The 56,025-nt window shown below is 46.4% G+C and carries 63 protein-coding genes (2 of these 63 cut by a window edge); 18 read left to right on the forward strand and 45 right to left on the reverse strand.

Features of this window, described 5'->3' with window-relative positions:
* From truA to rplC, 27 genes are all read right to left on the reverse strand, one after another.
* Positions 1-519: the 5' portion of a tRNA pseudouridine(38-40) synthase TruA gene (gene truA, locus JGK20_RS01920; RefSeq protein ID WP_293175974.1), read on the reverse strand. Its footprint begins 324 nt before the window's first position; only the first 519 of its 843 coding nucleotides appear in the window; the start codon lies at positions 517-519; its stop codon lies off the left edge, out of view.
* Positions 520-548: 29 nt separating this feature from the next.
* A complete protein-coding gene (rplQ, locus tag JGK20_RS01925; protein ID WP_293133831.1) occupies positions 549-899 on the reverse strand; it encodes a 50S ribosomal protein L17 in 351 nt (116 codons plus the stop codon).
* 131 nt (positions 900-1,030) lie between these two features.
* Positions 1,031-1,975 carry a DNA-directed RNA polymerase subunit alpha gene (locus JGK20_RS01930; RefSeq protein WP_293133983.1) on the reverse strand — a complete coding sequence of 315 codons (945 nt, stop codon included), beginning with the start codon at positions 1,973-1,975 and terminating at the stop codon, positions 1,031-1,033.
* 174 nt (positions 1,976-2,149) lie between these two features.
* On the reverse strand, positions 2,150-2,551 hold the full coding sequence (gene rpsK / locus JGK20_RS01935) for a 30S ribosomal protein S11 (protein ID WP_265233150.1): 402 nt from the start codon (positions 2,549-2,551) through the stop codon (positions 2,150-2,152).
* An 87-nt stretch (positions 2,552-2,638) separates the two neighbouring features.
* Entirely contained in the window at positions 2,639-3,022 is a 384-nt protein-coding gene (gene rpsM / locus JGK20_RS01940) for a 30S ribosomal protein S13 (protein ID WP_293175976.1), read from the reverse strand.
* Positions 3,023-3,110: 88 nt separating this feature from the next.
* Positions 3,111-3,224, reverse strand: coding sequence for a 50S ribosomal protein L36 (gene rpmJ / locus JGK20_RS01945; RefSeq protein ID WP_015178722.1), 114 nt, complete (start codon positions 3,222-3,224; stop codon positions 3,111-3,113).
* 362 nt (positions 3,225-3,586) lie between these two features.
* Complete coding sequence (gene infA / locus JGK20_RS01950; protein WP_006276978.1) at positions 3,587-3,811, reverse strand: translation initiation factor IF-1; 225 nt, start codon at positions 3,809-3,811, stop codon at positions 3,587-3,589.
* Between the two features lie 413 nt (positions 3,812-4,224).
* Positions 4,225-4,806, reverse strand: coding sequence for an adenylate kinase (locus JGK20_RS01955; RefSeq protein ID WP_293175978.1), 582 nt, complete (start codon positions 4,804-4,806; stop codon positions 4,225-4,227).
* 5 nt (positions 4,807-4,811) lie between these two features.
* The gene (gene secY, locus JGK20_RS01960; RefSeq protein WP_293175980.1) at positions 4,812-6,116 is read right to left on the reverse strand and encodes a preprotein translocase subunit SecY; all 1,305 of its coding nucleotides are present in this window, start codon (positions 6,114-6,116) and stop codon (positions 4,812-4,814) included.
* Between the two features lie 103 nt (positions 6,117-6,219).
* Positions 6,220-6,666 (reverse strand): 50S ribosomal protein L15, encoded by a 447-nt coding sequence (gene rplO, locus JGK20_RS01965; protein ID WP_293133857.1) that lies wholly within the window; start codon positions 6,664-6,666, stop codon positions 6,220-6,222.
* 136 nt (positions 6,667-6,802) lie between these two features.
* Positions 6,803-7,348, reverse strand: a complete 546-nt coding sequence (gene rpsE, locus JGK20_RS01970) for a 30S ribosomal protein S5 (protein WP_293175982.1) — start codon at positions 7,346-7,348, stop codon at positions 6,803-6,805.
* A 144-nt stretch (positions 7,349-7,492) separates the two neighbouring features.
* Complete coding sequence (gene rplR, locus JGK20_RS01975; RefSeq protein WP_293175984.1) at positions 7,493-7,855, reverse strand: 50S ribosomal protein L18; 363 nt, start codon at positions 7,853-7,855, stop codon at positions 7,493-7,495.
* Between the two features lie 2 nt (positions 7,856-7,857).
* The gene (gene rplF / locus JGK20_RS01980) at positions 7,858-8,406 is read right to left on the reverse strand and encodes a 50S ribosomal protein L6 (RefSeq protein WP_293133866.1); all 549 of its coding nucleotides are present in this window, start codon (positions 8,404-8,406) and stop codon (positions 7,858-7,860) included.
* Positions 8,407-8,655: 249 nt separating this feature from the next.
* Positions 8,656-9,060, reverse strand: coding sequence for a 30S ribosomal protein S8 (gene rpsH, locus JGK20_RS01985; RefSeq protein WP_194010353.1), 405 nt, complete (start codon positions 9,058-9,060; stop codon positions 8,656-8,658).
* Between the two features lie 23 nt (positions 9,061-9,083).
* Positions 9,084-9,629 carry a 50S ribosomal protein L5 gene (rplE, locus tag JGK20_RS01990; protein WP_293150725.1) on the reverse strand — a complete coding sequence of 182 codons (546 nt, stop codon included), beginning with the start codon at positions 9,627-9,629 and terminating at the stop codon, positions 9,084-9,086.
* Between the two features lie 127 nt (positions 9,630-9,756).
* Positions 9,757-10,119: a 50S ribosomal protein L24 gene (gene rplX, locus JGK20_RS01995; protein ID WP_293175986.1), complete on the reverse strand. Its 363-nt coding sequence runs from the start codon at positions 10,117-10,119 to the stop codon at positions 9,757-9,759.
* A 1-nt stretch (position 10,120) separates the two neighbouring features.
* Entirely contained in the window at positions 10,121-10,489 is a 369-nt protein-coding gene (gene rplN / locus JGK20_RS02000) for a 50S ribosomal protein L14 (RefSeq protein WP_193973611.1), read from the reverse strand.
* Between the two features lie 130 nt (positions 10,490-10,619).
* Entirely contained in the window at positions 10,620-10,868 is a 249-nt protein-coding gene (gene rpsQ / locus JGK20_RS02005; protein ID WP_293175988.1) for a 30S ribosomal protein S17, read from the reverse strand.
* A 71-nt stretch (positions 10,869-10,939) separates the two neighbouring features.
* Entirely contained in the window at positions 10,940-11,182 is a 243-nt protein-coding gene (gene rpmC, locus JGK20_RS02010; RefSeq protein WP_293133890.1) for a 50S ribosomal protein L29, read from the reverse strand.
* Between the two features lie 136 nt (positions 11,183-11,318).
* Positions 11,319-11,738 carry a 50S ribosomal protein L16 gene (gene rplP / locus JGK20_RS02015; RefSeq protein WP_293175990.1) on the reverse strand — a complete coding sequence of 140 codons (420 nt, stop codon included), beginning with the start codon at positions 11,736-11,738 and terminating at the stop codon, positions 11,319-11,321.
* A gap of 105 nt (positions 11,739-11,843) precedes the next feature.
* On the reverse strand, positions 11,844-12,572 hold the full coding sequence (gene rpsC / locus JGK20_RS02020) for a 30S ribosomal protein S3 (RefSeq protein ID WP_293133893.1): 729 nt from the start codon (positions 12,570-12,572) through the stop codon (positions 11,844-11,846).
* Between the two features lie 115 nt (positions 12,573-12,687).
* Entirely contained in the window at positions 12,688-13,047 is a 360-nt protein-coding gene (gene rplV / locus JGK20_RS02025; RefSeq protein ID WP_193973606.1) for a 50S ribosomal protein L22, read from the reverse strand.
* A gap of 97 nt (positions 13,048-13,144) precedes the next feature.
* Complete coding sequence (gene rpsS, locus JGK20_RS02030) at positions 13,145-13,426, reverse strand: 30S ribosomal protein S19 (protein WP_041623488.1); 282 nt, start codon at positions 13,424-13,426, stop codon at positions 13,145-13,147.
* Positions 13,427-13,557: 131 nt separating this feature from the next.
* Positions 13,558-14,421: a 50S ribosomal protein L2 gene (rplB, locus tag JGK20_RS02035; RefSeq protein WP_293175992.1), complete on the reverse strand. Its 864-nt coding sequence runs from the start codon at positions 14,419-14,421 to the stop codon at positions 13,558-13,560.
* A 155-nt stretch (positions 14,422-14,576) separates the two neighbouring features.
* Positions 14,577-14,885: a 50S ribosomal protein L23 gene (locus tag JGK20_RS02040; RefSeq protein ID WP_293133910.1), complete on the reverse strand. Its 309-nt coding sequence runs from the start codon at positions 14,883-14,885 to the stop codon at positions 14,577-14,579.
* Entirely contained in the window at positions 14,878-15,510 is a 633-nt protein-coding gene (gene rplD / locus JGK20_RS02045; protein WP_293175994.1) for a 50S ribosomal protein L4, read from the reverse strand. Before rplD ends, JGK20_RS02040 begins: the two co-directional genes overlap by 8 nt.
* Positions 15,511-15,647: 137 nt before the next feature.
* Positions 15,648-16,283 (reverse strand): 50S ribosomal protein L3, encoded by a 636-nt coding sequence (rplC, locus tag JGK20_RS02050; RefSeq protein WP_293133914.1) that lies wholly within the window; start codon positions 16,281-16,283, stop codon positions 15,648-15,650.
* A 432-nt stretch (positions 16,284-16,715) separates the two neighbouring features.
* Between rplC and JGK20_RS02055 the strand changes: the two genes are divergently transcribed.
* The 3 genes from JGK20_RS02055 (at position 16,716) to JGK20_RS02065 (ending at position 18,500) form a co-directional block, all read left to right on the forward strand.
* A complete protein-coding gene (locus JGK20_RS02055; RefSeq protein WP_293133916.1) occupies positions 16,716-17,192 on the forward strand; it encodes an NAD(P)H-quinone oxidoreductase subunit N in 477 nt (158 codons plus the stop codon).
* 122 nt (positions 17,193-17,314) lie between these two features.
* Positions 17,315-17,920: a VWA domain-containing protein gene (locus JGK20_RS02060; RefSeq protein ID WP_293133918.1), complete on the forward strand. Its 606-nt coding sequence runs from the start codon at positions 17,315-17,317 to the stop codon at positions 17,918-17,920.
* 76 nt (positions 17,921-17,996) lie between these two features.
* The gene (locus JGK20_RS02065) at positions 17,997-18,500 is read left to right on the forward strand and encodes a hypothetical protein (protein WP_293175996.1); all 504 of its coding nucleotides are present in this window, start codon (positions 17,997-17,999) and stop codon (positions 18,498-18,500) included.
* A 122-nt stretch (positions 18,501-18,622) separates the two neighbouring features.
* On the opposite strand, the gene JGK20_RS02070 is transcribed toward JGK20_RS02065, so the two are convergent.
* The 4 genes from JGK20_RS02070 to JGK20_RS02085 form a co-directional block, all read right to left on the reverse strand.
* The gene (locus tag JGK20_RS02070; protein WP_293176028.1) at positions 18,623-19,174 is read right to left on the reverse strand and encodes a dCMP deaminase family protein; all 552 of its coding nucleotides are present in this window, start codon (positions 19,172-19,174) and stop codon (positions 18,623-18,625) included.
* A 457-nt stretch (positions 19,175-19,631) separates the two neighbouring features.
* Positions 19,632-20,501 (reverse strand): hypothetical protein, encoded by an 870-nt coding sequence (locus tag JGK20_RS02075; protein WP_293175998.1) that lies wholly within the window; start codon positions 20,499-20,501, stop codon positions 19,632-19,634.
* A 38-nt stretch (positions 20,502-20,539) separates the two neighbouring features.
* Complete coding sequence (locus JGK20_RS02080; RefSeq protein ID WP_293229132.1) at positions 20,540-22,060, reverse strand: thymidylate synthase; 1,521 nt, start codon at positions 22,058-22,060, stop codon at positions 20,540-20,542.
* Positions 22,061-22,264: 204 nt separating this feature from the next.
* Positions 22,265-22,888: a Uma2 family endonuclease gene (locus JGK20_RS02085; RefSeq protein ID WP_293229135.1), complete on the reverse strand. Its 624-nt coding sequence runs from the start codon at positions 22,886-22,888 to the stop codon at positions 22,265-22,267.
* Positions 22,889-22,965: 77 nt separating this feature from the next.
* Here JGK20_RS02085 and JGK20_RS02090 point away from each other — a divergent pair, with 77 nt between their 5' ends.
* The 3 genes from JGK20_RS02090 to JGK20_RS02100 all read left to right on the forward strand — a co-directional run bounded on the left by JGK20_RS02090 (position 22,966) and on the right by JGK20_RS02100 (position 25,669).
* A complete protein-coding gene (locus JGK20_RS02090) occupies positions 22,966-23,541 on the forward strand; it encodes an HD domain-containing protein (RefSeq protein WP_293176004.1) in 576 nt (191 codons plus the stop codon).
* Between the two features lie 141 nt (positions 23,542-23,682).
* Positions 23,683-24,816 (forward strand): ABC transporter ATP-binding protein, encoded by a 1,134-nt coding sequence (locus JGK20_RS02095; RefSeq protein WP_293176006.1) that lies wholly within the window; start codon positions 23,683-23,685, stop codon positions 24,814-24,816.
* A 442-nt stretch (positions 24,817-25,258) separates the two neighbouring features.
* Positions 25,259-25,669 (forward strand): hypothetical protein, encoded by a 411-nt coding sequence (locus JGK20_RS02100; RefSeq protein ID WP_293176008.1) that lies wholly within the window; start codon positions 25,259-25,261, stop codon positions 25,667-25,669.
* Positions 25,670-25,755: 86 nt separating this feature from the next.
* Here JGK20_RS02100 and JGK20_RS02105 read toward each other — a convergent pair whose 3' ends face one another.
* The 3 genes from JGK20_RS02105 to rbfA all read right to left on the reverse strand — a co-directional run bounded on the left by JGK20_RS02105 (position 25,756) and on the right by rbfA (position 28,557).
* Positions 25,756-25,986 (reverse strand): DUF4327 family protein, encoded by a 231-nt coding sequence (locus JGK20_RS02105; protein ID WP_293150704.1) that lies wholly within the window; start codon positions 25,984-25,986, stop codon positions 25,756-25,758.
* A gap of 356 nt (positions 25,987-26,342) precedes the next feature.
* On the reverse strand, positions 26,343-27,989 hold the full coding sequence (locus JGK20_RS02110; protein WP_293229138.1) for a glycoside hydrolase family 3 N-terminal domain-containing protein: 1,647 nt from the start codon (positions 27,987-27,989) through the stop codon (positions 26,343-26,345).
* Positions 27,990-28,101: 112 nt separating this feature from the next.
* Positions 28,102-28,557, reverse strand: coding sequence for a 30S ribosome-binding factor RbfA (rbfA, locus tag JGK20_RS02115; RefSeq protein WP_293217163.1), 456 nt, complete (start codon positions 28,555-28,557; stop codon positions 28,102-28,104).
* A gap of 148 nt (positions 28,558-28,705) precedes the next feature.
* Between rbfA and sipA the strand changes: the two genes are divergently transcribed.
* Entirely contained in the window at positions 28,706-28,927 is a 222-nt protein-coding gene (sipA, locus tag JGK20_RS02120; RefSeq protein ID WP_293176014.1) for a regulatory protein SipA, read from the forward strand.
* 268 nt (positions 28,928-29,195) lie between these two features.
* Here the strand turns inward: sipA and JGK20_RS02125 are convergent, their stop codons facing one another.
* Positions 29,196-32,522, reverse strand: coding sequence for an EAL domain-containing protein (locus JGK20_RS02125; RefSeq protein WP_293229141.1), 3,327 nt, complete (start codon positions 32,520-32,522; stop codon positions 29,196-29,198).
* 571 nt (positions 32,523-33,093) lie between these two features.
* On the opposite strand from JGK20_RS02125, the gene JGK20_RS02130 reads away from it, so the two are divergent.
* A complete protein-coding gene (locus JGK20_RS02130) occupies positions 33,094-33,534 on the forward strand; it encodes a pentapeptide repeat-containing protein (protein WP_293229144.1) in 441 nt (146 codons plus the stop codon).
* A gap of 203 nt (positions 33,535-33,737) precedes the next feature.
* Here JGK20_RS02130 and crtH read toward each other — a convergent pair whose 3' ends face one another.
* Entirely contained in the window at positions 33,738-35,282 is a 1,545-nt protein-coding gene (gene crtH / locus JGK20_RS02135; protein WP_293176020.1) for a carotenoid isomerase, read from the reverse strand.
* On the opposite strand from crtH, the gene JGK20_RS02140 reads away from it, so the two are divergent.
* From JGK20_RS02140 to JGK20_RS02155, 4 genes are all read left to right on the forward strand, one after another.
* A complete protein-coding gene (locus JGK20_RS02140; RefSeq protein ID WP_293210356.1) occupies positions 35,206-35,433 on the forward strand; it encodes a hypothetical protein in 228 nt (75 codons plus the stop codon). The genes crtH and JGK20_RS02140 overlap by 77 nt on opposite strands.
* Before the next feature lie 406 nt (positions 35,434-35,839).
* Positions 35,840-36,490: a uracil phosphoribosyltransferase gene (gene upp / locus JGK20_RS02145; protein ID WP_293176030.1), complete on the forward strand. Its 651-nt coding sequence runs from the start codon at positions 35,840-35,842 to the stop codon at positions 36,488-36,490.
* A gap of 217 nt (positions 36,491-36,707) precedes the next feature.
* Positions 36,708-37,178, forward strand: coding sequence for a TMEM165/GDT1 family protein (locus JGK20_RS02150; RefSeq protein WP_293229146.1), 471 nt, complete (start codon positions 36,708-36,710; stop codon positions 37,176-37,178).
* A gap of 273 nt (positions 37,179-37,451) precedes the next feature.
* Entirely contained in the window at positions 37,452-37,754 is a 303-nt protein-coding gene (locus tag JGK20_RS02155) for a TMEM165/GDT1 family protein (RefSeq protein ID WP_293229149.1), read from the forward strand.
* 79 nt (positions 37,755-37,833) lie between these two features.
* Here the strand turns inward: JGK20_RS02155 and JGK20_RS02160 are convergent, their stop codons facing one another.
* Positions 37,834-38,340 carry a DUF4149 domain-containing protein gene (locus JGK20_RS02160; RefSeq protein WP_293176026.1) on the reverse strand — a complete coding sequence of 169 codons (507 nt, stop codon included), beginning with the start codon at positions 38,338-38,340 and terminating at the stop codon, positions 37,834-37,836.
* 265 nt (positions 38,341-38,605) lie between these two features.
* Here JGK20_RS02160 and JGK20_RS02165 point away from each other — a divergent pair, with 265 nt between their 5' ends.
* Positions 38,606-38,926, forward strand: a complete 321-nt coding sequence (locus JGK20_RS02165; RefSeq protein WP_293229151.1) for a nucleotidyltransferase domain-containing protein — start codon at positions 38,606-38,608, stop codon at positions 38,924-38,926.
* A 253-nt stretch (positions 38,927-39,179) separates the two neighbouring features.
* Positions 39,180-40,439 (forward strand): MFS transporter, encoded by a 1,260-nt coding sequence (locus JGK20_RS02170; RefSeq protein ID WP_293229154.1) that lies wholly within the window; start codon positions 39,180-39,182, stop codon positions 40,437-40,439.
* A 163-nt stretch (positions 40,440-40,602) separates the two neighbouring features.
* Here the strand turns inward: JGK20_RS02170 and hisIE are convergent, their stop codons facing one another.
* Positions 40,603-41,253 carry a bifunctional phosphoribosyl-AMP cyclohydrolase/phosphoribosyl-ATP diphosphatase HisIE gene (gene hisIE, locus JGK20_RS02175; protein ID WP_293189573.1) on the reverse strand — a complete coding sequence of 217 codons (651 nt, stop codon included), beginning with the start codon at positions 41,251-41,253 and terminating at the stop codon, positions 40,603-40,605.
* Between the two features lie 326 nt (positions 41,254-41,579).
* Between hisIE and hemL the strand changes: the two genes are divergently transcribed.
* A complete protein-coding gene (gene hemL / locus JGK20_RS02180) occupies positions 41,580-42,878 on the forward strand; it encodes a glutamate-1-semialdehyde 2,1-aminomutase (protein WP_293189571.1) in 1,299 nt (432 codons plus the stop codon).
* 420 nt (positions 42,879-43,298) lie between these two features.
* Here the strand turns inward: hemL and JGK20_RS02185 are convergent, their stop codons facing one another.
* From JGK20_RS02185 to JGK20_RS02215, 7 genes are all read right to left on the reverse strand, one after another.
* A complete protein-coding gene (locus JGK20_RS02185) occupies positions 43,299-44,354 on the reverse strand; it encodes a tetratricopeptide repeat protein (protein WP_293185533.1) in 1,056 nt (351 codons plus the stop codon).
* A 467-nt stretch (positions 44,355-44,821) separates the two neighbouring features.
* Positions 44,822-45,598 carry a BMC domain-containing protein gene (locus JGK20_RS02190; protein ID WP_293185534.1) on the reverse strand — a complete coding sequence of 259 codons (777 nt, stop codon included), beginning with the start codon at positions 45,596-45,598 and terminating at the stop codon, positions 44,822-44,824.
* 340 nt (positions 45,599-45,938) lie between these two features.
* A complete protein-coding gene (locus JGK20_RS02195; protein WP_293189569.1) occupies positions 45,939-46,634 on the reverse strand; it encodes a carbon dioxide concentrating mechanism protein in 696 nt (231 codons plus the stop codon).
* 362 nt (positions 46,635-46,996) lie between these two features.
* Positions 46,997-48,625 (reverse strand): ribulose bisphosphate carboxylase small subunit, encoded by a 1,629-nt coding sequence (locus JGK20_RS02200; protein WP_293185537.1) that lies wholly within the window; start codon positions 48,623-48,625, stop codon positions 46,997-46,999.
* A gap of 176 nt (positions 48,626-48,801) precedes the next feature.
* Entirely contained in the window at positions 48,802-49,107 is a 306-nt protein-coding gene (locus tag JGK20_RS02205; protein ID WP_293185538.1) for a EutN/CcmL family microcompartment protein, read from the reverse strand.
* A gap of 421 nt (positions 49,108-49,528) precedes the next feature.
* Entirely contained in the window at positions 49,529-49,870 is a 342-nt protein-coding gene (locus JGK20_RS02210) for a carbon dioxide-concentrating mechanism protein CcmK (protein WP_006635058.1), read from the reverse strand.
* A 108-nt stretch (positions 49,871-49,978) separates the two neighbouring features.
* Positions 49,979-50,290, reverse strand: coding sequence for a carbon dioxide-concentrating mechanism protein CcmK (locus JGK20_RS02215; protein WP_006635059.1), 312 nt, complete (start codon positions 50,288-50,290; stop codon positions 49,979-49,981).
* A 636-nt stretch (positions 50,291-50,926) separates the two neighbouring features.
* On the opposite strand from JGK20_RS02215, the gene JGK20_RS02220 reads away from it, so the two are divergent.
* The 3 genes from JGK20_RS02220 to JGK20_RS02230 all read left to right on the forward strand — a co-directional run.
* Positions 50,927-52,801: an NAD(P)H-quinone oxidoreductase subunit F gene (locus JGK20_RS02220; RefSeq protein ID WP_293185539.1), complete on the forward strand. Its 1,875-nt coding sequence runs from the start codon at positions 50,927-50,929 to the stop codon at positions 52,799-52,801.
* Positions 52,802-53,218: 417 nt separating this feature from the next.
* Positions 53,219-54,733, forward strand: a complete 1,515-nt coding sequence (locus JGK20_RS02225) for an NADH-quinone oxidoreductase subunit M (protein ID WP_293189627.1) — start codon at positions 53,219-53,221, stop codon at positions 54,731-54,733.
* A 174-nt stretch (positions 54,734-54,907) separates the two neighbouring features.
* Positions 54,908-56,025: the 5' portion of a CO2 hydration protein gene (locus JGK20_RS02230; RefSeq protein WP_293185541.1), read on the forward strand. The gene runs 49 nt beyond the window's last position; only the first 1,118 of its 1,167 coding nucleotides appear in the window; the start codon lies at positions 54,908-54,910; its stop codon lies beyond the right edge, outside the window.

Raw genomic sequence — 56,025 nt, forward strand, 5'->3', positions numbered from 1 at the left:
CCGGTGGAAAGCAGCCAAGTGATGGCGCCCGATTAGCGGTGTCAAAGCTGCCTGAATCAAAGATTCGTCCACAGGTGCGTGATAGCAGTGCCAAGCATAAGGACGCACAAACAGATTAGGAATCGGGTCTGTATAAAGGGTGTAGCGATAGCGCCGCCAACTGGCTGAGAACCGAGCGTGCCAGGTAGGTTCCACCTTTGCCGAAGCTCGAATTAAAATATCTTTTGCCAGTCGAGAGTTGAGAACGCTTGCCCAGCGGTGAGCCGGAATTGGGCCATCAGCATCAAAATGGGCTACTTGAGCAGCGGCGTGAACTCCCGCATCAGTTCTCCCGGCCGCGTACAGCGTTACCGGGCGTTCCAGCACATTCGATATTGTTGTTTCAATTTCTTCTTGTACTGTACGCTGGTTCGGCTGTCGCTGCCAACCGTGAAAGTCAGTGCCGAGGTATTGGATTACCAAAGCAATGCGTTGTGTCGATCGGGCATTTTCGATTGGGGATTTTGGATTGTCAGTCATAAATCAAAAATCTCCCACCCAAAATTGCATTAAACCAGTTCAACGATCGCCATTTCGGAATTGTCTCCTTGGCGGGGGACAGTTCGCACTACGCGGGTGTAGCCCCCGTTGCGCGAGCCGTACCGTTCTTGGGCAGCCTCAAACAAGGCGTGTACTAACTGTTTGTCATAGATATAGCCCATAGCTTGCCGGCGAGCGGCCAAGGAGCCATCTTTGGCCAAGGTAATCATTCTGTCCGCTTCTGGACGCAGCGCTTTGGCGCGGGCGAGAGTGGTAGTGATTTTACCGTGGCGGATTAATTCGGTGGTCAGCGAGCGCAACATGGCGCGGCGCTGGTCAGCCGGTTTGTTTAGTTGGGGGACGCGACAGCGGTGACGCATAGCAGTTGGTAATTGGTAATTGGTAATTGGGCGCGGGGATAGACAGTCTGCGAACTCGGGGGTGAATTCTTCTTGGTTCTGAAGAACTCACGCACTGAAAATGCAGAACTTTTTTACCCGTTACCCGTTGATTAACTTTTAGCTGATTTTTCCTGTGGCAAAGTAATGCCCAAGCGTTTTTGTAAAGCTTCAATCACTTCTTCTGCGGACTTCTGCCCGAAGTTCTTAATCTCGAGCAAGTCTTCTTGGGTATAATCCAATAAGTCTGCAACTGAGTTGATCTGAGCCCGCTTGAGACAGTTGTAAGCCCGGACTGACAACTGCAATTCTTCGATCGGAATTTGGCTCGTAGGATCGGCCTCACCTGGATACTCGGGTTTGAGAGAATCTTGGGTGATGTCTTTGAGAGGTGCAAATAAATCTACCAGGATGTGTGCAGATTGACTCAGAGCTTCTTGAGGAGTCACGCTGCCATCAGTCCAGATTTCCATAACCAGCCGGTCTTTCTCAGAACTGCCACCGAGCCGAGCATCTTCCACGCTGTAGTTGACTCTGCGAATCGGCATAAAGATGGCGTCAATTTGGAGAAAATCCAAAGCCGACCCATCATCGCGACTGCGGTCTACTGCTCGATATCCGATGCCTTTTTCAATTCTGAATTCCATTTCCAGAACAGATCCCGGTGAGAGAGTCGCAATGTACTGCGATTTATCGATCAATTCCACCTCAGAGGGCAAATCGAATCGATCGGCAGTAACTGTAACTGGCCCCTCAATCCGCAACCTACCGATTTGTGGCTGCTGGGAATGAGTTTTTAGAACAACCTCTTTCATGTTCAGGAGAATTTCCAGAACGTCCTCACGTACCCCTTCGATCGTGGCAAACTCGTGATTGACGCCCGCGATGCGGACTGAAGTTACTGCTGTTCCTTCCAAATTTGACAGCAGAACTCGCCGGAGCGCATTCCCAACAGTTGTTCCCTGACCGCGATCGAGCGGTTCTAGAACAAATTTTCCGTACTGACTGCGGTCTTTGTCAGTGTTAGACTCTATACATTCAATTTGAAACTGCGCCACGGAGTGACCTCCCTTTTCCACTTTGGATTTTTGATTTTGGATTTTAGATTGCAGAGCATACCCCTGAACGGATTTCGGATTTTGGATGGACGGGGCAACAGTTAGAACCATTAGTTTTTGACTTTAAGCAGTTAGCCAATATCCAAAATCTAAAATCTAAAATCTCAAATCGTTTTAGACTCTACGCCGCTTGGGAGGGCGACAGCCGTTGTGAGGAATTGGGGTAACATCTCTAATCAGGGTAATTTCCAGTCCCGCCCCTTGCAAGGCCCGAATTGCAGTTTCTCGACCTGCTCCCGGCCCGCTTACCATTACTTCTATTTGGCGCATTCCCTGGTCATTGGCTCTGCGGGCTGCACTTTCTGCTGCTGTTTGAGCTGCAAAGGGAGTACCCTTTTTAGCTCCTTTGAAACCGCTGGAACCTGCTGATGCCCAGGATATTACTTCGCCATTTAGGTCGGTAATAGTCACAATCGTATTGTTAAAGGTAGACTGGATGTAGCCTACCCCATTCGGTACGTTACGCTTCTGCTTTTTTGCACCAGATTTCTTGCCTGTTTGTTGTCGTGGCGGCATATTAGTCTCTTTATCGTTTTCATTGAATTACTCTCCCCAAAGGCGGGGAAACAGTCAGCAGGAACATAAATTTCCTGCAAACTGCTGTTATTTCTTGGACGGTGCTTTTTTCTTGCCCGCCACTGTACGGCGGACGCCGCGACGGGTTCTGGCGTTGGTACGGGTTCGTTGACCCCGCACCGGCAGACCCAAACGGTGACGCCGACCGCGGTAAGTCCCGATATCCATCAGGCGCTTGATGTTCATTGACTCCCAGCGCCGGAGGTCTCCTTCGATTTGGTAGGTGCTTTCTACATGAGCCCGTAGAGTAGTCACGTCGGCCTCTGTTAAATCCTTGACGCGAGTGTCAGGATTTACGCCTGTTGCAGCGATAATTTTTTGGGCCCGCGACAGACCTATTCCGTAAATGTATGTCAGACCTATTTCGACGCGCTTATCGCGTGGAAGGTCTACACCGGCAATCCGTGCCACACTTTTTGTCTCCCTAGTTTTCCTATTTGGCTACAATATTGAATTAGGCAGCACCTGCGTGCATTGCCCAGCCCAATTTTCCCGTTTTCTAACCTTGGCGCTGTTTGTGTTTCGGGTTAGTACATATCACCATCACTCGACCGCGACGGCGGATGACGCGACATTTTTCACAAATTTTTTTGACAGATGCTCGAACTTTCATCTTTCTTCCTGCCTGGAGAACCCCGCTCTACCGGAGAGCACGCACGCTGGCCCGTAGAGCGGTGGGAGGAGAGGCTGGGCAAGGTGTAGGCCTCTCCTCGATTAAATTGTATAAAGTGCGGGTTGTTTTTTGAAGGAGATCGCTTGCACCCACTCCCATTGCTGGGTAAAGTTCGCTTGCGCCAGAATGTTGGCGATCGATACTTAAACGGCGTAGCAATGACTTAACCCGGTACGCCGCTGGGTTGTTGACGCCCTTCTCGGCAACACTACAAACGTAGCATTATAGCATAAATTTGAAGCTTTTTACCAAATTCTCTCTAATTAAACTTAGAATTAGTTTTTAGAAAGTTTTATCTAAGCCTATTTTTTCCGAAGGCGATAAGTAATCCTGCCTTTGGTCAAGTCGTAGGGAGTTAATTCAACTTTGACGCGATCGCCAGGCAGAATTTTGATGTAGTTGCGGCGGATCTTGCCGGAAATGTGAGCTAGCACGTTAAACCCATTATCTAGGTCAACGCGAAACATCGCATTCGGCAGTGATTCCGTCACTGTCCCTTCCATTTCAATTAAATCTTGCTTAGACAATTTGGTATTTACCTCAACTCTACATTTGATTAACTAGGAGTGTCCCAGCGTTTGCTTCAAAACCTATTTACCAAGTAAGGAGCGGCCGATTTTAGATTTTAGATTTTAGATTTACTCCACAGATGCATCAAAGGAGCAGGAACTTCGGTCTAAAATTTGGGATCTCGACGATTGTCGGTGGCTTGTATCCGTTTTGGGCGGGTTGAAGGCGAACGGGGCAATAATTCGGGTAACTCGATCGACTGCTTGACTCAATTAACCCCTTGCTTCAGCTTTACTTGAGTAAAGTTGTAGCAAGTAAAATCGAGTTCAATCCTGTTTCTAGCAACCCTCACAAAACCTGATAGCACAAAAAGCTCCTAGTTAACATATCTTAGCAAAAGCTGGTGAGTAACAAGCTGTATTGCGAGGGTTCAAGAGTCGCCAGAGAGCGCTTGTTGCAGTTCTGCGGTGACTACTTCCATATCGCGATCGCCATCAACCGCAACTAACTGTTCGCGAGCGCTATAAAACTCAATCAAAGGCTCAGTTTGCTCGCGATAAACTTGCAACCGGCGCCGGATCGTCTCCTCATTGTCATCCTGGCGGCCCCGCGACAGTAGGCGAGTCACCAAAACATTGTCAGGTACGTCCAAATTGACAGCTCGCAGATCGCAATCCTTTCCAGACTTACTTCCCTCAGTACCAACATCACACAGCAGTTTGTCAAAAAACGCTGCCTGCGCCACAGTACGGGGAAATCCGTCGAGAATCCAGCCCGCACCAGCATCTGGTTCATTCATGCGTTCTTGGACGATATCCATCAATAACTCGTCGGGAACCAACTCACCAGCATCCATGTAGGATTTAGCTTTTACACCCAAGGGAGTTTTCGCCACCACGCAGGCGCGAAGGATGTCACCCGTAGAAATGTGGGGTATTTTCCAGAGAGCGGCTAAAACCTGAGCCTGAGTTCCCTTTCCCGCCCCTGGAGGCCCCATAAAAATCAATTGCATTGCGATTACTTCACCATTCCTTCATATCGCTGGGAGATGACGTAAGTTTGAATTTGCTTGGCAGTTTCGATCGCCACACCCACTAGAATCAGTAGGGAAGTTGCACCAAACCCTCTAAAAGTTTGGACGCCGATCGCGCTTTCTACAGCCGTTGGTACAATAGCTACCAGACCGAGAAAAATCGCTCCCAAGAAAGTCAAACGGTTCAAAACCTTCTCCACATAATCGCTGGTTTTCTGACCGGGACGAATCCCAGGAATACTGGCACCCATTTTCTTCAAGTTCTGAGACATATCTACGGGGTTGACAATCAACGAAGCGTAGAAATAGCTGAAGAACAGAATCAAAGTCAGATAAAACAGCGCGTAAGCCCAAGGCGCAGGGCCGTTCGGACTCAACACATTAGCAACTTGAACCAAAAACGGCTGATTGAGAGACTGAGCAAGGAAAGAAGGCACAATCAACACCGAAGATGCAAAAATAATCGGCATCACTCCGCCTTGATTCAAGCGCAGGGGTAGATAACTGCGACTCTCCCGATAAACTTTGCGACCGACTTGGCGGCGGGCAGAAATAATCGGAATGCGGCGAGTACCTTCCTGAACAAAAACAATCCCGACAATCGTCACCAAAAAGACCAGCAGCAGAACAACTACGCGGCCGACAACTTGCGTGTCGCCACTTTGAGCCAATTCAAAAGTTTGTCCCAAAGAGCGCGGTAAAACCGACACAATGTTGATAAAAATCAACAGTGATGCTCCGTTTCCAATACCTCGCTCCGTCACCACTTCCGATATCCACATCACAAACATCGACCCTGCTGTCAGAGCCAAAGCAGTCTGGGGGATGAAAAAAGCCGATGGAGTCTGAGCAAAAGGGCTGACCCAAATCGCAATGCCAATGCTTTGCAGAATAGCCCAGCCCAAAGAAACGTAGCGAGTAATTTGAGAAATCTTGCGCCGCCCTGCTTCGCCGTCATTTTTCTGCATATCTTCTAAACTTGGCAGAGCCGCAGTTAGGAGTTGCACAATAATTGAAGCATTGATGTAGGGCAAAATCCCCAGCGCGAAAATCCCCAAAGCTGACAGCCCGCCTCCTGAAAACAAGTCCAAAAAGCCAATTAAAGGGCTATTTTGGACGTTTTGGGCAAAGGCGGCGCGATCGATGCCGGGGACTGGCAAGTGAACACCCAGGCGCACTAAAATCAATAAGCCAATGGTGACGAGGATGCGGCCCCGCAAACCAGCAGCTTGAGCCATCTGCATGAACGTCTCTTGTGCAGTTGGCGCTTTCTCTTTACTAACGTCCATAGTTACGATTTTGGATTTTAGATTTGGGATTTTCGACTAAATCATTTTCTGATAGCAAGAAGAGAGGATTTGAGATTTGGACAAACTCTCAAACCTCAAATCTTCACGCAACTACTTCGCAACTTCCGCCGGCGGCTTCAATTTTGGTGCGAGCACCTGCGGTAAAGGCCGCCGCGCGCACTTGCAGAGCCACATTCAGTTCGCCATCTCCTAAGATTTTCAGCGGCCCGTCGTCAGTAGTGACAATTTTTGCTTCGATCAAAGAGGTGAGAGTAACTTCTGTGTTTGCTGGCAGTGATGCTAATTTACTTACATTAATGGTAGTGTACTCTTTCCGGTTCACTAAAGGGAAGCTCTTCAGCTTGGGCAGGCGGCGGTAAAGAGGATTTTGACCACCTTCAAAACCGGGTCTAGTGCCGCTACCGGCTCTAGCTTTTTGACCGCGCATCCCTTTACCGGAACTCGCGCCTTGACCGGCAGAAATACCTCTACCCAAGCGACGCGGGCGTTTTGTGGAACCCGCTTTTGGTCGGGCGTCTTGCAATCTCATAGTTTTGATAGTTGGTAATTGGTAATTGGTAATTGGTAATTGGTAGTTTTGAGTTTTGAGTTTTGAGGAATGAAAGATTTTTATTCAAAACTCAATACTTAATACTCAAAACTGACAATTTCCAGTTCCCTAGTCCTTAACCGTAGAGGTTTTCTACTGGAATTCCGCGCTCTTGAGCAACTTCGGATAAGGTGCGAAGAGTGGAAAGGGCGTTGACTGCGGCTCTAGCGTTGTTTAAAGGATTTCCTGAACCTAGCTGTTTGGCTAAGATGTTGCGGACTCCTGCTAGTTCGAGAACAGTTCGCACTGCTCCCCCTGCAATTACCCCGGTTCCGGGTGCTGCTGGACGCATCATAACTTTGGCTCCGCCACCTGCACCGTTGATCGGGTGAGGGATGGAGTTTGATTTGGTGAGGGGAACTTCAATTAGGTGCTTTTTGCCGTCAGCGACGCCTTTTTTAACGGCACCGATTACGTCGCTAGCTTTGCCGACTCCCACTCCAACTTGACCGCGTTCGTTGCCGATAATGACTATGGCGCGGAAGCTGAGTTTTTTACCGCCTTTAACTACTTTGGTAACGCGACGAATCTGAACAACCCGTTCTTGCCATTCGGATTCTTTTTCGCGCCCTTTGTTGTTATTGCTTTTTTTCTTGTTGCGCTGTTCTTTTTGTTCTGCCATGTTTTGTCCTTGGGGAATTGAGGATTAGTAATTGGTAGTTGGTATAGAGAAATTAACAATTAGGAATTAAGAATTTTGTTATAGATTCTCTTTTCCTTCTTCCTTCTTCCTTCTTCCTTCTTCCTTCTTCCTTCTTGCTTCTTCCTAAAAGTCTAACCCGGCTTCGCGAGCTGCGTCGGCGAGGGCTTTAACGCGACCGTGATAGAGGTTGCCTCCGCGATCGAATACGACTTTGACTATGCCAGCGCTGGAACACCGTTTGGCAATCAACTGACCGACTTGGGTGCTGGCGTTGCAGTTGGCTCCCGAACTGAGTTCGGCTTTCAATTCTGGATCGAGGGTTGACGCAGCAGCCAAAGTGTGCTGTGCCGTGTCGTCGATTACCTGGACGTAGATGTGATTGGACGATCGAAATACCGCTAATCTGGGACGTTCGGCGGTGCCGAATACCTTGCGCCGCACGCGGCGGTGTCTGCGGTGGACTGATTCTTTGCGAGTAAGCTTCATTGTTACTTCTTACCTGTTTTGCCTGTTTTACCAGCTTTGCGCCGGACGACTTCGCCGCTGTAGCGAATGCCTTTGCCCTTGTAAACTTCGGGCGGACGCACCGCGCGGATGCGGGCTGCTGTGTTGCCTACGAGTTCTTTGTCAATACCGGAGACAATGACGTTGGTGTTGCCTTCAACTGCCATGGTGATGCCTTCTGGAGGAGGCATTTCAACGGGCTTGCTGTAACCGACGTTTAAAATCAGGTTCCGTCCTTGAACCTGTGCCCGATAACCTGTGCCGATAATTTCCAGACGACGCTGAAAGCCTTGGGATACACCTTCGACCATGTTGGCGACAAGGGTGCGACAGAGGCCGTGCAATTGTCTGGCGACGCGAGATTCGTCCCGGCGGGTAACGAGTAAAGTCTCGCCTTCCATTCCTAGGAGGATTTCGGCGGGGATTACTCGGGAAAGTTCACCTTTAGGGCCTTTGACGGCTACTTTTTGACCGTCTAGGGTGATGGTGACTTTTGTGGGGATGCTAATCGGACGCTTGCCAATTCGCGACATAGTTTTTGTCCTTTGTTTTTAGTTTTTAGTGTTTGATTATTAGTATCTAGTTATTAGTCTTTAGCGATCGACTTTTGAGTGTTTTTCCATGGTATGCGTGATTAATGACTCGTAATAAACAAGTACAATTCGCCGACACTCATGAGTGGATAATCCCCAAATCTTAGACTTTTGTTTAAGCTTGCAGATTGAATGCTGCAAGTTAATCTAAAATCTAAAATCGACTGACTAATGACTAATGACTAATGACTACCAAACATAACAAAGCACTTCACCGCCTAAACCTTGGCGTCGAGCTTCTCGATCGGTCATAATGCCGCTGGAGGTGGAGATAATGGCAATGCCAATTCCGCCTAATACTCTGGGCAGTTCTTTGCGGTTCGAGTAAACGCGCAGTCCTGGTTTGCTGACTCGCTTAAGTGCCGTGATAATGGGCTTGCGAGTTTTACCTTTGTACTTTAGAGAAAGCACTATAGTTCGCTTTACGCCTTCTGGTTCTGCTTCTTCAAATTCGCTGATAAAGCCTTCGTTTTTGAGAACTTGGGCGATGCTACGGGTCATTTTTGTAGCTGGAATTTGTGTTGTTTGGTGGCGCGCCATGCAAGAATTGCGAATGCGCGTCAACATATCTGCTATGGTATCGTTAGCTGCCATGTGAAAGATCCTTACTCTACTGCTTAGTTGTCCCGGAAGGGCATTCCCATTTCTTTGAGCAAGGCGCGTCCTTCTTCGTCGGTGTTTGCTGTGGTGATAATTGAAATGTCCATGCCTCGAATTTGATCGATGCGGTCATATTCTATTTCTGGAAAGATTAGCTGTTCTCTCAGACCCAAGCTGTAGTTGCCGCGCCCGTCAAAGCTTTTGGGACTGATGCCGCGGAAGTCGCGGATGCGTGGGAGTGCGAGGTTGATGAGCCGATCGAGAAAATCGTACATCCGATCGCCCCGCAGTGTCACCATCACGCCGACTGGTACTCCTTTGCGGATTTTGAAGCCTGCGATCGCTTTTTTCGCGCGAGTCACCACTGGTTTTTGTCCGGTGATGATGGCAATTTCATTCAGCGACGAATCCAGTGCCTTAGCATTTTGAGAAGCTTCTCCCAAACCGCGGTTAACGGTAACTTTGATAAGTTTGGGAACCTGATGGATATTAGTATATTTAAACTGATCCATCAGTGTGGGAACGATTTTACCTTGATAAAGAACTTTGAGTTTGTCCGGCATAGTTTTGGTGTTTCGTTAACTGTCCCTGGGCTTGGTCAGGGAATTGTTCTTTGTCAGTTGTCAGTTGATAGTTGTCAGTTGTTAGTTGCCAATTAAGGACTAATGACTAATGACTGAGGACTAATGACTAATTATCGAGGATTTCTCCGGTTTTTTTGAGTTGTCGCAGTTTGCGGCCGTCTTCACTAAATGTATAGCAGACGCGGCTGGCGACTTTCTCTTTTTCGGAATAGTGCATCACATTTGAGCTGTGAATGGGAGCCTCAAAGGTGACGATTTTTCCCGATTCCCCTTCTTGTTGGGGTTTGACGTGCTTGGTTCGGATATTTACGCCTTTAACAATTACTTTGCTGACTTTAGGATATGTCTTTAAGATTTGTCCGACTTTTCCTTTCTCTTTGCCAGTAATTATTTGCACGGTGTCGCCTGCTTTGACGTGCATTCTGTAGCGCTGCGGTTCGCTAGTTGGTTTACCCTTTTTTCCGTACATTTTAAAGTACCTCTGGGGCTAAGGAAACGATTTTAGTAAAGTTTTTGTCGCGCAGTTCGCGGGCTACTGGGCCGAAAACGCGAGTGCCTTTGGGGTTGCCTTCGGGATTGATAATCACGGCTGCATTGTCGTCAAAACGAATGCTCATGCCGCTGTCGCGACGCAAGGCTTTGCGGGTTCTGACAATGACGGCTCTGACGACATCGGATTTTTTGACTGCCATATTGGGGATGGCGTCTTTGACGACGGCAATGATGACATCGCCGACTCCGCCGTAGCGACGGTTGCCGCCTCCCAATACGCGGATGCACATGAGCTTGCGGGCTCCGCTATTGTCGGCGACATTGAGGTATGTCTGGGGTTGAATCATGGTGATTGGGGAAAAGGTAATTTGATGCTTGCTAACTGCTAAGTGCTAATTGCTGCTAATTGATGGTTAATCACAGGGTCGATCGATCGAGAAAGCCGATCGCACTACGCGAGCAATTAGAAATTAACTGTTAACCCTTTGTTGCACCGAAAATCTCAGCAACCGTCCAGCGTTTGGTTTTGCTCAGAGGGCGAGTTTCAGTGATGCGGACACGATCGCCCGATTTGCACTTATTTTCTTCGTCGTGAGCTTTGTAGCGCTTGGTGCGGACTACGATTTTGCCGTATTTGGTGTGGGAGGAGCGGTTTTCGATCGCTACCACGACGGTTTTGTTCATTTTGTCGCTGACTACTACGCCAACTCGTTCTTTAACTGCCATACCTACCTATTGTTGTTGTGCAATTGAGTTTTTTTGAACTACTGTGCGAACCTCGGCTCGGCTGCTGCTAACTACTCGCTGACTGCGGTGGGAGCAGACTTGAGAGCTGCCTCAGCAGCGATTTGGCGTTCGCGTTCAACTGTCATTAATTGAGCCAGCCGATGTTTGGCGTGCTTGAACAGGTGAGGCTTTTCCATGCGGCCGGTAGCTTGCTGAAGCCGCAAGTCCATTAGTTGGCGCTTGACGGCTAAAATTTGCTCTGCTACTGCTGCATCGCTTAATTCTCTAGCTTCTTTAATCTTGGTCAAAGACATAGTTGTGTGCTTTATCGTTAGCGGTCTAGTGAAGACAGAATTCTTTCTGATGCTGAAGACCGAAGGGAAAAAAAGTTGTACGTGCCAGATTTTAAATTTCTGACGAATGCAGACCTAATTCTACCTTCGATCGCCACTATGACGGGCTTTCTTCGCGGGTGATGAACTTGGTTTTAATCGGTAATTTGAAAGATGCCAAACGCATTGCTTCGCGGGCAATTTCTTCAGTGACGCCACCAATTTCAAACATGATCCGACCGGGTTTGACGACGGCCACCCAAAATTCCGGTGCGCCTTTACCAGAACCCATCCGGGTTTCTGCTGCGCGCTGGGTGACTGGTTTGTCGGGGAAAATGCGAATCCAGATTTTGCCACCCCGGCGGATATAGCGGGTCATGGCACGCCGTCCGGCTTCTATTTGGCGGGAAGTGATCCAGGCTGGTTCGACGGCTTGGAGGGCAAAGTCGCCAAAGCTAACTGAGCTGCCGCGGGTGGAAATACCGCTCATTCGCCCGCGCTGTTGTTTGCGGAATTTTGTTCTTTTAGGGCTTAACATGACTGGGGAATTCAGTAATTGGTAATCGGTATAGCGGACAGCACGAACTTACTCGCCCGGGATCTGTCAACTGTCAACTGTCAACTGTCAATTGTCAATTGACTGTTAGCCTTCGTTCGATCGATCTTCAAAGTTCTGACGGCGGCGCTTTTGTTTGGTGCGGGGCACGGCTGCATTTGGTGCGGCTTCTTGTTCCTGTCCGGGAATAATTTCGCCTTTGAAAACCCAAACTTTAATCCCGAGAATACCGTAGATGGTTTGAGCGGTGCAGTAGGAATAGTCGATGTCGGCCCGCAGGGTGTGCAAGGGGACTCGGCCTTCGCGCGTCCATTCTGTACGGGCGATTTCTGCGCCGTTGAGGCGTCCGCTAACTTGAATTTTGATGCCTTGAATGCCGACTTTTTGAGCGCGGGTGATTGCTTGGCGGACTACTCGGCGGAAGGATACGCGCCGTTCTAGTTGCTGGGCGATATATTCTGCGATCAGTGTGGCATCGGCGTCTACGCGCTGAACTTCAACGACGTTGATGCGAATTTGGCGGTTGTTGCCGAGTTGCTGCTGCAAACCGACGCGCAAAGTTTCGATACCTGCTCCGCCACGGCCTACGACTACGCCTGGTCTGGCGGTGAAGACTTCTAGGTCGATTTGATCGGCTTTGCGCTCAATTCTGACCGAGGAAATACCAGCATTACTGAGGGTTTTGCGGACGTACTTGCGAATTTTGAAGTCTTCTTGCAAGAGTTCTGGATAGTTTTTCGGGTCAGCAAACCAGCGAGAGCGGTGCTCTTGGGTAATGCCGAGACGAAAACCAATTGGATGTATTTTTTGGCCCATAATATTTGATGAGTTAATTGGTAATTCGTAATTGGTAACTGGTAATTGGTAATTGATGATTACCGATTTTTGGTCAACTTTAAGCTGTTTATTACCTATTACGTTTTTCCGTGGTTTAGTCTTCTAAAAGCGGAGCAACTATTACCGTAATGTGGCAAGTTGGCTTGCGGATTTGGTAGGCGCGACCTTGAGCGCGGGGTCTAAAGCGTTTGAGGACTGGGCCTTGGTCTGCGTAAGCTTGAGAGACTACGAGCTTGGTTTTGTCCAATCCTGCGTTGTGTTCGGCGTTGGCTACTGCCGATCGCAAAACTTTGACGATTGGTTCGCAGGCGCGGTAGGGCATGAATTCGAGTAAAATCAGCGCTTCTTGGTAGCTTTTGCCGCGAATTTGGTCGAGGACTCGGCGCACTTTGAAGGGCGATGTCCGGATGTAACGGGCGATCGCCTTAATTTCGGATGTGGTATCTATAACCATTTCGATTTGGGTAAGTAGGTAATTGGCAATTGGGAAAAAGGTAATTGGTAATTGAATGAAAAAATTTCGATTACCTATTACCTGTCACCTAATTTGGCTATCTTTTCGCCTTTTTATCACCACTTTTCGCGTGACCTCTAAAGGTGCGAGTGGGGGAGAATTCTCCGAGTTTGTGACCTACCATTTGGTCTGTCAGGTAGACTGGGACGTGCTGTCTGCCGTTGTGAACTGCGATCGTGTGACCTACCATTTGAGGCAGGATTGTGGAAGATCGCGACCAAGTTTTAATTACTTGTTTTTGGCCTGCGGCGTTGAGTTTTTCAATCTTTGTCATCAGATGATCTGCGACAAATGGGCCTTTTTTTAACGATCGAGACATGGTTTTGGTAATTAGTAATTAGTAGTTGGAATTGAATAGGGAAGAAAGTTGCAGGAATAAAAGAGTACGGACAACTTTTTCGTTGTTCCTTCTTCCTTCTTCCTTCTTCCTTCTTCCTTCTTCCTTCTTCCTTAACTTTGTCTGCCGCCCTTCCCACGCTTGGAAGATTTGCGACGGCGCCGGACGATTAAAGCGTCGCTGCGCTTGTTTTTGCTTCGAGTTTTGGCACCCAATGCTGGTTTGCCCCAAGGAGTCATAGGCCCCGGACGCCCGATGGGCGCTCTGCCTTCGCCACCACCGTGCGGGTGATCCACCGGGTTCATTACACTACCGCGAACGGTTGGTCTGCGACCTTTCCAGCGGGTACGGCCTGCTTTACCGAGGCTGATGTTTCTGGCGTCTGTGTTGCCAACTTGACCGATCGTAGCGTAGCAGTCGGCGCGGACTTTCCGTTGTTCGCCGGATGGCAGTTTGAGGGTGACGTAGCTACCTTCTTTTGCCATTAGCTGAGCGCTGGAGCCTGCGGAACGGACGATTTGTCCGCCTTTTCCTGGTACTAGCTCGACGTTGTGGACGCTGGTACCGAGGGGAATGTTCTTCAGGGGTAGGGCGTTGCCAATTTCGATCGGCGCGTCTGGGCCTGAGACAATTACTGTACCGACGTTTAAGTTGAGCGGGTGCAGGATGTACCGTTTTTCGCCGTCTTTGTAGAACAAAAGGGCGATGCGGGCGTTGCGGTTGGGGTCATATTCGATCGCCTTGACGGTAGCAGGAATGCTGTGTTTGTCGCGGCGGAAGTCGATCGTTCTATAAAGCCGTTTGTGACCGCCTCCCCGGTGGCGACAGGTAATGACGCCTCGGTTGTTGCGGCCTTGTTTGGTGTGCTTGTTGCTAGTTAGAGACTTTTCAGGCTCTGACTTGGTAATCTCAGCGAAGTCCGAGACGGTATGTTCCCGGGTGCTGGAGGTATAAGGTCGGTAAGAACGAATGCCCATAATCGCTTTTAGATTTTAGATTTTAGACTTGGGATTTTGGACTTGACAGTTTTGGATTTTAGATTTGGGATTAAGTTAACTTGCGAGTTTCCTGGATGGGAAGTTTGCATCAGTTAACTGGAATCTAAAATCTAAAATCTAAAATCCAAAATTGGCTAAACTTCTGGGAATAGGAGTTTGCGGATCGAGTCTCCGTCTAGCAGAGTTACTGTTGCTCGCTTGTAGCAAGGTTTAAAGCCGACGAATTTACCTACTCGGCGCTTTTTTCGCGGCGGGTTTTGGGTGTTGACGCCAATGACTTTGACCTTAAATAGTTCTTCGATTGCAGCTTTGATTTGAGGCTTGGTCGCTTTTGGCGCTACGTCAAATGTGAATTGATTTAATTCCATCATTCGGGTAGCTTTCTCGGTGAGAATCGGACGCTGGATCAAATCTGCGTAGTCGCGGGGGTCGATTTTACTCACCGTAAATCTCCTGAATTTTTGCTATGGCTGTAGAGGTGACGATTATTTTGTCAGCCGCGAGAACGTCGTAAACATTCAGAGAAGTTGCCAAGATGACGTTGACTAATTCGATGTTGCGTCCTGACAGGTAAACGTTGAGTTGCGGTTCTGGCAAGATTAACAGAACTTTTTTATGGGCTTCGATACCCCAACGGGCGATCGCACTTAGCAATTCTTTGCTTTTCGGTCTCGGAAATTGCTCTGCAAATTCTTCAACCACAATGATGTCTTCGGTACGGCTAAAGAATGCTGTCCGCAAAGCGAGACGGCGTTCTTTTTTGTTCATTTTGACTTCAAAGTCTCTGGGTTTCGGTCCGAAGATGACACCGCCGCCCCGCCACAACGGAGAACGGATCGAACCTGCTCTGGCTCGACCTGTGCCTTTTTGACGCCAGGGTTTGCGGCCGCCGCCTCTAACTTCCGATCGAGTTTTGGTGCAAGCATTCCCTTGACGGGCGTTGACCATTTGCCGTCTCAAGGCTCTGTGAACGATGTGAGACGCATTTTCTTCTTTGGCTACGCGAAGCTCTAAAGTTGTTTCTCCAACTTCTTCGCCTTGCCAATTTCGCACTACACAGTTAACCATATCTTTTGTCCTTTTTCCTTTGTCAGTTGTTGGTTGTTAGTTGTTAGTTGTCAGTTGTTGGTTGTTATTTGTTGATTGTTAGTTGTTAGTTGTTGCTAATAACCAATAACCAATAACAAATAACCAATAACCAATAACTACCACCCAACTTTTTTCTCAGGAACAACATTGACTAAGGCGCCAGCTTTTCCGGGAACTGCTCCCTTGATCAGCAACAAATTCTGCTCTGCATCCACCCGGACAATTGTCAGTTTGCGGACGGTAACTTGAACGTTGCCCATGCGTCCTGCCATTCTTTTACCGGGATAGACGCGTCCGGGAGTGGTTCCAGGTCCGATCGATCCAGGTTCGCGGTGATTCTTAGAACCGTGAGACATGGGGCCGCGTTTGAAGTTGTGGCGCTTTTGAAAGCCTGCAAAACCTTTACCGATGCTGGTACCGATGACATCTACGATTTGTCCCGGTGTAAAAGCGTCTGCTTTTACTTGTTGGCCTAATTCAAAGGAACTGGTATCTTCCAAGCGGTATTCGTGCAAGTGGCGCAATGGATTCGCCCCCGACTTGGCAAGGTGTCCCAATTCTGGCTTGTTGAGAGCCTTTGGTTTTACTTCTTCGTATCCAATCTGAATGGCAGTGTAGCCATCAGTTTGTTTAGTTTTGATTTGAGTTACTGTACAAGGCCCTGCTTGTATGACGGTGACGGGGATTGCTCTCCCTTCAGCGTCAAACACTTGAGTCATGCCTAGTTTAGTGCCAAGAATGCCTACAGACACGGATTTTTTTCCTTTTATTTACGCAAGAGGTTTCGGATTGCGAAGTTTACGTCAATCCGCTTGCTCTTGTGCAGAAACATCTATTTCAGTGTTCCTGCAATTAACTGTTATCAACCAACAGCTTTCCTCGGTGTTTAAAATTTGAGTTTTAAATTTGGGAGCGAGCTTGTGGAAGTCTTGCAAGGGTTGAGATTCTAGGTTTTTTACCTATTCGATCTCCGAGTTTAATGTCGGTCTTGCTTATTTGGGCTAGGACTTGAATAGCAAGCTACTCAGTATCCTTTCACAGCGCCAGTTAACAATATTACATGAAGTGTTTGTTATTTGTCAAGGCCTTTTTTGATAACTTTTCGCCTCAGCTTTAGCATTTATAATACTTTAAGCTCGCAATGGGCGATCGACCAAATTTTAAACAGCAGGCTAGACAAATTTATGGGACTGATTACAACTGGTGCGGATATGATTCGGGATTTGGAAAAGTCGGGGTCGCTAGCCCTGTACGTTCCTTTAGAGGGAGGATTTGAGGGCCGTTACCTGCGACGGCTGCGGGCTGCCGGCTACGGTGCGTACACGATTACGGCGCGGGGTTTGGGCGATTTGGCGATGTATTTGACCGGAGTTCACGGGGTGCGACCGCCGCATTTGGGCAAGAAAACTACTGGCAATGAAGGGGCTGTGGGTTACACCTACTACGTACCTCCAATGTTGCAAACTCAATTAGATAATTTGCCGCCGAAATCTAAAGGACTGGTGCTTTGGATTATTGAAGGGCAGGTTTTGTCGAGTCAGGAAGTTGAGTATTTGACTGTTTTGCCGACGCTAGAGCCGCGAGTTAAAATAGCAGTAGAGATGGGGGGCGATCGAGCTTTTAGCTGGAAGCCGCTTAAAAACGCTTTAGTTGCAGCTTAAATTCGGGTATTTGCGATCGCAAATCAACTAAAAAACGCAGCGAGCAAAATCAAGCTCAACCGCTTATGCTCGCTGGTTTTGCTCTTTTTTGGAAAAACTTCTTAATTAACAGGAAAAATCTTATGCTTCAGAACCGCGATTATACAATCATCATTGACAAAAGCGGCAGTATGTACACCAAAGACCAGATGGGAGGAAAAAGTCGCTGGGCGCTGATGCAAGAATCGACTGTCGCACTGGCGAATAAATGCGAAGAACTTGACCCAGACGGCATCACAGTTTACGTTTTTTCTGGTCGCTTCAAACGCTACGAAAATGTAACATCAGCTAAAGTAGTGCAAATCTTCCAAGAAAACGAACCTTCCGGGACTACAAATTTGGCTGCGGTGCTGCTAGATTCTCTCAACAATTATTTTCAGCGCAAAGCATCCGGTAAGACCAAGCCAAATGGCGAAACCATATTAGTGGTGACGGACGGCGAACCGGACGATCGCAAGGAAGTAATGAAAACAATTATAGAGGCATCGCGGAAGCTCGATCGAGATGAAGAGCTGGCGATTTCCTTCATTCAAGTAGGGAATGCCCCGGAAGCGACTAAGTTTCTCAAGATATTGGATGACGAACTGCAAAGCGCCGGAGCTAAATTCGATATCGTTGATACAGTGACGATGGATGATATCGAAGGAATGACCCTGACGGAAGTATTGCTGAATGCAATAACTGATTGAGGAGGCTGCGGGTTGTTTGCGGGACTATATTTGTGCCTGGTTGCTGGGCAGGATTTTTTAAAGGGGGTTTTAAGTCATGGAATCGATCGATCGCCTGTTAGCTGAACTTAGGGCAGAATATCAAGCATCTCAAAAAAATCGCGACGCGCCAAGTCAGCCGCCAGTGGAAGCACAACCGCTTTCCCAACCAGCAGCAGTGCCGTCAAATCAAACTTTTAAAACAGCAGATATCAAGTATTCTGGTACTTTTGACAAGGATTTAGCTGAAATCAAGGCTGAATACGAAGCACAAAATAAAGCTCAGGAAGTGGCTGCACAACAACCGCTTCAGCCTCTGCACGAAGCAGAAAATAAACCTCAGGAAGTGACGGCACTAGCACCGAAGCCAGCAGAAAAGATTGTGCAGTCAGAGTTAGACGTACAAACGCACAGGCAGAAAGTTAGGCAAGCTCAGGTTTGGCTGAAGAATTTGGATAAAAATTCCGATGAGAGATATTGGTTCGATCAGTTTGCTTTTAAGTATAGTTCGAGGATAGATGCGGCGATCGACTATTTGCAAGCTGTGAATGAGTTTGATTGAAAAGGTTTGTAGTGAGGACTTTAGTCCTTCTTTAATGCGGACTGAAGTCCTCACTACCAACCCAAGAGAGAAGGTTTGTAGTGAGGACTTTAGTCCTTCTTGAATGCGGACTAAAGTCCTGACTACGAACCGAATGGTCGATCGTCTTTTGGAACAGATGTAGGATTCAGCAGAAATGAAGCCGATCTTTTTGCTGTACTTTCAGATAGCTTAATTTGTTTGAATTCAACAATACCATCGGCTATAAAAGAATCTCTCAAGGCCGCCTTTTCTCCGCTGTTAAAAACAGTTTCGTAAAATACTTCGCGAATGCCGGCGGAAATAATTAATTTCAAACAATAAATGCAGGGTTCTAAAGTCACATAAATGCTAGCTCCAGCCGTAGATATGCCGTGTTTGGCAGCAGTGGCGATCGCATTTGCTTCAGCGTGAACCGCCCGCGACGGCAAAGTTTTGCTAGCATCGCAACTGCTCAAACCCGGATAGCAGAAGCCTTGAGCCGTGCAGTGTACCGAACCTGAGGGGGAACCGTTGTAACCCGTAGCTAAAACTTGCCTGTTTTTAGCGATTACCGCGCCGACGGGAAATGCCAGACAAGTCGATCGCGTTGCGGCCAATTTTGCCAACATCAAAAAGTATTCATCCCAATTTGGTCTTTGATAGGTTTTATTCATAAGCTGCTGTATTTTTTTCTGTTCCAAAACGTTTTTAAGTTGGTTCAAAGCATCTTCATAAGTCTGAAACTGAACTTCAGCAATTACTGTAGGGATACCCAGTGGAAATCTTGATATAACTTTATCTTTTTCATAAATAATCACAATAGGAATATTATTCATTTCAGCATAAGCTAGCTCCATTCCCACACCAAAAGAGAAGGAGCCAAGGTAAGCAATGACTAAATCTGATGTACTAACTTGATGTTTGTCTCTCTCAAATACTTGGCTAGGACTAATGTCAGGGTTATTGATGGGATCGGTATACATATGTGGAACATACGCTTGAAAACCTATTTCTTGGCAAAGCAGACCAATGGCTTCATAGAAACTCTTGACTTCTGCTGGTTTCTCAATTCCTGTTAAAGCACCAGATATATATACTTTGTTCATTGATTTTTACGCTTTCTCAACAGTATTATTTTGGAACAGAGGTTGCTTTAGGGGTGGGTGCTATTTGTGTCTTTGGTGTGATGATTGGTTTTGGATCAAAAGAAGGTGGTGAAGAAGGTTTCAAAACTGCTACCCATGTCCCAATTGCTCCCCCAATTGCTGCTAATGCCGCGACAATCGTAGCCCAAACCATCGGTTCCCACTGTGGCAAATACTTAAAAACTAAACGGTAGCGAATAGATTTCTGTTTAAGCTCATCCTTGGCTTTTTTATATTCAGACGATTGCTCTAACGCTTTTAAAATATCATTTTTATCTCCTTTTCTCCACAGATTTTGTGAATCGTTTAACCAGCTTCTAAGTTCCGGCGGTGTTGGATAGTCTTCAGGAATAGCATCATGAAGCTTACCAGGATCGTCTCTATATGCCGAAGAAAAAGAAGATTTTGAACTCAACCTATGAATTCTTAAATATGCAATAGTATCACCTACTTTAATCTGTATATCGTTGTCTGATAAATTATGAAGAGCTATAGCCATCACACCTCCATAATTAGGATTAACTCTTGTTCCAAGATGTCCTATTCCCTGTGACACTAATTTTACTTGTGAATGAATTACTCCACATAAATAATTGTTAACAAATACTGACTCATTAGTCCATATTATGGCTGTTTTTCGGCTTGGAATTTTAATAAGTTTATTATCCTGTCGATCTTTTAAAAGCAATGTTTGTTTCTGTTGAGTCTGTTGATCTATGTTAAATGTATAAGCATATTCACTTGCCGTTAGGCGTAAACAGCAACCTCTGATGCTATGTTCTTTCCCTTTAAAAGGATAAATAAATATCCCTCTACCTAGCTCATTGATAATATCCCACTCGCTTAGAACCGACATAAACTATTTCCTATGCTTTAACTTTACGACGCTTAGATTTATTGATCCTGAATATATTTTTTGCCAGTTGCAATGCAGCCAAAAGCCTTCTGGATTTCTAGCCCTAAGTAACCTGAATGTTCAGGCTGTATTGCCGGAGAATTAGCACAAATTTCTCGTAATAGCTTGAGAGGATCTCTGCCACTATAATGCTTGGTAATTTCACCACTACCAGGAGTTGTTTGGGAAACAACTATTTTTTTATCCTCCAATTTGATGATGAAGTTTCCCACTGAATCGCAATCAGAATAACTTGGATCGAAATAACGTCTACGTTCTGCATCAACTATTTTTTGATAGTGCTGGTTGATAATCCGGTCAACTGAATCGAAAGTATCATCGTAGATATGAGCACTCTGACTAATCGTAATCAGTGGACCCATCTTTAGATCGTACTCCGATCGATCGGCGATCGCGTCTCGAATGTGTTCTTGCAATTTTCGCAATCCTATAGCGTTAGCAGGCCAGGCGCTAAACATATCGTTACTGCGGAAAGTAGCAGTCATTGACAGTTCGTTATCCACAACTCTTAGCCAGATATGGTTAAGGCATGGACTGCCACCTGAATCGTGATCGGCTACATCCCACAGCGACATAACTGCACTAGCAGCGTCAATCTCACCTATTAATTTATTAATAACTTGTTCAATCTGGTCGCGTCCATTAAACCAAGAACGAAGACGCTGCCCATAAGTGTATTTAACACCTTCTCGTTTCACTGAATCATCTAATATTTGTGAAGTGTATTCTTGAACAAAAGGACGGTCAATGGGCAGATAATTTGGTTCGGGGAAATAAAAGCCTGGTGGCTCATTTTTCACCACAGCTATTAAATCAATTAATTCTTGCCATTTGCCATCGTAGCCAGTCGGTCGAATTGTACCTGTTGTTTTGATGCGATGAATAATTTTAACCCAAGTTTCTGCAATAGTTGTTCCTTCTATCCGATGACCGTAACGCGGTCCAGGTTGAATAGTAGGAACGATTTCAGAGATAGGAAATTCTAAGTAATTACCCCAGGGTTCAAGTATGTTCTGTTGTGAGTAAGACTTGACAGAGGCTACAGCTTCAGAAATGGATTTTGCTTCTACAGGTTCCTCTATCGATTGTCGTAATTGTTCCAAAGCACTAGCTGGAATTTCAATATCAATATACCCAGTAATGGGAGATTTAATCACCCAACATTTGCGTCCGGTATCACTGGTTCCTTCTGTAAACCCATTACGGAAGAAGTCCAGCAGGCACTTACATCCACCAGCATTGAGGTCTTCTTTTGTAGCGTTCATGATTACTAAAAAGCGGACATGGGGATTGAATAAAAGATTCCGAATCAGAAAGCTAATTCCACGAGTTGAACTGTACAACTGTCCAATCACAGCAAACTCATGGGCGTGAAGGTGTTTGGCGATCGCTTGCTTTACAGTCCATCCAGTCACTACAGCGGTTTGACCAGTTCCGCAAATCAGTTGGTTTGGCTTGTGTAGTGGTTTGTACTGGAATAGGGTTGCCTGCTGACTCATTACTGTGATGGTGACTACAAGTCAAAAAAAACTGCTAGAACAGCTTAACAAACTTTGAGGACATTTTTGCTAAAATTTTACCAAGATTTTTATGAATGAACCGCATGGTAGAGGGGGCAGAGGGTGCAGTGGAGGAGAAGAGAGAGATTAAGCAATCATTAATTTCAATAAAATCTGAATATTTAGCAAAACAATTTAAGTTTTTTAAATGAGTAGTTCGTTGACAGCTACGCTAAAACCTGCAAGTACAGTTTGAGTGTTAACAACTTCATCTGCATTAAACAACAGCCAGCGTTCCCCGGCATTCACAAATATTAATCTAGCTTCAGGAAAAAGCAGCCAGACTTCTTGACAGCCCGACTCCAAATATTCGTGAGCTTTTGCAAATAATTCTTCGCCGCTATCTTCGGGAGAAGCAACTTCTGCTATCAAGGGAAAACTTTGGGAAAATGCTGTAAAATTGCCTGATTGTGGCAGCAGTTCGGGAGTAATGTAAGCGATATCTGGTCGGCGGCCCTGCTTGTTAGTGCGACAAAGTATTTCGGTCAGAACTTCTCCTCCCTGTCCGCTGGAATTTTGGTAATTTCTCCAGGATGTAGATAGTTTAGATTGAGCCAAACTGTGTTTGAATGTCATTCCTGTTTTCTCTACTAAGTTGCCGTCAACCCATTCCATTCTATCAGGCGGTTTGACTAAAAAATCTTCGAGAGATATGATTGTTTGTGGATCAGATTTGGGTTGAATTTGTGGTGTATTTTCTAATTCGGGCGGTGATTCTGGCGGTGATTTTTTGTCGGCATTTTTTGGTATGATTATAGTAGCTGTCACGATCGCAACCTCTCTTTGAATATTTTAAGTTTACAGGAGATTAGCCTTTGATGACTGGATTAAATAAGGTAACTTCTATGATACTATCAAACCGATTTTCTGAAGCCCTCACCTATGCCGCCGAATTGCACGCAACTCAAGTCCGCAAAGGTTCTGGTGTTCCGTATATCGCTCATTTGTTGGGTACTGCTAGTATAGCTTTGGAATATGGCGCCAATGAAGATGAGGCGATCGCAGCTTTGCTTCATGATGCGATCGAAGATCGAGGCGGCCCCACCACCCGCGAAGCCATCCGCAACCACTTTGGGGATACCGTCACAGCGATTGTAGACGGCTGTACCGACAGCGATGCGACACCGAAACCCCCTTGGCGCGATCGCAAACAAGCTTATATCGATCGCATTTCTCAAGCTTCCCACTCCGTCAGATTGGTCTCGGCGGCTGATAAACTTTATAATGCGCGATCGATCCTGAAAGATTACCGTGAATTAGGCGATCGCGTTTGGGAACGCTTCAAAGGCAAAAAAGATGGTACTCTCTGGTATTACAATTCTTTAGTAGAAGCATTACGCCAAGCTGAATCTACACCAATCGTTGAAGAATTAGCCCGCACAGTTTTAGAATTGAACAAGCTTTCCGAAGATAAAAGGTAAAAGCCATAGGACTAATGCCAACTGGCACATATCGTAGGTGCGTCAAATCTGGAACCCTAGATAATCGTTGTATAACTTCGTCTGACGCACCCTAGAGGTCTAGCAGATAACTAATAACCAGTAACCAATAACTACTAACAAATGGCAAACGTTCGCTTAGAAAATATTACTAGACGCTACCAAAATGTCACCGCGATTGAAAACATCAGTTTCAAAATCCCGGATGGAGAATTTTGGGTATTAGTCGGGCCTTCCGGCTGCGGAAAGTCTACAATTATGCGGACAATTGCAGGTTTGGAAACTGCAACTTCTGGCAATCTTTATATTGGAGATAATTTAGTTAATAACATTCCGGCGAGACAGCGCGATGTCGCAATGGTATTTCAAAATTACGCGCTTTACCCGCACATGACTGTCGCCGAAAATTTGGCTTTTGGATTGCGGATGCGGAATGTTGATGCTGCAAAAATTAAAGAAAGAGTCGAAATTGTAGCCCGATCGCTGTCGATCGATCACCTCCTCAACCGCAAGCCGAAACAGCTATCAGGCGGACAGCAGCAGCGGGTAGCACTCGGAAGGGCGATCGCCCGCGAACCCAAAGTATTTCTTTTAGACGAACCGCTTTCTAACCTCGACGCCCAACTGCGAGACGACACTAGGGCCGAACTCAAACAACTCCATCAAAGGCTGGGAATTACCACAGTTTATGTCACCCACGACCAAGTAGAAGCGATGACTTTAGCTGATAAAATTGTAGTTTTAAATGGAGGCAAAATTCAGCAAATCGGAGACCCGCAAAGCATTTACGCTAAACCAGCTAATCGGATGGTTGCCACATTTTTAGGCAATCCTGCTATGAACATTTTACCTGCAATTTATGCAAACGAATCTTTTCAGGTAGGAAGTCAATCTTTAGCCTGTCCGCCCTCGATTCATAAAAGATTGCAGGCGAAAGAAGGACAAGCATTTGATTTGGGAATTCGTCCAGAAAATATAGAAATCTTTACGCCACAAACAGCAGAAGAGGATGATTTCAATAGGGATATTTGGGCTTTAGAAAAAGTCCCTCTCGATGTAGAGGTAAAAGTAGTTGAACCTCTGGGGCGAGAAATTTTAATCCGGGCGAGTTTACCTGCGTTGGGTGCTGAAACTACTGTACAGTTACAAGTACCGGCGGGTGTTCGCTTGCGTCCGGGCGATCGGCTGACGGTACAGCTTGACTTCGATCGACTATTTATTTTTGACCCATCCACCGGCGAGGCGCTGTATCCCTAACCGCATTAAATCTCAAAGGTCAAATAGATTTGATTTATGCACTTGCAACCTCAGAAACCCGGTTTCTACGAATATTTCTCGTTTCTCGTTGCAAATTTTTCTCAGAAACTGGGTTTCTAGCCCCGGCTTTCTGCGATCGCAGTCGGTAACTCCTGTTCCATCTCAAATCTCAAATCTCAAATCTCAAATCGCTCGACTGTTCCATCCACAGGCTAGGTCTCAGTCTTCTTCACAAAACTTTACACTTGACGTTTCGGAATTTACGCAGTAATGATAGAATGATTGTATTGCGAAAAAAAATCATCCCTCTAAAGGCGTACTTTTGTGAACGGGCATCGCGACCAAAAACTTCGCATCTGCGCTCGAAAAGCGGCAATCCCGCCGCATAGGGATTAACTGGCGAACCAAAAACTCCGAAAAACTTTCTAGCGGCATTTCTTAGATGAATCCCGATAACCTGCCTCAAATGCTGCAAACTGGATTTCACCTAACTTTAGGTGCAACTTCCTTTTTACTTGAGACACTGCAAGATCCCCAGAAGCGAGAAGAAAATCTGGACAAACTTCGTCAGTCGGATTTAAGTCCACTAGCTTCGGAGTTGGTTGAAAAAGGAGAAATGACCGATCGAGAAGCCCGTAATTTTGTCGATACTATTTTCTCTCAACCAGGCGATCGGGAGAATGCACGCAGCGAGGAATCCGGATCGCATCAGCAATCGGATACAGCAACTGACACTCCTCCCGAGTTGGTTGTACAGCCTGATGTAAAACTAGAGATTCAAGAATTAACTGCACAGATGGCAGCGCTCAGAATAGAGTTGGAAAATTTGCGCGCTGAAAATTACCCTGATTAAAGGATCAAGCATCTTTAACACAGCCCGAATTGAGTTGGAAACCCACTTGCAAACCCACTTGCAAACTTATTAAACAGAACCACAATTTAGTCGTTGTCCCAGTTTTCAGTACCGATTAAGTCGGCGATGCGATCGCGCAACAAGAAATCGCATTTTTCCAATTCTCCTTCTACGCAAGCCCATTCTCGGGGCGGAATGAACTGACACAGTGTGTAAATAGGCTGTTGCCTGCTGAGTACGCCTTCATGGACGAGGTGACGTGCTTCGTCTTGGATAACATCTAAAGAGTATTGGATTCTGATAGTTGACTGAATCATAATGCGCCCTCAAGGTTTTACTACTAAAAAATTATGGCCCTGTTAATAATATAATCCAAACTTAGGATTATGGAAGTTAAATTTTTTTCTGTATACTGAGATACTGTTTGCAGATTAATTTGAAAAACTTATAGAGATGATGAGCGAGCAATGGGATCTGCTTGGGGATTTTGAGACGTGGCAGATATTCCAGGCTAACACGCGAATATACGGCAAAGCTTCATTCAGGACTTAGAAAGTTGCGACAGATTCCCGGTTTCTGGATGCTGCGCCGCAAAAGCAAAATTTTTGACAGAAACCGGGTGGATCGATTTAAGTGCTGATGAAGCCAAGGAAAGACTCAGCAGTCTGGCAGATCAAGCATTCCCCGTTTTGTTAATGCCGAACAGCAACTCTAGAGTGAGAGATTGCGCTGCGGGCATTTGTCCGAAACAAAATATATAAGGAATAGTCGGAGGCAAGTGCGGCAAAAATTGTTCTAAAACGTAGGGACTTCCGTAAACTACCACAGCTTGCAGTTCTCCCGTCTTTAATAAATTCTTAAACCAATCTTGAGCCGCTTGGGTCAATCCGGCACTACCTCGGAAGCAATTGCCGCGAATGAAAATTTGCAGCAGTGTCGGAGAAAAATGCTCTGCGCTTGAATTATGACTCAAATCGCCTGTCCGATCGTCAATTAGTTGCAATTCGTAACCAAACTGTTCGGGAATAGCGATCGCCGGAGTGTGTTTTCCCAAAAACTCGCAACCCAAAACATCATCTACCACAATCAAATTCCGCAAAATTTGCTTTTCCGAGGGTTTTTTAGCCACTAAAGGCAAAGCGCCACCAAATTTTAAAGAATCTCGCAAAATATCGGCAGCCGTCGTCCTTGCCTCTGCTGTTGCCAGCAAAATTAAGTCGCTGGAACTCCCACCCTTGCTCAGAGGCGGTTGAGGGGGGTCGAATTTGGGATTTGTCGCTGTTTGGTCGATCGACAAACCCACTTTAATTTTCGCCTTCCAGATTCGATTGACAGATTCCTTGATTTGTGCTATGTCGAGTCGCCCTAGAGTGACAGCTTCGCAGACAGCCAGAATCGCCCCTTCTGGGTCAAGCGGCATCAGCAAAACATCAGCACCAGCCTCAGCGGCCAAAACAGCAGCTTCATTAGCGCCGTACTTATTGGCGATCGCACCCATCACCAAAGCATCAGTCACAATCAAACCATCAAATCCCAACTCTTCCCGCAGCTTCCCGATCAAAATTTTGCGAGAAAGAGTAGCCGGAAACTGGTCATCCCAAGCCGGAATCAGCAAGTGAGCACTCATCACAGCATCGACCCCGGCGGCGATCGCCCCTACAAAAGGAGGCAACTCGATCTCAGCCAATCGATCGGGCGAATGCGACAAAACCGGCAATTCCAAGTGAGAATCAACCGCCGTATCTCCGTGGCCGGGAAAATGCTTAGCCGTAGTTAAAATCGGGTGTTCACCTGCACCGCGAATAAAAGCACTTGCCAATTTTCCGACAATTTCCGATGTCTCGCCAAAAGCGCGGACGTTAATCACAGGATTGTCGGGATTGTTGTTAACATCGACCACCGGTGCGAGAATCCAATTGAGACCGATCGCCCTAGCTTCGATCGCAGTCACAGCCCCCATTTGTTCCGCATAGCGATCGGCTTTACCTGCATCGTGCCGCGCAATTTCAGCAATAGCCATCGGCGGCCCAAACCAAGTCGCTCCGGCGAACCGCTGGCCGACACCTTCCTCAATATCAGCAGCCAGCAGCAGCGGAAATTTTGCCCAAGACTGCAATTGGTGCGATCGAACAGCCAATTCCGCAGCACTTCCCCCCACCAAAATCACCCCACCCACGCCCAAATTTTCCAGATAATAGCGGAGTTTGTCGGCCGTTGGTTCCCAGGCTCGATAGCGAATTTGGTGGTCAAACAAGTAGCCTGAAGCGCGCACCACGAACATCTGGGCTACAAGTTCGGGTAAGGAAAGATTGTCAATCATTCGATTTTAGATTTTAGATTTGGGAATTGGGAATTGGGAATTGGGAATTGGGCATTGGAATCATAGATTTGGACACTCGCATTACATAATTCCAATGCCACCGGACTTGAGATTAATCCTCGTCTTCTTCTAAATCATCATCATCATCATCATCATCATTTGCCAATTTTTCGCCATCATCCGTCAATTCTTCGTTGTCAAACATACCTGGTTTGCGATCGGCAGAAAGCTGATTCAGCAGTATCACCATTTTATCACCCCGTTCCAGGGAACGGTCTTCGAGAAATATCACTTCCGGCGTCCGACGCAGTTGTACCCGCTGGCCTAACTGGTTGCGGACATAGCTAGTTGCCGATTTCAAACCTTCCATAGTCTCGGCCTTGGCCTCATCAGTACCGTAAATGCTGACAAAGATTTTTGTATGCTGAAGGTCTCCCGAAACAATGACATCGGTAACGCTAACCATACCTGCACCGACTCGATCGTCCTTAATGCCGTTGATCAACATCAGGCTGACTTCCCGCTTAATCATTGAAGCTACGCGCTCTATGCGACGACTTGTAGCCATACCAATTATCCCCTACTTTTATATCAGCCATTTTCTATCAATTCTTAGTTTGACACAAAGCCGTAGGCGGGAGTTCTGCCAAAAGTACGCCACAATGAATTTTGGCTAACCTAGCCGTGTCCCGATCGCCAATAAAAACATAAAAACTATGGATAAAGAATTTACCATCGGTCAAAAAGTCCGAGTTGTGGCGATGCCACCTTTCGTGAAAACTGCCGAACCGATGCCGATGCTGCGGCCTGCGAATGTAATTGCGATCGGGGCCCAGGGTGTTGTGATCGATCGGCGTCCCGGCAATTATTGGGGCATTCGATTTGAAAAAGGTGCTTTTCTCTTAGACAGTCAGTACATTGAAGCTGCTATCAGTTGACTGTTGGCAGTTGGCAGTTGACAGGAAAGCAGTTGGCGGTTGGCTTGTTGAATAGTTGTCATTGGTAATTGGGAATTGGTAATTGGGAAATTCTCCCTCTTCCTTCTCTCAACGGGAGCATCTCAGTTTTGCAAGAAGCATTTTTTCTTACAGTGCGAGCGTCCCCGCTCGCGTGTGTACAAGCACGCGAGCGGGGACGCTCGCACTATAGCAAAACTGAGATGCTCCCCTCTCAACTGTCAACTGTCAACTGTCAACTGTCAACTATTCAAGAAGCTAACTTGGTCTCAAAACCCAAAGAATCAACCGAAAATTCTCCCAAAACTTCCTCTACAATAGGAGAGCCAAAAGTAAAAGTTTGAGGCTTTCCCAAATAATAACCTTGACCGTAATCTACCCCAAGTTCCTTGAGTTTATCCATAACTGCTTGACTTTCCACATACTCGGCAATAGTTTTAATTCCCATGGCGTGGGCAATTTTGGTAATAGCTTCAACCATGACAATATCAATAGGATTCTCGGCAAGATTCTTAATAAAATTGCCATCTATTTTGATATAGTCAACAGGCAAATTTTTCAGGTAAGCAAAAGAAGACATCCCGCTACCGAAGTCGTCCAAGGCAAACTGGCAGCCGAGTTCCTTGAGTTTCCAAATTAAGCAGGCTGCTTTGCTGAGATTCGCGATCGCCACGGTTTCGGTAATTTCAAAACAAATTATTTCCGGCGGTATTTGATAGAGAGAAAACTGCTCTTGAATAAAGTCGATGAATTTTTCTTCGTTAATGCTGTCCCCAGAAAGGTTGATCGCATAAAGGCTAGAATATTTGTCAAATGAAGATTGTGAATTAGATAAGGAACAGTAGGCAGGCAATGTAACTATGTTATCGCTGTCTGCCCCCGGGTTTTGGACTAAGAGATTTGCTGTAAAAATTTGAGATAAATTGCTAAATAAAGTGCGAATTACCCAGCGATCGATCGCGTGCATCAAGTTATAGCGTTCGGCTGCCGGAATAAATGCCATTGGTGAGACTAACTGACCAGTCTGAAGTTGAAGGCGGAGGAGGATTTCGCAGTGGGTGCTGGTGGTCGGAGAGTTGAGCAAATGTACGATCGGCTGAGAGTACAAGCGAAACCGATTATCTTCTAAAGCTTGATTGATTTCGACCACCCACTGGGTTTCGCCGTGCTGTTTGATTAATTCGCGATCGCCCGGTTGATAAACCTGCACCCGATTGCGGCCTTTATTTTTAGCAGCATAGCAGGCTAGATCTGCCGCGCTCAACACCGCAGATGTGGATACTGTTTTGGGATTAATTGCCACCAAACCGATACTGACGCCGATCGCAAAAGTTTTGTCCTGCCACGCAAACCGAAATTCCTGAATGTTTTGCAGTAGCAATTTTGCAACATCTAAGCCCTGTTCTGGCGGACAATTGTACAGGAGTACAGCAAACTCATCGCCGCCCAGGCGCGCCAAAATATCGGTTTTGCGGATATTGCTTTTAAGTAGCTGGCTGACTTGGCGCAGCAGTTCGTCGCCTGCAACGTGACCAGAAGTATCGTTAACTATTTTGAAGCGATCGAGATCCAGGTAAAGCATCACGTGTTCTTGACCGTAACCTTGAGAACTGTGCAGGGCGTGTTCTAGCTGGTACTCAAATTCGTGACGGTTAACCAATTGCGTCAGGGGGTCGTGAGTTGCCTGCCAGGTGAGTTGTCGCGCTTGAGTTCGCACTTGGGTGACATCTCGAAATACAACGACGGCCCCGACAATTGTGCCGTTGCTGGCGTGGATGGGGGCGACGCAATGGTCGATCGCAAATTCGCGGTTGTGGCGCGCAATCAGCAAGCTGTTGTGTCCTTGGTCAACAATCCGACCTTCGTACAAAGCAATTTGGGCGATATTTTCGATCGGCATCCGAGTAGTTTCGTCAACTATTCTCAACACGCCCGCGAGGGGCAAACCTTTAGCTTCTGAGGTTGACCAACCCGTGAGTTTTTCGGCAACTGGATTGAGGGTAGAAATGTAGCCGTGGCTGTCAGTAGCAATTACTGCATCGCCGATCGATTGCAGAGTAACTTGAGCTAGTTCTTTTTCCTTAAAAAAAGCTTGTTCCATGCGCTTGCGATCGCTAATATCCCGCTGCACGGATACCCAGTGAGTCAGGTTTCCCGACTCGTCAGCAATGGGTACGCTGTTGAGTTCCACCCAATAAGTTGAACCGTCTTTGCGGTAGTTGATCAATTCCAAGCGCAGGGGTTCTCGGCGAGAGAAAGCGCGGCGAATTTTGGCAACTTGAGCGCCATCGCTGTCGGGCCCGCGCAGACAACTCGGTGTTTGGCCGATAATTTCTGCGGGCCGATAACCGGTCATTTGGGTAAAAGCTTCGTTGACATAGATGATGGTGGGATCGGAGATATCGCTGTATCCCGCATCCATAATTACGATCGCATCGTTAGCGTTAACTACGGCAGATTCTAACAGTTGCAGCCGCACCTCTGCCTGCTTGCGGGTAACGATTTCCTGTTCCAGTCGGCTGTTAGTCAAGCTCAAAGATGCGATCGCTTTTTGCAATTCGCTAGTCTGTTCTTGGACGCTGGCGTGCAAAACATCGATCGCCCCGGACATTTCCATCGGGTCAAGTACGCTCAGTAAAGTGCTTTGAGTAACTATTCCCAGCAGTTCTCCGCCTTCGGCAGTGACTACTAACCTGCGGACTAAACGCTGCTGCATTTCCTGATGAGCCACCCAAAGCGAGTCTTCTGGCTTGAGACTAAATAAAGGGCTACTCATTACAGTTTCGGCGATCGTCTGCGACAAATCTATATCTAAAGCTTGAAATTCGACAATATCCCGTTCCGTGACTATACCTAGAGGAATTGGGAACGACAAATTCATCGATAATTCTGTTGGCGCTGTAATTACCACGCAGCTAACGCGGTGCTGCGCCATCAACTCGGCTAAACTGATAACTGACGAGGTAACAGGCGCTTGAATAACTTGTGCAGTCATTACTTCTTTCACCAGGCGCATTTTTAAGATATTTGCCGGTTCCACCATCCCTTGGCGAATGCTTTCTGGCGTAATTACTCCTAAAAGTTGACCGTCACTGTCTAATATTGGCAAATGGTGAATTCGTTGTTGCCCCAACAGAATTAAGGCGCTAAAAATGTCTCGATCTTCACCTTTCGTCAGAGTTGCAGCAGGCTGCTGCATAACTTCTGCGATCGTAACATTTTTTAAGTTTTTGCCCGATGCAATCAAATCGACGAGATCCCTCTCGGTGAAGATTCCTTGCAATTGGGAATTTTGAGCAGATTGGGAGTCGGATTTTTCGAGGGATTGTTCGACGACAAAGACGCAGATACCTCTGGCGTCTCTGAGGGCGCTTGAGGTGAGGGGATTTGGGATTTCTGTGAGTTGCGGGTAGATATCGGTGGGTGGAATGTCTGCGTTTAGAGAGCAACTTCCGCGCCGTTGGCCCATCAGGGTAATGACTTCTGCTAATGGGGTATCGGGCGCAACTGTCAAGGGGTAGCGGTCAATTACTTGATCTAAAGTCGGCAGATGCTTGGAGGAATCATTTTTTATCATAGGATTTAATTCATTTTGGCGATCGTCGCACAGACTCTACCACAGTCATAAAAAGCCCTGCTTTCCATGCAGTGCGTGGATTTTTACAGCGCTGCTGAGACATAATTAAAATTTTTTGTTAAAAATCCACCCGATGTGTGGTTGGCGAGCTGGCGGGTGACAGCTCTGCCTCTACCTCTAAAGTTATAACCGTATATGGATTTTAAGTGTGCAAATTCTGTCCAATGACAGTTTTATTAACAAATATGTATTGGGGGAACTTTTTTCGATAGAATCAACCTATAACATCATTCATCACTAATCATATCCATCTTTAGAAGCAAACGTCTGTTTGCTGTCCGGGCTAACCTAGAAAAGGTAACTACAAAAACAGACCGTATTAAGTTCGGCAGTGTTAAGTTTTACGATATTAAGTTTTGCGAGCTTTTCTAGACCACCTGCCAGTTGCGGAGGACAATGAATATCACAGCAGGTCTGTGAATTCGATCGCAAATTTGCGAAAACGACCGTGGTAAGCTTGTAGATATAAACAGAAGAACTTAAACACCAAGTCTGGCGAGGAAAAGGGATTATGAAACGCCATCTATTAGCCGCAACTTTTTTAATTACTCCCCTACTGTTGGCCGGGCCCGCTAGCGCTGCAAATCCCGCTCACGTCAAGCAGCTACTCTCCACTGGGCAATGCTTTGGGTGTGACTTGTCAGGAGCAAATTTGGCGGAGGCTCATTTGATTGGTGCAGATTTGAGAGAAGCGAATTTGCAAGGCGCAAACCTCTCCAATGCTAACCTCGAAGGCGCTGACTTGACCGGCGCTAACTTGACGGGTGCCAACTTAACCGCAGTTTTCCTGACTAACGCCAGTTTAAATGGCGCAGACCTCGATCGGGCAAATCTGACAGCCGCCATCATCAACACCGCTGACGTATCAGGCGCATCAATGGAAAACATGACTATTACTGATGCCAAAATCTACAATACCCAAATCGGCGTAGGCGGCAGCTACGAGCAGTAAACTCTTTTAAATAATGCGAAGTACCAATTTTAAATTAAAAAACCCGGTTTCTCTCCAGAAACCGGGTTTTTAGTCTTTTTGTAGGTGCTCAGTATTGTAGGGTGCGCACTGCGCACCTTACGGCTGATGAGTATTGTAGGGTGCGCACTGCGCACCTTACGGCTGATGAGTCAAACCACTTTTTGCATTTAAATATTCAACACCTAAAAACCCAAATCCACAGCAATTCGATGGGCACAAGCAAACCCAGAAAATGCCACCGCATTTAAACCCTGTCCGGGAAACGTACTATCGCCCACACAATACAAACCAGGCATAGAAGTTCGATTAAACGGCATCCCCAACAAACCCATTAACTTCTGGCGGGGAATCGGCCCGTAAGTTCCATCTTCCCGGCCCAAAAAGCGGCGGTGAGAACGCGCCGTCCCAACTTCCATATAATCCAAACCAGCATCTAAACCCGGAAAAATCTTTTCTAATCTGTCAATAATTCGACCGCCCGCCTCTTCTTTTTTATCCTCGTATTCCTGTGGCGAAAGTCCTTCCCACTCTTCCATCCAACTCGAAGTAAAAGCATGAACAATGTGATATCCTGCCGGAGCTAAATCTGGGTCGAGTACCGTCGGAATTGATACTAAAATAGTTCCTTCTGGCGCTTCCATTTTGTCCCAATCTTCTAACAAAATGTGGTGGCAGGCAGTACCAGCAGGGATGACGCTGGCTTCTACTCCTAAATGCAAGCTCAAGAAACTGGGGGCTTTTTGATAGCGCTGCTGCCATTTCTTCTCGCTAGCTGGCATCTCTTCAGCAGGTAGCAGTTTCTCGAAAGTATCCCAGCGGGTGGCGTTAGAAACTATCCGCTTTGCCCGGTAAACTTCGCCGGTTACTAGCTCGACTCCGACAGCGCGACCGTTTTCTGTGATAATTTTTTTGGCTTTAGCTTTGTACTGAATTTTTCCGCCACATTTTTCTAATCCTTCTACTAATTTTTGGGCAATTTGACCGACTCCGCCTTTGGGATAATTGATGCCGCCGTAATGTCTGTCAGAAAATACCATTCCGGCGTTAATCATCGGCGTTAAGTCTGCGGGTACTACAGACCAGTAGTAGCATTCCATGTCGATAAATTTCAGCAAAGTCGGGTCTTTTATGTAGCGCCGCGCTATGTCGCCAGTATTTTGAGGGAGATATTTTACTAATCCCAAACAGGCTAAAGGATTCTGAAAAAAGACTCGAACTAGATATCCAGGTTCTTCTAGGGATAGCAATTCCATGCCGTTGAGGCAGTTGAATACGTTCCAGCATTCGCCGTAAAATTTCTGGATGCCTTCGCGCTCGTGAGGAAACCTGTCAATTAATTCTTGCAAGTATTTGTCATAAGGCTGGGGAACTTCCAGATCGAGACCTGAGGGTAGGTGATAGTGAAGCTGTACCGGGTCGGGGATTGTTTCTAGGGTGACGTTGACGGCTTTGAGGGCGCGGGTGAGGAGGTTGGTGGTGCCGCGCTGTCCGAACCCAAATATCATGGAGGCTCCGACATCAAATCTGTAGCCTTCTCGATCGAAATATCCAGCACTACCCCCCGGAATTGTGTAGCTTTCGAGCACCAAAACTTTGGCCTTCTTGGCTGCTAGCTGGGTTGCAGTCACGAGTCCGCCAATGCCGGAACCGATGACTATCACATCAAACTCTTGCTCTGTCGGGCGGGAGTTGGCGGAGAATAACTGGGATTGGGTAGGGGCTGACATTAGGTTAAAAATCTTAATATTTCTACAATTTTACAGTCGATCGCTCCAGAAGGAAGAAGGAAGAAGGAAGAAGGAAGAAGGAAGGAAGGAAGAAGGAAGAAGGAAGAAGGAAGAAGGAAGAAGGAAGAAGGTTAGAAATACTAATTTTTGACTTGCAATGCCCAATGCCCAATGCCCAATGCCCAATGCCCAATGCGCCATGCGCCATGCGCCATGCGCCATGTTTCAAAAAGAAATGCTTCAAAAAAAATGCGGGAACAGTCTACCATTGCCGACTGCCCCCGTCTGCCTATCCTTTGAGAGGAGAACACTAAAAATTACTATAGCCTTGTTGCTAATTTATGTCAATACTATTGAAAATATATTTCAATAAAGTGACGAAGGTCTACAAACAAAGAGACTTATAGGATTTTAGATTTTAGATTCAAAGAATGGAAGATTGTGATAAGTTGCACAGAGCGATCGTTAGCGAAGTCCGCCCCTACGGGGGGCTACGCCAACGAAAACGATCGCACCGCATCAAATCCTTCAAATCTAGCAATTTCCCCAATTTCCTCATGCCCCTGCAACTGCGCGTTTACGTTCCGCCCCACCCGTTAATTAAACATTGGCTGGCTGTCGCCCGCGACGCCGCCACCCCATCGGTACTTTTTCGTTCTGCGATGACAGAATTGGGACGCTGGCTGGCCTACGAGGCAATTCGAGATTGGCTACCGACAGTGGAAGCAACGGTGCAGACGCCTTTGAGCCCATGTGCGGCGACGTTTATTAACCCGGAAGCTCCGTTGGTTGTGGTACCGATTTTGCGGGCTGGTTTGTCACTGCTGGAAGGAATTCAGACGGTTGTGCCGCTGGCTTCGATTTACCATCTAGGTATGGCGAGGAATGAGGAGACGCTGGAGCCGACTTGTTATTTGAATAAATTGCCGGCGCAGTTTAACCCCCAAACGCGGGTGATAATTAGCGAGCCGATGCTGGCGACTGGCGGGACGATTGTGGCGACGATGCAGGAATTGATTTCACGGGGAATTGATCCGAGTTTGATTCGGATTATTTCTGTGGTGGCTGCTCCTCCGGCTTTGAAGCGGCTGAGTACGGAGTACCCGAGTTTGGTTCTTTATACGGCAACGATCGACGAAATAGTCAACGAACAGGGGTTTATTGTACCTGGTTTGGGTGATGCGGGCGATCGAACTTACGGCACATAAACCAGGGAATTTTGGATTTTGGATTTTGGATTTTGGATTGACTCGACAGATAACTGTGGGGCTTATATCCGTGTTTGGGTGAGGCGAGCAGTTTCTGGAATTGGTTGCGGAATCTCCGGCAAAAAAAGATGGGCCTGGCGCAGGTAAAAGCAGGCACAGATAAAGTTAAAATCCAAAGTAGAAGTCAAAAATAAATAGCGTTTAGCACTCATTGCCCGTGAAACTTGATTCTGTACCGCCAAACTCGTCTGCTTCTGACTCAGAAACCCCCAATTCTGATTTGCAACCACAAGTACAACTACAAAAACTTAAAGAGACTTCTGAGATTTGTGCTGCTTTAACCCCGGAGCAGGCAGAAGTTTCAGTGAGTGCAAACCCCGATATCTGTCAGGAAGAAAAGCAACTGAAGCCGAAGCACTGGGCAATTTTTGCTTCGACTTTTGTAACTATCTTTTTAGCTGAAGTTGGAGATAAAACTCAAGTTGCGATTTTGTTGATGACGGCTGAATCTCGGAATCCTTGGATTGTGTTTGCGGGTGCGGGTTCGGCTTTGATTGCAACGAGTTTGTTGGGAGTTTTGCTGGGAAGGTGGCTGGCGACTCGAATCGATCCGAAAACTTTGGAGAAGGCTGCGGGAGTTATTTTGTTGGCAATTTCGGCGATTTTACTTTGGGAAGTGGTGGGTTAAACTATTTTAGATTTTGGATTTTGGATTTTAGATTTGGGAATTACTTATCATCATATTGGTATGTGGAAAGAAACCGGGTTTCTGGCTAGATTTAGCGGTTAAACCGAGGATTTTGGATAGAAACCCGGTTTCTCGGAGCTTGCGGTGGAAAGAAACCGGGTTTCTGGCTAGATTTAGTCGTCAAACCGAAGATTTGGCAGAGAAACCGGGTTTATCGGAGGCTGTGGGTAAGTCGTATATTTGTACAAGAGCTAACTGATAACTAAAAAAAATATGGATTGGCAACTTTTAGGCATAACTTTTATTACGGTGTTTTTGTCAGAATTGGGTGACAAAAGTCAATTAGCTGCGATCGCCCTTGGTAGCAGTTGCAACTCGCCGCGGGCTGTATTTTTTGGTACGGCGTCGGCGCTGCTGCTGGCGAGTTTCCTTGGTGTTTTGGTTGGACAAGGTACGGCGGAGGTGTTACCGGAGAGGTTGGTAAAGACGATCGCTGCGATCGGATTTGCGGTGATGGGCTTGCGTTTGTTGTGGGCGAAATCTGAATTATCTGATGTGTCAGAAGAATCCGAATAAGAGGACACGGCAGTGCCGTTTCCCTACCCCAATTCATTGTAGGGAAACGGCACTGCCGTGTCCTAATTTTTATGGTTGATTAAACTTCGTTTTGGTAGCACCAGCCAAGCAGCGTACCGCCGACAGCCAACTTTAGCGCTTCCAAAACAAAATATCCTTGGTGCAGTGTATTCATGCCGGCGGGCACTTCTGCTGCGGAGTCGAACAGATTTAGCTGCATTCCCAAGGCGCTCATTTGAGGTGTGAGCCCGTAGGTGTCAATCAGGGCGATCGCCAGAAGTACCAATGATAATACGATTGCTGTGCGAGTACGCTTGCCGGAGTCACCCATTAAATTGCTCAAAACCATCAAACCCGTTGCTACGAATCCCGAACAGATTAACTCAACGCGGTTAAATCCCCAGAACATTAAATTTCCGGCTGTTGCAAAATCAGAAGATACCATCATGCCAGATACGTAGAGACTCGGCATAATAACTAGATCGATAATCAGGCTACCGCTGAGCCAGAAAATTAAGGCTACCATGACAATTGCTTGCCAGCGGGGTCTGATTGATTCTACTCTCGACGATGTAATAGCTGTCATAAAAATTAGACCCTCTAAAATTTTCTTCTGCCTTTTCTAGAGCTTAACGAACTTTTTCCTAAAATCGTGTTAAGTATTTTTAAATTAATGGTAACTTTTGTGTAACTGAATTAGAAGAATTGTTAAGCTTGTCGGCGAAAAGTAACAGTTGAAAAATTGTGGCGATCGCCAAAAACGATTGATAATCACTCATTCCAGCAATATACCGATCAAATTTATGTGTTATTATTACAGTTAAATTGCCAAATATCAAAGATATTAGCCAATGATTGAAATAAACAAAATTCTGGAATTAAGTGCGGCAATAGCCAATCAATTTAAACCAGAAAAAATAATTTTGTTCGGCTCTTACGCCTATGGGAATCCCACGAACGATTCGGATGTTGATCTGTTGGTAATTTTATCTTCAGAAGGTAATAATTTTCGCAAAACTTGGGAAATACTAAGTAAAATTCAACCGAAATTTGCTCTAGATTTATTAGTGCGAACTCCTGCTGAAATTGAACAACGGCTAGCTTGGAATGATTTATTTCTCAGGGAAATTATCGAAAAAGGAAAGGTGATTTATGAATCCGCTGACACTTGAATTCATCGAAAAGCTTGCAAACAAATACGGTTGAGGTTTGGTTTGACTCGACAATACCTAAATTATGCTTTAATTTTATTTTAATTCTTCAGTCTGCGGAGGCAGACATCGTTTATACATACCTGGTTTCAACCGCAGACTCTTATAAATATAGCCTTTCTCAAAAAAGTGATGTATGCCCGCTAGTCCTATGCCCTATGCCCTATGCCCTATCCCCATGAGTACCTCATCTTTCTGAGAAAGGCTATAATATATGCCTAAATTTCAATTCTCATCTTGGCTTCCCCGTCTCCCCACTCAAGTCTGGATTCTCGCCGCCGGCAGATTCCTCTCGCAAAGCGGTAGCGGCTTTACTTTATTTTACGCGCCGATCTTTTTTGTCGATCGCGTCGGCTTGTCTGCAACTGCTGTTGGGATTGGTTTGGGTAGCGGTTCAATCTCGGGAATATTCGGCCGCATTTTGGGCGGTTCTTTTTGCGATTCCCAATTTTGGGGAAGGCGGCGAACTTTATTGCTGGCGGCAATGATTTCGGCTGTCGCTTCTTTTCTGTTGGCGGCGACTCATGATTTTCCAGGTTTAGTGGCGGCTAATTTATTGATGGGTTTTGGTGTGGGTTTGTATTGGCCTCCAACGGAAAGTATGGTTGCGGATTTAACTGAGGGCGCACAGCGACAGGAGGCTTTTGCTGTGACGCGGCTTGCTGATAATTTGGGTTTGCAAGTTGGGATTATTTTGGGCGGTGTTTTGATTGCGGTAACGGGGAATTATCGATCGCTCTTTATTATCGATGGCATCTCGTTTTTAGTGCTGTTTGCGGTGGTTGCAAGTGCGATCGCAGAAACCTACAAACCAGCTAATTCAACGGATACAGGCAAAAAAAGTCTCAAAAATGGCTGGATGGTGGCGTTGGGCGATCGCACTTTGCTAGTCTATGCTTTAGTCAATACTCTGTTTACTCTCTACATTTCCCAAATTCAAACCACGATGCCGTTGTATTTTAGCAAGTTTGTGCAGGCGGGGACATCGGGAACAGGCTTTTCTACGGGTACAATTACGGTTTTGTTTGCTTTTAGCACATTTTTAACTGTGGCTTTGCAGATGCCGATTGTTAAGGCTTTGAGGCGGTTTTCTCATCCCCAAGCTTTGATGATTTCGGCGCTGCTGTGGGGAATGGGGTTTATTGCGATCGGCTTGACAGGAATGGCTGCAACTGGCAATCTATTTTTAGCGGTTGTTGGCTTGACTTTTTTGTCGGTGGCAACGGTTGCTTATACGCCTTTTGCTTCGGCTTTGGTGGTGGATTTAGCACCGGAGTCTTTACGCGGCGTGTATTTAGCGGTTAATTCTCAGTGTTGGGCGATCGGCTATTTAATCGGCCCACCGCTGGGCGGTTTCGCTTTGGATCGAGGTAAATGGGCGGCGGATAATTTCTGGTTGGGTTTGGCTATTAGTGTGATACTGGCGATCGCAATTTTGCAAAAGGTCGATCGAATGTTAAAAAGTAGAATCTAATCATATCAAATAGAATAAATGGCGATTGATGTCAAATCCGTTGGCAATGGAGTAAGATTAAACGAACCGCGAAGGCGCTAAGGACGCGAAGGAAGAGAAAGAAGATGATCCGGTTCTTCCTTCGCGCTCTTTGTGTCTTCGCGGTTTAATCATTCCGATTAACTTATTTTCGCCGATCGCCCAATTTGCGATAAACCGCCCTCAAATCAACCTGATGGTGAGCCAAAGCAACCAAAGCGTGATAAAATAAGTCCGCAACTTCCCCGGCGATTCCGTCTTTATCATCATCTTTGCAAGCCATCACAACTTCCGCCGACTCTTCGCCAATCTTCTTGAGAATCTTGTTATCCCCGCCCTCGAACAACTTGCAAGTATAAGAAGTTTCGTTAGGATTGTCACGTCGATCGCAAATTACGTCAAACAATTGAGATAACATATCCCCCGGCGGCGCCACAATTTCCCCGTCAACTTGGTGAAAACAACTTCTTTCACCCGTGTGACAAGCAATATCTCCCACTTGTTCGACAGTCACCAGCAAAGCATCGCTATCGCAGTCGTAACGCAGCCCTTTGACATTTTGAACGTGTCCCGAAGTCGCCCCTTTGTTCCAAAATTCGGCGCGAGAACGGCTCCAGAACCAAGTTTGACCGGTTTCCATGGTTTTTTCGAGCGACTCCCGATTCATCCACGCCATCATCAACACTGTCCCGTCTAAGTAATCTTGGACGATCGCAGGCACTAAACCGCGATCGTCATAACGGATCTTTTCAATTGGGATCGATCGGCTCAAACTAGATAAATCAGTACCAGACATAATTTTATTGCAGCTTTTCATATAAATTAACGCTTTCGTGTCGGATATTTTTTTTATTAACCGCAGAGAGCGCAGAGGACACAGAGAGAAGAGAGGAGATTAGGCAAGTGATTGGCCAATTGTCAAGAACTATTTTACAAATTATTACAATTGAGACCTAGGAGTGCTAGTGCGACAAATCCTAAAAAACCCGAGCTAGTATTGCTACTGATTGGTTTGTATCCTAAAATCTACTACTATAGTTTCCTTGAATCGGCTTAGCCTTTAACCAGAAGTCGCTATATTAAGTATCCTACCAACAACAGACCTTCACTAAGGAGAAAACATTGGTTTCTACAACCTTGAAAACCACCAAATCAGAAGAAATATTCGCCGCCGCCCAGAAATTGATGCCCGGTGGCGTTAGTTCCCCCGTCCGCGCCTTCAAATCCGTAGGCGGACAGCCCATCGTCTTTGACAGGGTAAACGGAGCCTACATTTGGGATGTTGACAGCAACCAATACATTGACTACGTAGGTACTTGGGGCCCCGCCATCTGCGGCCACGCCCACCCCGAAGTCATCAAAGCCCTCCACGAATCCTTAGAAAAAGGTACGAGTTTCGGCGCACCCTCCCTCTTGGAAAACGTCCTCGCCGAAATGGTCATCGATGCCGTTCCCAGCATTGAAATGGTACGATTTGTCAATTCCGGTACCGAAGCTTGTATGGCCGTTTTGCGGCTGATGCGAGCCTTCACCGGGCGCGACAAACTGATTAAATTTGAAGGCTGCTATCACGGACACGCCGATATGTTCCTGGTAAAAGCAGGTTCCGGCGTGGCAACTCTCGGCCTTCCAGACTCTCCCGGCGTGCCGAAATCCGTTACCGCCAACACCCTCAACGCTCCGTACAATGATTTAGAAGCAGTCAAAGCTTTATTTGCCGAACATCCGGGCGAAATCGCAGGCGTGATGCTAGAACCTGTTGTAGGAAATGCCGGTTTTATTGTACCGGATGCAGGTTTTCTCGAAGGTTTGCGGGAAATTACCAAAGATAACGGTGCTTTGTTGGTGTTTGATGAAGTAATGACTGGTTTCCGCATCGCCTACGGCGGAGCTCAGGAAAAATTCGGTGTCACCCCAGATTTGACAACTTTGGGTAAGGTTATCGGCGGCGGCTTGCCCGTGGGAGCTTACGGCGGACGGCGCGATATTATGGGGATGGTGGCTCCCGCAGGCCCGATGTATCAAGCTGGTACGCTTTCGGGAAATCCTTTGGCGATGACTGCTGGGATTAAAACTTTGGAATTGCTGCAAAAACCCGGCACTTACGAACAGTTGGACAGGATTACGAAAAAACTGTCCGAGGGATTGCTGAAAATTGGTAAGGAAGCGGGACACGCTGTTTGCGGCGGACAAATTAGCGGGATGTTTGGCTTGTTTTTTGCGGCGGGCCCGGTTCACAATTACGATGATGCGAAAAAGTCTGATGTAGCAAAGTTCGGCCGCTTTCACCGGGGAATGTTGGAGCACGGAATTTATCTCGCTCCTTCGCAGTTTGAAGCTGGATTTACTTCTTTGGCCCATACTGACGAAGATGTCGATCGAACTTTAGCAGCCGCCCGCGAAGTGATGGCTAGTATTTAAGGCTTTGCAGTCAGGAATGCAAGTTCTTAAAACTCAGAGATAAAAAATTAAAGTCCTGACTGTTTTTTGCAGTCAGGACTTTAATTTTTAACAAATAGCCAATCCGCGTTAAAAACCTCTCGGGGCTGTAGCAAAAGGCGAGAAACCCGGTTTCTACAAAATTTTGTGTTTAGTAATGAGAAATCTATGAAGAAACCAGGTTTCTGAGAATTTTTTATTTTTTCGACAACCTATTTAATAACTAATGACTAATGACTGCTATTCGATCGCGGGGACAGCACTATGACTAATGACTAATGACTAATGACTGCTATTCGATCGCGGGGACAGCACTATGACTACTGTCAACTGTCAACTGTCAACTGTCAACTGTCAACTGTCAACTGTCAACTGTCAACTGTCAACTGTCAACTGACTAATTTACTCATTAAGAAATTCACCTTCACAGATAATCGAGTCTCTGTTCTCCAAATCTTCTTGATTCCAAATCGCATTTAATGCTGCCGAACTTAAAGAACTTGAGATCGTATTTAATGTGGTGTTGTAGTATTCTACAGCATTATTAAGTTCCATCTGTGGGGCTTCTTTGAAATAGGAATTAATATCAGGCGTGCAGCGCTGGGCTTGATAGTACAAATAAGCTTCAGCATTAATACACATTACGTGGTAAAAATCCCTATTTGCTGTTGCAATATCTCCCAATTTGTACAGCGCTAAACCCCGGTTGAGATAAGCTTTAACGTAGTTGGGTTCGAGTTCCACTGCTTTGTTAAAGTCTTCAATCGCCAGCTCCATTTGTTTTAATTTATAGCGAACGCATCCTCTGTTATAATAGGCATAAACATTGTTGTGGTCGATGCCGAGTGCTGTGTTATAATCGGCGATCGCCTGGGTGTTGTCTCCTAATTGGTGATAACAGAGTCCGCGATTTATGTAAGCTTTGATATATCTTGGATTCAACCGTAGCGTTTCGTTAAAGTTCTCCGTTGCTGCTTGTTTTTCTCCCAAAAGGTAGTAAGCGCGGCCTCGGTTGTAATAGGTTTTATAATTTTGCGAATTGATCGAGAGAGCTCGATCGTAGTCTTCTATTGCTTCTTCGTAATGTCCTAAATTAGCAAGTACGAGTCCCCTGTTGTTGTAGATAGCGTGGCTGTCAGGCTTATTTACTAAAGCACAGTTGAGATCGTCAATGGCTTTTTCGTTTTCTCCGAGATGGCGCCAAGCATTGCCTCGATTCAAGTATGCCTCGAACAAATTAGGATTGATATCTAGTGCTTGGCTGAGGTCTGCGATCGCCTTTTGGTAGTCTTTCATATAATAGTAAACCAAGCCGCGATTGTTGTAAGCTTTGGCATCGGCGGGATTGACTTGCAGTATCTGATCGAAGTCCTCAAGTGCCGCTTCGTAGTTGCCTTGCTTGGCGCTGTGCAACCCGCGCTTATAAAAATGGTTGAGGTTCGATTCTTTGATGTTCATAGGTCAACTTTCATTCCTTGCTGGATTCTGGATTGATTCCTTTGCACTCAGTGTTGAGTTCGACAGAGGTTAATCTGTTGAAAGAGCATCCACACAGCACCCCGATTAACTCTTAACTGATTCCAGGAAATCTACCCGAAACAGGATTTTAGGTTTATCTTAACAGCAGTTAAATCCTGTTAAAAGAGCCTGTAGCTCGGCTGCATTTACTTCGTGAGTTCGATTTTTTACCCGATCGACTTTTGAGCAAAAATCGAGTTTTCGTTGGCGTTATCTGTCTCTAGATGCCGAGGCGATCGGCTAATCACCAAATTCAGCTTACGAGGCTGCGAGCCTACAAATCACTACACGTACTCTGTTCTGGTAAGATTTATATCTCGATTCTCAAATTGGTCTCAGTATTTCCCGCACCTAGTCTCTACAAACTTTTGTTGGGTAATTACCAATTCCCGATTACCCATTACCAATTAGCGATTGATTTCCTCTTCCACATAAACTCTCAATTTCTCCAAATCGGGAAGTTCGACCAATTCTTTTTCCTTTTCCTGAACAGAGATAGGCACCCTCACAGGTGTGCGCTGTTCTATCCAGCAACTCGCCAGCGGCAAAGTTTGTTCCAAATCTTCCAAAGGCCTGGGAATTACCATCACGGCGTTCAACTCGCCAATGCGCTCAGCTTCGTACATCCCGGCTTCTACGGCGACTGCGACATCTGCGACTGCACCGCGAATAATTGCCGTGCACAAACCGGCGCCAATTTTCTCGTAGGCGGCTAAGTGTACGTCGGCGGATTTGAGCATAGCATCGCAAGCGCCGACCATTGCGGGAAATCCCCGCGTTTCGAGCAAACCGATCGCCTGATTGCTCAGTCGAGAATAACTACCGCTTTCCGACAGTTGAGTTAGGCGAAAGCCGATCGGCAAAACCACTTCCAAATTAGCCAAAGGCCTAGCAATCACCAGCTTAGAAACAAACTGTCCGAATTGTTCGGCTGTCTGAGCTCCTGCTTCCACAGCCAAACGCACGTCGGAAATGCGCCCGCGGACGATCGCCGTACAGTGACCGGAACCTATTTTCTCGTATCCTACTAAAATGACCCCTGCGGACTTCAGCATCATGTCAGCAGTCCCGACAATTGCCGGAAAACTCTTGGTAGATACCAAGCCCAAAGCGGTGTCTTTGAAATATTCCTGGCGCTGCGATCGCCCGGAGTCACTGCTGTTACGATCTATTTGTCCGTCCATCTTCGATTACCCTTAGAAACTTCCAAAAATAAAAATTTGTTGATAGTTTTAGTGTCTCAGATGAGAAGACAAACTGCACGAGCTGCAAGATACATATTTATGCTGCAAGACCTTAAAAATTGCTGAGCTACAAATAATATGAGATTACCTATTTATATTTTTTTGATTCTTCCTTAAGCATAACTGCCTTTTGTAGAAATTACCATGCCCCAAAATGGATACCAGCACCAGACACTCATGAGGGTCGAGATCGAAAATTTAGACAATATTTTAACGTCTCAGATTCATCTGTGGAATAAATCTCAAATCGAAAAATGGAAAATCTCAAATCCAATGACCTCTATCCGGTACCGCCCGAGAGAGTTTGACCGTTGTCCTGCGATCGATTAAAAGCTTGTCGGTGCGGAAACAGCGTCCCCAGCAACTGATTGATGTGAGCTTGACCGTACAGAATAGTTGGGACTTCTCCTGGTTGGGGAGGCGGATTGGCGGCGGTTTCTGGTGATGGATCTGGGGCTGTCTCTGGCGGTGTTTGAGGCTGTGTTTGGGCGGGTTCGGGCGGGTCGTCGATCGGGCGATCGACGGTTGGTTCAACTGGTGGCGTAGTGCCTGTGGGGGTTTCCGGTGCAGCGGTTTGGGCTTCTGCGGTTTCTGCGGTTTCTGCGGTTGGTTCTGCTGCGACTCGGCGGCTGGTATCTCCGATCAGAGAACCTGCGGGCAAAATTTGCATTTGGTCGATCGCAGGATTAATCAGCGTTGTTCCCGCGCCAATACAGGCATTTGCGCCAATCTTCCCCGCACCTACCACCAACACTCCTGCACCCAGCATTGCGCCCGCTGCGATTTCGAGAGTACCTTCGCGGGCGTGAAGGATAACTCCCATACCGATACAGGCACCGGCGGCGATCGAGATCCGGCTACCCGGATCTGCTTGGAGGATGACTCCTGGGGCGATCGCCACACCTTCATTCACAACTACATCGCCACTCAGGAAAATCTGAGAGTTGCTACTTAATTGCAGTGGCGATAAATACATTCAACTTCACCTTGAAATGAGCTATGATTTTAGATAAAACGACTTTAATTTATCGCTTTTTAGAATGATTTCTTTAACTCTATCAATCTAATAAACGATTATTTACTAATAATGAAAAGCTCGATTTGGACTTACAAATTACCCGAAATAATTGCTTGAAAGCCGGAAGCCTTTTAAGGAGAAATTAAAATCAGACGATTCATTACTCCAATCCCATTTCTTCTTTTGTCAACTGTCAACTGTCAACTGTCAACTGTCAACTGTCAACTGTCAACTGTCAACTGTCAACTGTCAACTGTCAACTGTCAACTGTCAACTGTCAACTGCACTTAACGGGAGAAAGCAGCTAATTACCTGACAAATTATGGTCGTTGGATAATTTCTTCGAGTACCCGGCGCTTGGCCTTGGAGTCGATACCGAGCAAGCGGACGTAATCGCCACTGTGTTCTGTCATACAGCTTTCGAGAGCCGAAATTACTTCGGATTCGCGGTTGGTGGCGATCGGCGCGCAACTGCTCCAAGAACCTGTGCGGAAACGGCGCGCGTCGGCGTGTTCCGTGCCAATTTTGTAGCCTTGGGAAAGCAGGTTGCGGATTTGGTCGATCGTCTTGCCGGTCAACTTTCCACTTCCAGCCGAACCAGTCGTCGTGGCTTTGAATGCTGATGTTGCACCCGGTTTAGCCGATTGAGCCACAGGGCCATCGGGACGCTGAATCAGTTCTTCAACTACGCGGCGCTTAGCTTTCGGGTCAATCCCGATCAAGCGCACGTATTCGCCCGGATATTGGTTCATCACAGATTCTAAAGCGGCGATCGCCTCAGATTCGTTTCTGACTTGCAGCGAAGCCCCGCTTTGCCAAGAACTGGTGCGGAAGCGGCGCGCGTCGGCGTGTTCTGTGCCAACCTTGAAGCCTTGAGCTAGCAAGCCGCGAACTTGAGCCACTGTTTCCGCGCTCAATTTGCTGGATGCGGAACCGCCATTTTGATAGGCAGTTTGTGCAACTTTACCGTTAGATTTGTGAGTTGTGGCGCCGTTACCGTTAGAGCCGTTTTCTCCCGGTCTTTGGACGATTTCTTCGAGTACGCGACGCTTGGCTTTGGTGTCAATCCCGATCAAGCGGACGTATTCTCCTTGGTGATCGGCCATACAAGCCGACAAAGCTGCGATTACTTCAGAGTCGCGAGTTGAGGAAATTGGGCCGCAAGTGCGCCAAGAACCGGTACGGAACCGACGGGCGTCGGCATATTCCGCTCCCACGCTGTATCCTTGGGCTAGCAAATTGCGGATGCTATCGGCTAGAGAGGAACTCAATTGGGTGCCGGCATAGGTAGAATAATTCATTTGAGTGATATTTGAGTTTTTAGCTTGCTCGTTGCGAATTGGTGCTAGACAAGCGATGTTGTCAGCGCAGCGATAACCCGTTCTCAGAGCGTCATTGATGCCGATGACGTGGGTCGCAAATTTAACATCTGAATCTTGAACGTCAGGCAGGCGATCGGCTTGCTGCTGATTAGTGATGATGGCTCCCGAAGGTATGTACTTACCGGGAGGAATCTCCACATCTTGAATTAATACGTGCATCATGACAATGCAGCCGTTGCCCACTCTGGCATTGAACACCGTAGAGCGAAAGCCGATAAAGCACTCGTCGCCCACGTATGCCGGGCCGTGAATTAAACTCATGTGGGTGAGGGAAGTATTTTTCCCCACCCACACAGAATAGGATTTGTCGTCGTCTCCTGTGACTCGGCCTTGTTCTAAACCGTGAATCACTACTCCGTCTTGAATGTTGCTTCCTCCTCCGATATAAAAAGGAGTGCCTTCATCGGCGCGGATAGATGTCCCGGGGGCAATCATCACATTAGAACCGATATGCACATCCCCAATAATGTTAGAAAAGGAATGTACGTAGGCGGTGTCATGAATTTTGGGCTCAGCCAAGTTTTTCGACCAAGGCGTCGGGGGAGCCGCAACGTTGCGGACTGCCATAAATTAAGTTCTCCTAAAACTGAAAATTTTTTTTAGTTGTTAGTTGTTAGTTGTTCACTGTCAACTGTCAACTGTCAACTGTCAACTGCCAACTGTCAACTGTCAACTGCCAACTGTCAACTGTCAACTGTCAACTGCCAACTGTCAACTGTCAACTGTCAACTGTCAACTGTCAACTAGCGGTACGGGTCGTCTTTTTTACTGTAAATGAGGCGATTTTCTACATTGACAGTATCTATAATGCCTACTACCAGAGCATCGATCGGACGGTTTTCGCTCCCTGGCGCGATCCGGGCCCCGCTGCCGCGGGTGACTAAAACCCATTCATCTATACCAGCGCCCACACAGTCAGCGGCTACTTCATAGCCGGGAACTGGCGAACCTTCTTCATCGATGAATTGCAGCAGTAGAAATTTCGATCCTCTCAGCGTCGGCTCTTTTTGGGTACTGACAACTGTGCCGAGAACTTTGGCCATTTGCATTTTAGGTAATAGGTAATAGGTAATTGGTAATTGTCATTTTTACACCGTCACTTGTCTTTTTTTTATGAGTTTTTTTTAGTCTAATTTCTGCATAAAATAGTAGTTTCTTCTACTAACTAATGACTAATGACTCATAACTCATAACTCATGACCCGTAAAACAAACGGATACAAGCTCTAGACGATTTTGACTGTCGATTCCAAAATCTTAGATTTAAACTTAAATCTCCCAGATTAATCTGTGGAGTCAATTTTAAAATCTAAAATCTAAAATCTAAAATCTAAAATCGACTGACTAATAACCAATATCCCATGACTACCTCAATTAAAAATTAAAAATATTAAATCAAAAACATCGCGATTTTTAATTTTTAATTTTTAATTTTTAATTACCAAACGCCCCTAACAGCCTCGGGCTTGTATTAAGATCTGTTGAGAGGACGAATGCCGCTCACGCCTTCGCGGAACTGTTCTACAGCTTCGGTGTAGCGAATGGGTAGCACGTATTCCAAGTTTTCGTGAGGGCGGGCGATAATGTGGGTGGACATCACTTGTCCGCCGTTAACGCGCTTCACTGACTCTACTCCGGCGGCTACGGAAGCTTGCACTTCCGAGACATCTCCTCTTACAATGACAGTAACGCGAGCGCTACCGATTTTTTCGTATCCTACCAAGGTGACGCGGGCTGCTTTGACCATCGCGTCAGCGGCTTCTACAACTGCGGGGAAGCCTAAGGTTTCGATCATGCCAACTGCAATTGCCATTGGTTTTACTCCTGATTGAATATTTTGGGAACTAAACTGTAAATTTTTGACGATCGCGCTGCTTTTCGTCAAACGTTTCGTCAAACGAATTTTTAGCGCGCTAAGAACTTAGTAGCCTCGGAACTGCTCTACTGCTTCTGTATAACGAATTGGTAGAACATATTCTAGGTTTTCGTGGGGGCGAGCGATGATGTGGGTAGAGACGACTTCTCCGCCGTTCACCCGCTTGACGGATTCCACTCCTGCTGCAACTGAGGCTTGGACTTCCGACACGTTGCCGCGCACAATTACGGTGACGCGAGCGCTGCCGATTTTTTCATAGCCCACGAGGGTAACGCGAGCAGCTTTAACCATAGCGTCGGCAGCTTCCACAACAGCGGGAAAACCTTTTGTCTCAATCATTCCCACGGCAATTGACATTTTTGAATCTCCAAGTTGAGGATTAGCGGAATTACCGTAACAAATCTTTGAGAAATCTAAAAATTTGGACGGGGAGGCCCACATTATTTAGGAATGCAGTGTAAAGCTTCCTATCCTTATAGAATAGGGGAAGCTGTCCACCTTGACAATATAAACTAACATCATAATGTTTAATAACAAAAATTAAATTTTTTTATGTTACTTCAAATATTTTAATATTTATTTAATAATCTTAATATATAGAGGAGTAGATGCGGGCGGCGAGCTGGCAGTCAAGTAAGTACAAATACCTGTAAACTAGAGTTCGGTGGGTGGGGGCTGGGGATGTCGGTGTCGGTCAACTTCGAGATTTCCCAGGGGGGATCGCGGGTAAACAGACAAAAAAGACAGTCTTGGCCGAGATGCGGGCTTTTTTTTTTGAGTGCCGACCCCCAGCAGCCTGTAATTTGGTATTCAGAGAATACTAAGTTTTGATGCTTTAATGTATAGTTAATTTTGGGTGCAAATTATTTTGCTAAAGCTATACGATCGGGTTTAGTCAAAGTTTTACGTCAAATTTTTACACTGTGGCGCGATCGCCCGGAACTGCCTTTGTATAAAGGTAGCCGGTAATTTGAAGTTTAAGGAATAAATTAAATGACAGAATTTCTCCTCCAAACCTGTTGGTGGATACCTTTATATGGCTTAATAGGCGCGATTCTAACTTTGCCGTGGTCTACGGGAACCGTTCGCACAACAGGGCCAAGACCTGCGGCTTACTTCAATTTACTGATGAGTGTGTTGGCTTTCATCCACGGGTCAGTGATTTTTACAGCAACTTGGGATCGAGCGCCCCAACATTTGCTCCTCCACTGGGTGCAAGCAGCAGATTTAGATTTGTCTTTTGCCATAGAAATCTCCACGACCAGCGTCGGAGCAATGGAGCTAGTGACAGTTTTGAGTTTGCTAGCACAAATTTACGCTCTCGGCTACATGGAAAAAGACTGGGCGCTAGCTCGATTTTTTGGGCTGCTAGGTTTTTTTGAAGCGGCAATTAGCGGGATTGCGATTAGCGATTCGCTGCTGCTAACCTACGGTTTGCTGGAAGTGCTGACACTCTCAACTTATTTGCTAGTCGGGTTTTGGTACGCTCAACCGCTGGTAGTGACGGCGGCTAGAGATGCGTTTTTAACCAAGCGTGTAGGAGATGTACCGCTGCTGATGGGAGTAGTGACGCTTTCAACTTTAGCCGGAAGTTTGAATTTTTCTGATTTAGAAGAATGGGCGGAAACTGCAACTTTATCTCCTTTAGTTGCGACTCTTTTAGGCTTGGCTTTAATTGCCGCACCTACAGCCAAGTGCGCTCAATTTCCGTTTCACCTGTGGCTCGACGAGGCGATGGAAGGGCCGAACCCGGCTTCGATTATGCGGAATACGGTGGTTGTGGGTGGTGGGGCTTATGTTTTGATTAAACTTCAGCCTGTTTTAGCGCTGTCGCCGATAACTGGTTTGGTGCTGGTGGTTTTGGGTGCGGTGACGGCTGTTGGGGCTTCCTTAGTGGCGATCGCCCAAATCGATATCAAAAGAACACTATCGCATTCTACCAGCGCTTCTATGGGTTTAGTGTTTATCGCGGTCGGGCAGAATCACGTTGACATTGCATTGCTGTTGCTGTTCGCGCACTCGATCGCCAAAGCACTATTATTCATGAGCATAGGGTCAGTGATTGTCACAACCAACACTCAAGATTTAACAGAAATGGGTGGGTTGTGGTCAAAGATGCCCGCCACGACAATGGCTTATTTAGTTGGCGCTGCGGGGATGGTAGCCCTATTGCCGATGGGCAACTTTTGGGTAATGCGACGGTGGCTGAACGGTTTTTGGACAGTGCCATTGTGGTTGGTAGTTGTGCTGCTGTTAGTTAACGGTTTAACTGCGCTCAATTTAACTCGCGTATTCGCCTTAGTATTTGTCGGAAAACCGCAACCCAAAACTCGCAGAGCTCCCGAAGTCGGTTGGCCGATGGCTTTGCCGATGGTAATTTTGACGGTGATTGGGCTGTTAGTGCCTTGGATGTTGCAGCAGTGGCAACTTTTAATTAGTTGGACTGGGCCTTGGGCGGAAACTGGGGATTTTGATAGTTTAAATTTGCTGTTGAAGACTCTGGATACTCCACTGTTGGTGTTATCTGGCTTGATTGGGGTTGGGGCTGGCGTGGCGATTTATTGGTACAACGTTTTACCTCGACCGGTACGACTGCCGATTCCAGCGGTGCAGGATTTGTTTGCTTACGACTTTTATATCGATCGAGTTTACCGCTTGACTGTGGTTTGGGCCGTAGCTTCTATTGCGAAAGTCAGCGCTTGGACTGACAAGTATGTAGTAGATGGGGCGGTGAATTTGTTCGGTTTTGCCACAATTTTCAGCGGTGAAGGTTTGAAATACAGCGGCACCGGTCAATCGCAGTTTTATGTGTTGACTATTGCGGGGGGAGTTGCGGCGTTACTGGCGCTGATTATTTGGCAATTCTAAACCGCAGATTTTGGTGGATGAACGGGGATAAACGCAGATAAATTGTTTTTGGTTTGTCTGCTTTGTCCCTAGTTTTATTCAAAGTCGATCGGCCACAATTCTATAACCGGAACTTCCCAACCGGGTAAAAGTTCGGGCAGTGAAATTATGTCGTAGTGCTGTCGCCCCCGAGCGAGTATTGTACACCTTGCTCGGGGGGGACAGCACTCCCAGAAAAGATATTTTTTGCAAAAATGAGATGCTCCCATTTAACTTGCAAATCTTCTCGATCTGTAAGACTAGAAGTCATAGGAGGATTTTCGAGAAATTTGCATCTATTGTAATAAGAAAATTAACCGATCGCTATTTTATGCAGTGGCTTTGGGTTAATCTTAAATATAGTTCTAAATATTGTGTAATAAAGGAAAGTTTTAATTGATGCTCAGTGCTTTAATCTGGATACCAATGTTGGCGGCCGCCCTGATTGGGTTTTGGCCCGGTGCGATCGCCTCTAAAATAGTTCGGAATGCCGCGATCGCCATTGCGGGTGTAACTTTTATTCTATCGGTGTTTGTGGCAGCTCAGTTTGATGCCAACAGCAGTCAATTACAGTTTTCGGAATTTATTCCTTGGATCGATGATTTGGGATTTAATTACAATCTCGGCGTTGATGGTTTGTCTCTGCCCTTAGTAATTTTAAATACCCTACTGACAGGTGTAGCGATTTACGCTACGGATGAGGCGATCCGCAGACCTCGACTTTATTATTCTTTGATGCTGTTAATTAGTGGCGGCGTCACCGGAGCTTTTTTATCTCAAAACTTGTTGCTATTTTTCCTGTTTTTCGAGGTAGAACTAATTCCGCTTTACCTGTTAATTGCAATTTGGGGAGGCGAGCGCCGAGGCTATGCCGCTACTAAGTTTTTAATCTATACGGCATTTTCGGGAATAGTATTGCTGGCTGCTTTCTTGGGTGTAGCTTGGCTCAGCGGTGCTTCTAGTTTTGATATGGTTGGTGCAGCCGGTGCATCGCATTTGGAAGGAGGCTCGCCGTTGCCTTTGGTCAGACAAATTGTGTTGCTGGCAGGGATATTGCTCGCTTTTGGGATTAAGATTCCATTAGTGCCTTTTCATACTTGGCTGCCAGATGCTCACGTAGAAGCTTCGACTCCGGTTTCGGTGCTGCTGGCGGGGGTGCTGTTGAAGCTGGGAACCTACGGGATGCTGCGCTTTGGTTTGGGTTTGTTCCCGGATGCGTGGGCGGTGGCTGCGCCTTGGTTGGCGAGTTGGGCGGTGGTGAGTGTGCTTTACGGGGCTAGTTGCGCGATCGCCCAAAAAGACATGAAAAAAATTGTAGCTTACAGTTCGATCGCGCACATGGGCTACATTTTGTTAGCTAGCGCCGCAGCTACTGAGATTAGTATGATAGGAACTGTGTTGCAAATGGTTAGCCACGGTTTAATCTCCGGGTTGCTATTTTTGAGTGTCGGGATTGTTTACAAAAAATCCGGCAGTCGCAACATAGATGTGCTCAAAGGTTTGTTCAATCCCGATCGCGGTTTGCCGGTAATTGGCAGTTTAATGATTGTCGGTGTAATGGCGAGTGCCGGCATTCCCGGGTTGTCGGGATTTATTGCTGAATTTTTGATATTTAGGGGCAGTTTACCAGTGTTTCCGATCCAAACTTTGCTCTGCATGATCGGGACTGGTTTGACTTCAGTTTACTTTTTAATTATGGTCAACCGCGCCTTTTTCGGGCGCCTTTCCGATTTGGTGGTGAATTTGCCGCAAGTCCGCTGGGGCGATCGCATTCCTTCGCTAGTTTTAGCCGTAATCATCACCATCATGGGATTGCAGCCGGGAGTTTTAGTGGCTTTGAGTGAGAAAACTGCGATCGGCTTAGTATCGACTGTACCCGCACAAGTTAAACAAGTTGCTCAAAACTTGGAGTGAAATCTTTCATAGGTATGTAGTTGCGCTTGAGCGCCGGCCGGCGAAGAGAGCAACTACAAACCTAAAACATAGTTATTCAATGTAGTTGTGCGTTGACTCGCTCTCATGAACCCTCAAGCGCAACTACGAACCAAAGCTAAAACATAGTTATTCAATTAAGGTTGAGGAAATCAAATGACAAGTACCGTATTAAAACCATCTTCCCATCCCCTATCCGCCTACATTGACATCTTGGAATCAGGCAAAGCTTTACTTCCAGAATCTACCGAAAATGTAGTAGAAGTGGTTGGAGTTCTCAAAAGTTACGCCATAGTTCTTGATGCGTATTCTCGCAATCTTAACTACATCGCAGAAGAACAATTTTTAGTGCTTTTCCCGTTTTTTAAATATTTCAACGGAGAAGTGACAGCGCCGAAATTACTGCGCTATTTGTGGCACGATCGCATAAATTTTGAGTATGCCGAATATTGCATGAGAACCATGATGTGGCACGGCGGCGGCGGTTTGGACAGTTATTTGGATACTCCAGAATTTAGCAATTTGGCCGAAAAGGCGATCGCAGCTAAGTTAAAAGGCAACTTTTTGATGCAGGGACTCCACAAAGCATTCCCAGAGTTTTTACCCGAACAAGTGCGGATGTTGGCTTATTACACGGGTTTGGGGCAGTTTTGGCGGGTAATGAGCGATTTATTTATCGATTTGTCCGATCGCTACGAAGCCGGTACAATTAAGTCGATCGCAGAGATAGTAGATTTCGTCTTAGCCGGTTTAGTAAGCGCCGCAGCCCTACCAATCACCTACAGCGTCAAGATTCGCGGCGAAGTCTACGATATCCTGCCCGCATCGGCCAACTTGACATTTTTAGCAGATGTAGCAGTACCTTATGTAGAAGCAGTTTTCTTTAGAGGAACAGCTTTTTTTGGCACAGTTTCCTACAACGCCCAAGCACATCAAATCCCAGAAGAACAAAAAGAATTTAGCTACGGGGCTTTGTTTGCAGATCCTTTACCCATCGGAGGTGCAGGAATTCCACCAACTCAATTGATGCAAGATATGCGGCATTATCTGCCCGATTATTTGCACGAAATTTATCGAACTAGCTGTCGCGGTGAAGACGATTTGCGCGTACAAATTTGCCAAAGTTTTCAGAAGTCGATGTTTTGCGTGACAACAGCGACTATTTTCGGTTTAGCACCTCATCCGATGAACACCTCCGATCCTGAGGAAAAAAAGGCTAATCGGGCTTATTTAGAAGGTTGGATGGATCGATTTGGCACTTCTCGCTTGGATTG

This window comes from Microcoleus sp. PH2017_05_CCC_O_A, from assembly GCF_020738785.1.
Lineage (GTDB): Bacteria > Cyanobacteriota > Cyanobacteriia > Cyanobacteriales > Microcoleaceae > Microcoleus.

Bases quoted from the DNA above. Each gene is read 5' to 3' on its own strand.
- rplF (WP_293133866.1), bottom strand. From the start codon at position 8,406: ATGTCGCGAATTGGCAAGCGTCCGATTAGCATCCCCACAAAAGTCACC.
- rpsS (WP_041623488.1), bottom strand. From the start codon at position 13,426: ATGTCTCGATCGTTAAAAAAAGGCCCATTTGTCGCAGATCATCTGATG.
- rplO (WP_293133857.1), bottom strand. From the start codon at position 6,666: ATGAGATTGCAAGACGCCCGACCAAAAGCGGGTTCCACAAAACGCCCG.
- JGK20_RS02055 (WP_293133916.1), top strand. From the start codon at position 16,716: ATGGGACTGATTACAACTGGTGCGGATATGATTCGGGATTTGGAAAAG.
- JGK20_RS02190 (WP_293185534.1), bottom strand. From the start codon at position 45,598: ATGGACGGACAAATAGATCGTAACAGCAGTGACTCCGGGCGATCGCAG.
- rplX (WP_293175986.1), bottom strand. From the start codon at position 10,119: ATGTACGGAAAAAAGGGTAAACCAACTAGCGAACCGCAGCGCTACAGA.
- rpsH (WP_194010353.1), bottom strand. From the start codon at position 9,060: ATGGCAGCTAACGATACCATAGCAGATATGTTGACGCGCATTCGCAAT.
- JGK20_RS02100 (WP_293176008.1), top strand. From the start codon at position 25,259: ATGAATCCCGATAACCTGCCTCAAATGCTGCAAACTGGATTTCACCTA.
- JGK20_RS02205 (WP_293185538.1), bottom strand. From the start codon at position 49,107: ATGCAAATGGCCAAAGTTCTCGGCACAGTTGTCAGTACCCAAAAAGAG.
- JGK20_RS02215 (WP_006635059.1), bottom strand. From the start codon at position 50,290: ATGTCAATTGCCGTGGGAATGATTGAGACAAAAGGTTTTCCCGCTGTT.
- crtH (WP_293176020.1), bottom strand. From the start codon at position 35,282: ATGTCAGCCCCTACCCAATCCCAGTTATTCTCCGCCAACTCCCGCCCG.
- hisIE (WP_293189573.1), bottom strand. From the start codon at position 41,253: ATGTCTGGTACTGATTTATCTAGTTTGAGCCGATCGATCCCAATTGAA.
- rplP (WP_293175990.1), bottom strand. From the start codon at position 11,738: ATGTTAAGCCCTAAAAGAACAAAATTCCGCAAACAACAGCGCGGGCGA.
- secY (WP_293175980.1), bottom strand. From the start codon at position 6,116: ATGGACGTTAGTAAAGAGAAAGCGCCAACTGCACAAGAGACGTTCATG.
- JGK20_RS02090 (WP_293176004.1), top strand. From the start codon at position 22,966: ATGATACTATCAAACCGATTTTCTGAAGCCCTCACCTATGCCGCCGAA.
- rpmJ (WP_015178722.1), bottom strand. From the start codon at position 3,224: ATGAAAGTTCGAGCATCTGTCAAAAAAATTTGTGAAAAATGTCGCGTC.
- rplE (WP_293150725.1), bottom strand. From the start codon at position 9,629: ATGCCGGACAAACTCAAAGTTCTTTATCAAGGTAAAATCGTTCCCACA.
- JGK20_RS02070 (WP_293176028.1), bottom strand. From the start codon at position 19,174: ATGAATAAAACCTATCAAAGACCAAATTGGGATGAATACTTTTTGATG.
- JGK20_RS02130 (WP_293229144.1), top strand. From the start codon at position 33,094: ATGAAACGCCATCTATTAGCCGCAACTTTTTTAATTACTCCCCTACTG.
- JGK20_RS02080 (WP_293229132.1), bottom strand. From the start codon at position 22,060: ATGAGTCAGCAGGCAACCCTATTCCAGTACAAACCACTACACAAGCCA.
- JGK20_RS02200 (WP_293185537.1), bottom strand. From the start codon at position 48,625: ATGGCAGTCCGCAACGTTGCGGCTCCCCCGACGCCTTGGTCGAAAAAC.
- JGK20_RS02210 (WP_006635058.1), bottom strand. From the start codon at position 49,870: ATGGCAATTGCAGTTGGCATGATCGAAACCTTAGGCTTCCCCGCAGTT.
- sipA (WP_293176014.1), top strand. From the start codon at position 28,706: ATGGATAAAGAATTTACCATCGGTCAAAAAGTCCGAGTTGTGGCGATG.
- JGK20_RS02220 (WP_293185539.1), top strand. From the start codon at position 50,927: ATGACAGAATTTCTCCTCCAAACCTGTTGGTGGATACCTTTATATGGC.
- JGK20_RS02065 (WP_293175996.1), top strand. From the start codon at position 17,997: ATGGAATCGATCGATCGCCTGTTAGCTGAACTTAGGGCAGAATATCAA.
- rpmC (WP_293133890.1), bottom strand. From the start codon at position 11,182: ATGTCTTTGACCAAGATTAAAGAAGCTAGAGAATTAAGCGATGCAGCA.
- rbfA (WP_293217163.1), bottom strand. From the start codon at position 28,557: ATGGCTACAAGTCGTCGCATAGAGCGCGTAGCTTCAATGATTAAGCGG.
- JGK20_RS02185 (WP_293185533.1), bottom strand. From the start codon at position 44,354: ATGAACATCAAAGAATCGAACCTCAACCATTTTTATAAGCGCGGGTTG.
- rpsQ (WP_293175988.1), bottom strand. From the start codon at position 10,868: ATGGCAGTTAAAGAACGAGTTGGCGTAGTAGTCAGCGACAAAATGAAC.
- upp (WP_293176030.1), top strand. From the start codon at position 35,840: ATGCCCCTGCAACTGCGCGTTTACGTTCCGCCCCACCCGTTAATTAAA.
- JGK20_RS02075 (WP_293175998.1), bottom strand. From the start codon at position 20,501: ATGTCGGTTCTAAGCGAGTGGGATATTATCAATGAGCTAGGTAGAGGG.
- JGK20_RS02155 (WP_293229149.1), top strand. From the start codon at position 37,452: ATGGATTGGCAACTTTTAGGCATAACTTTTATTACGGTGTTTTTGTCA.
- JGK20_RS02110 (WP_293229138.1), bottom strand. From the start codon at position 27,989: ATGATTGACAATCTTTCCTTACCCGAACTTGTAGCCCAGATGTTCGTG.
- JGK20_RS02170 (WP_293229154.1), top strand. From the start codon at position 39,180: ATGCCTAAATTTCAATTCTCATCTTGGCTTCCCCGTCTCCCCACTCAA.
- JGK20_RS02095 (WP_293176006.1), top strand. From the start codon at position 23,683: ATGGCAAACGTTCGCTTAGAAAATATTACTAGACGCTACCAAAATGTC.
- rplB (WP_293175992.1), bottom strand. From the start codon at position 14,421: ATGGGCATTCGTTCTTACCGACCTTATACCTCCAGCACCCGGGAACAT.
- JGK20_RS02195 (WP_293189569.1), bottom strand. From the start codon at position 46,634: ATGTATTTATCGCCACTGCAATTAAGTAGCAACTCTCAGATTTTCCTG.
- JGK20_RS02125 (WP_293229141.1), bottom strand. From the start codon at position 32,522: ATGATAAAAAATGATTCCTCCAAGCATCTGCCGACTTTAGATCAAGTA.
- rplN (WP_193973611.1), bottom strand. From the start codon at position 10,489: ATGATTCAACCCCAGACATACCTCAATGTCGCCGACAATAGCGGAGCC.
- JGK20_RS02140 (WP_293210356.1), top strand. From the start codon at position 35,206: ATGACTATCACATCAAACTCTTGCTCTGTCGGGCGGGAGTTGGCGGAG.
- rplR (WP_293175984.1), bottom strand. From the start codon at position 7,855: ATGAAGCTTACTCGCAAAGAATCAGTCCACCGCAGACACCGCCGCGTG.
- rpsC (WP_293133893.1), bottom strand. From the start codon at position 12,572: ATGGGCCAAAAAATACATCCAATTGGTTTTCGTCTCGGCATTACCCAA.
- JGK20_RS02160 (WP_293176026.1), bottom strand. From the start codon at position 38,340: ATGACAGCTATTACATCGTCGAGAGTAGAATCAATCAGACCCCGCTGG.
- rpsE (WP_293175982.1), bottom strand. From the start codon at position 7,348: ATGGCAGAACAAAAAGAACAGCGCAACAAGAAAAAAAGCAATAACAAC.
- JGK20_RS02105 (WP_293150704.1), bottom strand. From the start codon at position 25,986: ATGATTCAGTCAACTATCAGAATCCAATACTCTTTAGATGTTATCCAA.
- JGK20_RS02060 (WP_293133918.1), top strand. From the start codon at position 17,315: ATGCTTCAGAACCGCGATTATACAATCATCATTGACAAAAGCGGCAGT.
- rpsK (WP_265233150.1), bottom strand. From the start codon at position 2,551: ATGCCGCCACGACAACAAACAGGCAAGAAATCTGGTGCAAAAAAGCAG.
- rplQ (WP_293133831.1), bottom strand. From the start codon at position 899: ATGCGTCACCGCTGTCGCGTCCCCCAACTAAACAAACCGGCTGACCAG.
- rplD (WP_293175994.1), bottom strand. From the start codon at position 15,510: ATGGTTAACTGTGTAGTGCGAAATTGGCAAGGCGAAGAAGTTGGAGAA.
- JGK20_RS01955 (WP_293175978.1), bottom strand. From the start codon at position 4,806: ATGCAATTGATTTTTATGGGGCCTCCAGGGGCGGGAAAGGGAACTCAG.
- rplV (WP_193973606.1), bottom strand. From the start codon at position 13,047: ATGGTTATAGATACCACATCCGAAATTAAGGCGATCGCCCGTTACATC.
- JGK20_RS02225 (WP_293189627.1), top strand. From the start codon at position 53,219: ATGCTCAGTGCTTTAATCTGGATACCAATGTTGGCGGCCGCCCTGATT.
- JGK20_RS02165 (WP_293229151.1), top strand. From the start codon at position 38,606: ATGATTGAAATAAACAAAATTCTGGAATTAAGTGCGGCAATAGCCAAT.